We start from the raw sequence: 57,671 nt of genomic DNA, 5'->3' as shown, positions 1-57,671 counted from the left end.
TATAGCTTCTTTGCCTACAAATAAAAATGGAATGTTAAATTAGGAGGAGAAAATGGAATTAAAATTCGAAATTGCAGAGGAATTAGGAATTCTTTCTGAAAATGAAAAAGGTTGGAGAAAAGAGTTAAATTTAGTTAGTTGGAATGAAAGAGAACCAAAATACGATATAAGAGATTGGAATCCAAGTCATGAAAGAATGTCTAAAGGTATAACTCTTACAAAGGAAGAAGCTCAAGCGCTTTATGAAATTTTAAAGGAAGAATTTGGAGAATAGTGTGAAAAAACTTTTTGGAAAATTTATTTTAGGACTTTCAAAAGTCTTGGATGTAATTTTAGGAGCAATAGTAACAGGCTTATCTTATATTGTAAATTTACTAAGCAGTATTTCCGTATTTTTAGTATTAATTGGAATAGCTTTTTTAACTTTAGGTTCGTTTTTACTTCCTTTAGTGCTTATATTTTTACTTTCAAATCCAGTTTTTTGGCTAATTATATTTATCTTTTTCATAGTTCCATTTTTGGGAAAGAAATTTATTTCTTTTCTAAGATACATTAATTACTCTTTATGTGAATATTTGAATGATTATGGAAATTTTTTGTTGGGGAATAATAAGGGATATTCATCTTTTAAAGAATATAAAAGAAAATATGAAAGAGCTCAAGAAGAACAATATGAAAGAGAAAGAGAAGAAAGACAAAGACGAGAACAAGAAGAATGGGAAAGAAGATTTAATGCTTTTAATGAATATTTTTCAAATCAGGGCGGATACTATGGAGGATATCAAGGTTATCAAGGATATTATCAAAATGCTGGTGCAAGTTATGACCCATATAGTGATTTTAAGAATAAATTCGAAAATGCTTGCAGAGTTTTAGAGTTTAACACTTTTGATATAGATTACTATCAAGTTAAGTTGCAATATAGAAAACTTGCAAAAAAATATCATCCGGATTTGAATAGAGATACAGATACCACTGAAAAATTTCAAGAGATTAATTCAGCCTTTGAATTTTTAACAGAAGAAAATATAAAAAGATATAATCAAATGAAAAGATAGCAGAAGATAATTGCTATCTTTTTTTAATTTTAAAATTGTGGTAAAATAGATATGAAATAAATTATTTGGAGGTAGTTATGAATATAGTAGATCGTTTTGTGGAATATGCAAAAATGGACACTCAATCAAATCCTAAGTCTGAAACAGTTCCTTCTTCAGAGAAACAAAAGAACTTGGGAAATTTACTTGTAAAGCAATTAAAAGAAATGGGAATTGAAAATGCTCATATTGATGAAAAGGGTTATGTTTATGCTCATTTGAAATCAAATGTAGAAAACAATCTAAAAAAAGTTGGTTTTATTGCACATATGGATACTGCAACAGAACTTACCGGAGCAAATGTAAATCCTCAATTTGTTGATTACAAAGGCGGAGATATTAAGTTAAATGATGAAGTGACGATGTCTGTAAAAGAGTTTCCTTGCTTAAAAGAAGTTGTTGGAGAAAGATTAATAACAACTGATGGAAATACTTTATTGGGGGCAGATGATAAGTCAGGAATTGCAATTATTATGGATGCAATTCAAAAAATTACATCAAATAATTTACCACATGGTGATATTTCAATAGGCTTTACTCCTGATGAAGAAATAGGACGTGGAGCAGACCATTTTGATGTTAAAAAATTTGGTGCAGACTTTGCTTATACAATTGACGGTGGACCTATTGGAGAACTTGAATATGAAAGTTTCAATGCTTGCAGTGCAATTGTGGATATTAAAGGTAAAAATGTTCATCCGGGTTCAGCAAAAGATATTATGAGAAATTCACTTATGGTTGCTCATAATCTTTTATCAATGTTACCTGCAAATGAAAGACCAGAACATACAGAAGGATATGACGGTTTTTATCATCTATTAGAAATGAAAGGTGATACTGAAAATACTCATATGGAATTTATTATAAGAGATTTTGATAGAGCAAAATTTGAAAATAAAAAAGAATATATGAAAAAAATAGTTGAAGTTTTAAATTTCAGATATGATAATTCAATTACTTTAGAACTTAAAGATTCATATTACAATATGAGAGAAAAATTAGAAGACAGAAAAGATATAATTGATTTAGCATATAATTCAATGGTTGAAATTGGAATTACTCCAAAAATTCAAGCAATTAGAGGTGGTACTGACGGATCAAGACTTTCTTTCATGGGACTTCCTTGTCCAAATATTTTTGCTGGTGGATTTAACTTCCATGGTAGATATGAATTTGTTCCTATTTCATATATGGAAAAAGGTTCAGAATTACTTGTAAAAATTGTAGAAAACATTGTAAAAGGAGAATAATATGAATTTAAAGCCAGAAAGAGTTTTTCACTATTTTAGAGAACTTTCAGATATTCCTCGTGAATCACATAATGAAAAGGCAGTATCTGATTACATCTATAATTTTGGTAAAAAATTAGGACTTGAAACAAAGCAAGATAATATTCTTAATGTCTATATAAGAAAACCTGCAACAAAGGGATATGAAAATAAACCAGGAATAATTCTACAAGGACATATGGATATGGTTTGTGAAAAAGCTACAAGCTCAAAACATAATTTTGCAACAGATAAAATTGAATGGGTAGTTAAAGATGATTTACTTTTTGCAAATAATACTACACTTGGAGCAGATGACGGAATTGCAGTTGCAATGGCAATGGCAATTTTAGAAGATGAAACTCTAGTTCATCCAGAGCTTGAAGTACTTATTACAGTTACTGAAGAAACAACAATGGCAGGAGCTTTAGGACTTGAAAAAGGTCTTTTAAAAGGAAAATATCTTTTTAATATCGATTCCGAAGAAGAAGGTATTTTAACTCTTGGTTCCGCTGGTGGTACTTTATTTAAAACAAATTTGGAATTAAAATTTGAAAATAAGGAAGTAGAGCTTGTTAAACTTCATTTTGACGGATATCTAGGCGGACATTCAGGAATGGAAATTGGCAAGAATAGAAGAAATATGATTAAAACAATTGCTGAATTTATAAAAGAAAGCGGACTTTCAATCTCCAGTGTAAACTGTGGAAATAAAGATAATGCAATTCCTAGAGTTGGAGAAATTGTAATTGAAAATTCACCAAAATTAGATGAATTAATTGCTAAATTTACAGGAAAATACAATGGTGAAGAACAACTTACAATAGATAAAAAAGAAACATTTAATGGAAAAGTTTTAACAAACGCATTAAAAAATACTCTAGTTGATATTTTAGAAGAATTGCCAACAGGGGTTAATTCAAAAGATGAAACTGGAATTATAAGTTCATCAAACCTTGCAATAGTTCAAACTACTGAAAATGAAATTATAATCCGTGACTCTATTCGTTCATCTTCATTGAGTATTTTAGCAGATATGAAGTCATCTTTTAGTAAAATCGGAGAAAAATTTGGCTTGAATTATGAATTTTCAGGTGGTTATCCTTCATGGGAAAAGAAAGAAAATTCAACACTACAAAAATATGCAAACAAAGTTTATAAAGAGTTAACTGGAAAGGAATTTGAAAATATTATAGTTCATGCAGGACTTGAATGTGGAGCAGTTTATGAAAAATATCCAAATCTTGAGTTGATTTCATTTGGACCTGACATTAGAGGTGCACATACTCCACAAGAAAATCTTTCAATTCCTTCAACTGAAAGAGTTTATGACTTTACACTAAAATTAATTGAAGAAATTGCAAAAAATTAATTTTAAAATTTTACTGAAAATCAGCTAAGCGATTAGCTGATTTTTTTATATTGATATTTTAAGTTTTATTTAATATAATAAATATATAATAATTAAAAATTATTTTATATGGGGGTCTTTATGAGTGATATCGAATTTAAGTTTGGGAGTAAGTCAATCAAAAATGGAGAAAGTACAAAGTTATGTTCAATTTTGAATGTGACACCAGATTCTTTTTCAGATGGTGGAAAATACTTTGATATTGATAGAGCTGTAAAAAGAGCAAAAGAGCTTGTTTCAAAAGGGGCATATATGCTTGATATAGGAGGAGAGTCAACAAGACCTGGAAGTAAATTAATTTCCGCAGAAGAAGAGATTGAAAGAATTGTTCCGATTATCAAGGCAATTAAGTCTGAAATGGATGTTGTAATTTCAGTTGATACTTGGAAATCTGAAGTTGCTAAGGCAGCAATAGATGCGGGTGTGGATATTATTAACGATATTACAGGTTTACTCGGTGATGAAAAAATGGTTGATGTCATTGCAAATTCAAATGTTGGATATATTATGATGTTTAATCCCGTAATTATAAGACCTGAACATGAAGGTGCAAAAATTTTTCCAAAGTTTGGCAAAAATGTTTTTATGACAGATAAAGATTTGGAATATTTACAAAGTTTAGATATTTTAGACATGATGGAAGAATGTTTTAATAAAACTTTAAAGATTGCCATTTCAAAGGGGATAGATAAATCAAGAATTTGTTTAGATCCCGGTATCGGTTTTGCTCTTACAAAAAGAGAAAACTTAGAATTGATTAAGGGAATAGATAGAATTCATGATATGGGATATTTATCCTTTTTAGGAGTTTCCAGAAAGAGATTTGTAGTAAATATTTTAACTGAAAATAATATTGACTCAGATATAAAAACAGAAGAAGGACTTTCTAATGTAGATTTTGCATCTGCATATTTAAGTGCGATTGCATCTTTTAAAGGTGTAAATATACTAAGAGTTCATGATTTTGATAAACATTTTTCAGCAATTTTAATTGGAGATGCAATTAGAATGGCAGATAAAAGCGAAGATATTAATTTTGGAGCATATAAAAAATAGGAGGACTTATGAGTAAAGTTTGGATTGCTTTAGGTAGTAATATGGGAGAAGGTCGGAAAAATCTTGATTTAGCAATTAAGATGATGAACGAAAGAGGAGTTTTAGTTGAAAAAGTTTCAACTTATATAGAAACTGAGCCTTATGGTTATACAGAACAGGATAACTTTGTAAATGCAGTTTGTATAGCCGAGACAAAGCTTAGTCCTAGAGAGCTTTTAGAAGTTCTTTTGAAAATAGAGCTTGATATGGGACGAGTTAGAATAATCAAATGGGGGCCAAGAATTATCGACTTAGATATTTTATTCTATGAAGATTTAATAATTGATGAAGAAGATTTAAAAGTTCCACATATTGAAATACAAAAAAGGTCTTTTGTTTTAGAGCCTATGAATGAGATAAGTCCGGATAAAATTCATCCTGTATTTAAAAAGACTGTTCATCAATTATTGTTGGATTTAAACTCTTGTGATATTTAGAGTTTAGGCTATTATTCTTGAAAAAATAGAGTTTTTATGTTAATATTATGTAAGATAAAAGATAATTAAGGAGGTTTTTTATGACACCACATAATAGAGCGATAGAAGGAGAAATTGCAGAAACTGTCTTAATGCCAGGAGATCCTTTAAGAGCGAAGTTTATTGCAGAAAATTTTTTAGAAGATGTTACATTATTTAATGATGTAAGAGGAATGTTAGGTTATACAGGAACTTATAAAGGTAAAAAAGTTTCAGTAATGGGAAGCGGAATGGGTGTTCCATCAATTGGAATTTACTCTTATGAGTTAATTCATTTTTATGGAGTTAAGAATTTAATCAGAATCGGTTCTTGTGGAGCTTATAGTGATAAACTTAAATTATATGATGTAGTTGTAGGAATGGCTGCTTCAACAGATTCAAATTTTGCTCATCAATATAAATTAGATGGAACATATTCAGCAAACTGTTCTTGGGAACTTTTAAGAAAAACTTATGAAGCATCAAAAGAACAAAATATTGACATCAATGTAGGTAATATTTTCTGTTCAGACATTTTCTATAATGCTTCACCTGAAGATTGGAAAAAATGGGCACAAATGGGAGTTCTAGCAGTAGATATGGAAAGTTATGCTCTTTATTGTAATGCTAATTATGCAGGAGTTAATGCAATTACAATTTTAACTGTTTCAGACTCATTCCATTTTAAAGAAATTACAACTCCTGAAGAAAGACAAAATAGTTTTACAACTATGATGAAATTAGCATTGGAGATAGCATAATGGAATTAAATAGATATATGGATCATACTGCATTAAAGGCAGATACTACTTATGAAATGATAGACAAACTTTGTGAAGAGGCTAAAAAATATGACTTTTTCTCTGTTTGTGTAAATGGTTGTCATGTAAAAAGATGTGCTGAAAACTTAAAAGGTTCAAATACTAAAGTTTGTACTGTTGTAGGATTTCCACTAGGAGCAATGACAACAGAAAGTAAAGTTTTTGAAACTGAAAATGCAATCAAAAATGGTGCAAATGAAATTGATATGGTAATCAATATAGGTGCATTAAAATCAAATGATTTAGATTTTGTATTTAATGATATAAAAGCGCTAGTAGATGCCACAAGAGGAAAAGCACTTTTAAAAGTTATTATAGAAACTTGTCTTTTAACAGATGAAGAAATTGTAAAAGTTTCTGAACTTTGTGTTAAGGCTGGAGCTGAATTTGTAAAAACTTCAACAGGGTTTAGCACTTCAGGTGCAAATGAACATGTTGTTGCACTTATGAAAAAAACTGTAGGAGACAAAGCAAAAGTTAAAGCAAGTGGAGGAATAAGAGATAAGGCTACTGCTTTAAAAATGATAGAATTAGGTGCTGACAGATTAGGCGTAAGTGCAAGTGTAAAAATAATTTCAGAATAATTTATGGAAGTTGGAAACAACTTCCTTTTTTTATAATTACGATTTTTTAAATACATTTGATTGGTATTATCTTTTGGAGGGTATATTTTTTATAAAATCAGGAAGGGGATGATTTTTATGAAAAAAATTTTAATACCTTTTATTTTATGTGTTTTTATAATAGGATTTGTAGTAACATATAAAATAAAAACTAGAAAAGGAGAGCGAGTTATGGAAAAACCAAAAGTTGATTTAAGTTCAATTAAGAACAAAGGAGAAATCTATTTAGCAGGAGGTTGTTTCTGGGGTGTTGAAGGATATTTTTCAAAAATAGAAGGTATTGCAGATACAACTGTTGGATATGCAAATGGAAACGGCTCTGAGACAAGTTATGAAAAAATTAAGAGTACTGATCACGCAGAAACTGTGCATATAGTTTATGATAAAGATAAAATTTCTCTTGAAGAAATTTTACAACATTATTTTAGGATAATTGAACCTACAAGTGTTAATAAACAAGGTAATGACAGTGGAAGACAATATAGAACAGGAGTTTACTATGTTGATGAAAATGATAAAACTGTTATAGAAAAATTTATCAATGATCAAAGAGCAAATTTTGATAAGCCTATAACTGTTGAAGTTGAAAAACTTAAGAATTTTGTTGTCGCTGAAGAGTATCATCAAGATTATTTGAAGAAACATCCAAATGGATATTGTCATATTGACTTAGGTCTTGCGGATAAACCTCTTGAAAGAAGAGATGGAAAATATAAAAAGCCAAGCAAAGAAGAACTAAAAAATAAATTGAGCGAATTGGAATATAATGTTACACAAAATGGAGCAACTGAAAGAGCATTTTCAAGTAAATATGATAAATTTGATGAAAAAGGAATTTATGTTGATATAGTAACAGGAGAACCGCTTTTTTCTTCAAAAGATAAATATGATGCTGGTTGTGGATGGCCAAGTTTTACCAAACCAATAGATGAAAATATTAATTATAAAAAAGATCGTAGTCATGGACTTGAAAGAATTGAAGTAAAAAGCAAAGGCGGAGATTCACATTTGGGACATGTTTTTGACGATGGCCCTAAGGATAAGGGTGGAAAGAGATATTGTATCAATGGAGCTTCTTTGAGATTTATTCCTTTAGAGGATATGGAAAAAGAAGGTTATGGAAAATATATTGATAAAGTTAAGTAAAAATATTTTTTATATTTAAATGGGAAAAGGTATATAATTATAATTATTTAATTATATACCTTTTTTGTCGTGAAAAAATAATGCTATTAAGTACTCGGTTTGTGGAAAATGTTAAAAATAGTCAAATTTTTAAACTGAATTTTTATAATTAATTTCCTATAAAATCTCAAAAGTTTTCCCGAAAACATATTGACTTATACCCTAATAAAGTGTATAATACAATTAATAAATTTTATAGGAGGTATTATATGAACTTATTATCTAATTTAGTATTACTAAGCGGTTCAGGACTTGTTGATACTATCAACAAAATAAACGATTTTATCGCTGGTAATATACTTATGTATGGTTTGTTATTTGCGGGATTGTTCCTTTCATTTATTTTGGGCTTCCCACAAATCACAAAAATGGGAAAGGCTTTTAAATTAGTTTTTGGAGGACTTTTCAAAAAACAAGAAGGACCTAAAGAAGAAGGTTCTATGTCTTCATTCCAAGCATTGGCAACAGCAGTTGCTGCTCAAGTAGGAACAGGTAACGTAGCAGGGGTTGCAACTGCTATTACAGCAGGTGGACCTGGAGCAATTTTCTGGATGTGGTTATCAGCATTCTTTGGAATGGGAACAATTTTTGTAGAAGCAGTTTTAGCTCAAAAATATAGATCTAAAATTGACGGAGAATTTGTTGGTGGACCTGCATATTACATATCAAAAGGCATGAAGAAAACTGGAGCATTTGCTAAAATTCTTGCAGGATTTTTCTCAATTGCAATAGTATTGGCTTTAGGATTTATGGGTAATGCTGTTCAATCAAACTCAATAGCATCAGGTATTAAAGGTATTCAAGGACTTGAAAATATTAACCCAGCTATTATTGGTGTTGTTATTGCTATTTTAGCAGCTTTAATTTTCATCGGTGGTATTGACAGAATTGCAAAATTTGCTGAACTTGTAGTTCCTGTTATGGCTGCAGTTTATATCTTAGGAAGTTTAGTAATTTTAGTTATGTTTGCTAATAAGATTGGACCTACTTTCGCATGGATTTTCAAGAGTGCATTTAACGGTACAGCAGTAGCCGGTGGTATCGCTGGGGCAGCAGTTAAAGCGGCTGTTCAAAAAGGGGTTGCAAGAGGATTATTCTCTAATGAAGCTGGTATGGGTTCAACACCTCATGCTCATGCTGTAGCACACGTAAAACACCCTGCTGAACAAGGTTTAACAGCTATAATCGGTGTATTCATTGATACAGTTTTAGTATGTTCTGCAACAGCACTTTCTATTTTAGTAACAGGTGCTTATGAAGTTAAGGGAGCTGATGGAAAATTCTTAGCCGGAGCACAATTAACTCAACAAGCTTTCAGAACTGCATTTGGATCAGGCGGAGCTATTTTCTTAGCCGTTTGTTTATCATTCTTCGCATTTACAACTATAGTTGGTTGGTACTATTTCGGAGAATCAAATATCAAATACTTATTTGGTAAAGCTGGACTTTTACCTTATAGAGCTATAGTTCTTATTTGTATCATAGCTGGTTCTCTTGGAGAAGTTGCTATCGTTTGGTCATTAGCAGATATCTTCAACAGTTTAATGGTATTACCAAACTTAGTTGCTATCCTTTGGTTATCATTTGAAGCTAGAGATATTATGAAAGACTACAATCAATGTTTATTAAACAATGATGTACATTATGATTACGAAGTAAAATAGTAATTAATTATATAAATTTAGGAGAGATGAGATCTCTCCTTTTTTTATATTCAATTTTCTATTTAAAAATTTTTTGTTAAAAATATGCTTTTAATAATTTTGTAACACTTTTGTAATAATTTTGTAATTTTTAGTGCTTATTTTTAGCTATTTGTTGATGTTATAGAAAAAATATGTTAAAATTAATTACATTAGATGATTATTAAAAAATAATTATTAGGAGGTATTTATGAGAATAAACAAAAAAGTTTTAGTATTTTCTCTAGTAATGTTGAGTGGATTAGGACTTAAGAGTACATTTGAAAGTGATAAATTAATAGAAGCAAAAGAGTATAGAAATAAAATATTTTATGGAGATGATGGAAAACCTGCAAACTGGTGGTACAATGACGGTGAAGCATGGTACTTTTTCCGTAATGGTAAAAAACATACTGGTTATGGCAATGATGCAAATGGGAAAAGATATTTTTCTGGTGGAAAATATTTAAACTGGTGGGCTAATGATGGTGATGGTTGGTACTTTTTCCAAGATGGTAAAAAACATACTGGCTATGGCAATGATGCAAGTGGAGAAAAATTCTTTTCTAAAGGAAAATATGCAAACTGGTGGGCTAATGATGGTAAAGCTTGGTATTTTTTCCAAGATGGTAAAAAACATACTGGCTACGGAAAAGATGCTAATGGAAAAAAATTCTTTTCTGAAGGAAAATATGCAAACTGGTGGGCTGATGATGGTAAAGAATGGTACTTTTTCCAAGATGGAGTAAAATTTACAGGTACAGCAGAAGATGCATCTGGGAAAAGGGATTTTAAAAATGGAAAATACTCAAAAGATACAAAAAGCAAATATAAATATGGTTTATTCTTTGATAGTGAAGGAGATTTAGCTAATTGGTGGTGTGAAGTTGGAAAAGAGTGGTACTTTTTCCAAAACGGAAAGAAACATAGCGGTTATGGAAAAGATGCCAACGGAAAGAAATATTTTTATAATGGAAAATATACAAATGGCTGGTACGACGATGGTAAAGCTTGGTACTTTTTCCAAAATGGAGCTAAACATAGTGGCTATGGAGAAGATGGCAATGGAATGAAATATTTTGATAACGGAAAATATGCAAACTGGTGGCATAAAGATGGCGAAAAATGGTATTATTTCAATGACGGAGATAAACATAGTGGATATGGCAATGATGCAAATGGAAGAAAATTCTTCTACAATGGAAAATATGCCGATGGTTGGTATGATGATGGTAAAGATTGGTACTTCTTCAAAGATGGAGAAAAGTTTACTGGTAGAGCTAAGGATGCGTCAGGATATAGAAATTTTGTAAATGGAAAATATGGAACAAAATCTTATAATAATGCTTTTATAGATAAAATAGTTACAGGAGTTTTAAAGGCTGTTAAAGGTAAAGGACTATTCCCATCAATTGCAGTTGCACAAGCTTGTTTGGAAACTGGTTTTGGAAGTGATAGTTTATCACCAGCTCCAATTTATAATTTATTTGGAATAAAAGCTGCTAAAGATACTCCACCTTCAAGATATTATGAAATAAGAACAGCTGAGTATAAAAACGGTGTAAAATATTATATTACAGCAAAGTTTATGAAGTTCTCAGGTTATGATGAAGCATTTGAATATTATGCTAATTTATTTACAAAAAGTAAATGGCTTAGAAGATATTATGCAGGAGTTTTATCTGCAAAATCTCCAGAAGAAGCTGCTAGAGCTTTAACTGGAACTTATGCGACAGATCCTAATTATGGTAAAAAACTTCTTAATATAATTGATAAATATGGCTTAAGAGAATTAGATAAATAAATTTTTCCGAATGGAGTATAACTTTAGATGAAAAAATTTAAGAACGAATTTGTAGGACTTTCCTCAGGGTTTTTGTGGGCAGTCAATGGTATGGTATTGTCTTTGCTTATGGAAAGTGGATTGATGAAAAACTATAATGCAGAAATTATATTCTTTCTACCTTTAGTTTTTGCAGGATTCAATGATCTATTTGCAGGATTATTTGTTCTTGGATATAATGGATTTTTAGGAAAATTGAAGATGATATTACCCGCATTGAAAACAAAGACTGGTAAATGGGTCTGCTTTGCGGGTTTAATAGGAGGGCCTGTTGGACAATGCTCATATATAATGGGGATTTCTCTAGCGGGTCCTGCTTATGCAATACCAATTTCCGCATTATGTCCAATGTTTGGAACTATTTTATCTTTTATATTTTTAAAAGAAAAAATTAATTTTAAAACTTTTATTTGTATAGTTGGTTGTATCGCAGGAACATTTGTTCTTTCTTATACAAAACCTACAGGAAATTACCCATATTTTTATCTTGGAATTTTGTTTTCTTTGCTTGCAGGCTTTAGTTGGGGTCTTGAAGCAACAATTGTAAGTTTTGCAACAAAAGAAGAGCTTGAAGAGGAAATAATACTAAATATAAGGGAAATGATATCTGGAATTAGTATATTATTTTTAGTTTTACCTTGTTTAAGTTTGTTTGGTAGTTTTGTTACAACAATACAAAGTTTTGGTACAATAGGATATTTGGTTTTTGCTGGATTTTTTGCCGCATTAAGTTATTTGCTTTATTATAAAGGAATGAATTTAAATGGAGTTCCAAAGGGAATGGTTTTAAATAGTACCTTTAGTTTATGGAGTGTTGTTTTGTCAGTTATATTTTTATCTACTCCACTAACTTTAACTTTATTGATTGGTGTTGTTATTGTAACTATATCAATAATAGGTTTATCATTTAGTAGTTAGGTATTACACAGAAATAGATAAATTATTTTAATAATTTTGTTTTAAAGTATTTATTTAAAATTGAAAATGTAGTATAATAAATATATATGAAAAATAGAAGGAGGAAATTTGTATGCATCCAATGTTACAAAAACATGTAGACACAGGTTATATGAAAGAAGAACATGGTCTATATATCGAAGAAGCTATTGCTAAAGGAGAAACTTTAATTATTTCAGGACATAGATCTGCTGGAATTAGACCATTCATGGCAGCTATTATGGCTGTTGCTAAAGGTTCACATAAGACTGTTCAAGTTAAAGACGAAGCTGGAATCGAAGCTGCAAGTGATGTAGATTATATTTTAATTCCTGCACTTACAGAAGAAAACTGTGAATCAATGGTTCAAGCTGCTTTCAATAAAAAAGGAATGTCAACTATTACTTTCAAAGAAACTGAACTTAAATATTCAATGATGAAAATCATGAAAACTCAAGCTAAAGAAGTTGGAGATTTAAGCAAAGTTGTTCATTTAATTGAATGTAGAAAATTAGATGGTATTCCACATTTAATTAATTTTAGTAAAATGACTTATGACGAAAAAGGAAAAGTTAAGAGAGAAGATTTACTAAGTTGTGAAGATTACGAATAAGATTAAGAGCAAGAATTTAATTCTTGCTTTTTTTTGTGCATAAAATTCCTTTATGAAAAAATCCTAAAATAATCTTAATTGAAAAAAATTGTTTTTTATGTTATGATATTTGATAGTATTGGAGGATTTTTTGTGATTATTTTTGGATTAGATCCCGGAATTGCAATTGTTGGTTATGGAATTATAGAGGCTATCGGGAATAGAGTAAGACTTATAGATTATGGAGTAATTGAAACAAAAGCAGGAATTCCACTTCCTGATAGGCTTAAAATTATTGATGAAGAATTGAACAAATTAATAGAACTACATAATGTTGATGAACTTGCAATTGAAGAGTTATTTTTTAATAAAAATGTAAAAACTGTAATCAATGTTGCACAGGCAAGAGGGGTTGAGATTTTATCCTTTATAAAGAAGAATATCTTGGCTTATGAATATACTCCTTTACAAGTTAAACAAGCCATTACAGGATATGGTAGAGCGGACAAAAAGCAAATGCAAGAGAGTGTTAAGATGATTTTTAAACTTAAATCCGTTCCTAAACCCGATGATGCTGCAGATGCTTTGGCTATTGCACTTTGCCATTTTTTTAGCTTGAAATTTAAAGAACAATTTAGAATGAAATAGGTGTTTTATGTACGAATATATTAGTGGAGAACTTAAATTTATATATAATGATTATATTGTTATAGATAATGGTGGAATAGGTTATAAGATTTTTACTTCCAACAATACATTATTTAATGTAACTGTTGGAGATTTTTATACAATTTATACAGATTACATAGTAAAAGAAGATTATGTCGCTCTATTCGGATTTAAAACTATGGCTGAACTTTCAATGTTTAAACTACTTGTAAGTGTAAATAGTATTGGTCCAAAGGTGGCGTGTGGAATTTTATCATCAATGTCTGTTGATAGTTTGAAATTGACTATTGTAAATGGAGATGCAGTTGCTCTTGCTACAGCTAAAGGTGTGGGTAAGAAAACTGCACAAAAAATCATTTTGGAATTAAAGGATAAAATTTCAATTGACAGTATCAGTAGCAAGGATATTTCAGGAATGGAAGTTTCGACTTTAGATAATGGAAAAGACTTGGAAAAGAGAGAACTTGTTTCTGATGCTTTAATAAATTTAGGATTTATGAAAAATGATATTGAGAGATTTCTTTCAAGTATAAATATTGATGAAATGGAAATTGAAGATATAATTAAACTTAGTATGAAAAAATTATAGGTGTTAGTATGTTTGAAGATTATGAAGATAGAATTATAGGTACTGGGTTTTCTAGGGAAGATATTGAAATAGAGACCAGTTTAAGACCGAAATGGATTGATGAATATATTGGTCAAGAAAAAGCAAAAGAAAGACTTAAAATTTTTATTGAGGCTGCAAAAACAAGAAATGAGCCTCTTGACCATAGTTTGCTTTATGGTCCTCCGGGACTTGGAAAAACAACTCTTGCAAATATCATTGCAAATGAAATGGGCGTTAATATCAGAGTTACTTCAGGACCTGCTATAGAAAAGCCAAGTGATCTTGCAAGTATTTTGACGAATTTAAGTAAAGATGATGTTTTGTTTATAGATGAAATTCACAGAATAAATAGAAGTGTTGAAGAAATTTTATATCCTGCAATGGAAGACTATGCACTTGATATAATAATTGGTAAAGGTCCAAGTGCCAGAAGTCTTAGAATTGACCTTGAAAAATTTACTTTGATAGGTGCAACGACAAGAACAGGACAACTTACAGGACCACTTCGTGACAGATTTGGAATTATGTTGAGTCTTGAATTATATAGTATTGAAAATTTACAAAAAATAATTACAAGATCTGCAGGAATTTTGGGAATTGAAATTGAACCTGAGGGAGCGCTTGAAATTGCAAGACGTTCCAGAGGAACTCCTAGAATTGCAAACAGACTTTTAAAGAGAGTTCGAGACTTTGCACAAGTTAAGAGAAATGGAAAAATTGATTTACAAACTAGCAAAGACGGGCTTGATATTTTGGAAGTGGATTCTCTTGGTCTTGATACGATAGACAGAAAAATAATAACTACAATAATAGATAATTTTTCAGGAGGCCCTGTTGGAATTGATACAATAGCAGCATCCACCGGTGAGGAGAGAATTACAATTGAAGATGTCTATGAACCTTATTTACTACAAATAGGATTTTTAAGTAGAACAAGCAGAGGAAGAATTGTAACTGAAAAAGCATACAATCATTTTGGAAGAATAAAAAAGTAAAATATATTATTAGTGTATTTCAGAGTATGGATAAAATCTTTACTTTGTCCACACTCTGAGAATTAGCTATATTTTTATATTGTTAATTCTCTTTTTTTTTTTTGGAGGATGTAATGAAAAAAATTATTTGTTTTCTTTTAGCTTTAATATTTTTAACTTCTTGTGGGTCTTTTGGAAATAAAAATTCTAATGTAAATACAAATGAACTCATATTTTTTAAGGGAGAAAATAGGGAAGTTAGAAACAAAAAACTTATTGCAGATTTAGAATATTTTGAAAGTGTAATGCTTGAAAAACATCAAAAGGAATATAGATATATTACAGATGAAGATTTTAAAAATAGAATAAAAGAATTAAAATCAAATATAGATAATATTTCTGACAGTGAGTTTGTAGTTGAAATTCAACGAATAATGAGCTATTTTAAAGAAGGACATCTTAGTTTTTTAAATCCAAGCCAGGCTATATTACCTTTTTATTTGAAAACTTTTGATGAGGGCACATATATAATCGGAATTGAAAAAGAGTATGAAGAGTATAATTTTAGTAAAGTAAAAAGTATAAATGGAATTAAAATAAAAAATATTAGGGAAAAAGCAAAGGAAATAATTTCTGGAGATAACAAATATAATATTGATTATTGGGTTGACTATTATATAACAGATTTGGATTATCTTGTAGGACTTAAATTAATTTCAAATGTAAATGAAATAAATGTAGTGATTGAAAAAGATAAAAAAGAATTTAATGTAAAGTTTAAACCTAAGATTAATAGGGATGTTAAAACAGAAAAAAGTGAATATTCTAAAACAGAGGAATTTAAGAAAAATAAAGAAAATTATAAAAAATCAATATTAAAATTAATTGAAAAATCATCAGGAAAAGAAAGAGAAAAATTAGAAAATGATTTTAAGAAAATAGACAATTTGGAGTTTGTTACTTATAATTATATTGGCAAATCTTTTTTAGAAATTGACAATATTCCATATAAGATGAATCCAACACAATCTTATACTTTTGAAACTTTTCCGAAGAGCAATGCAATGGTTCTTCATTATAATAAATGTTTTAGTGAAGAATATAAACCTTTTGACAAATTTTCAGCTGAATTTTTTAATTACATTCGAGATAATAAAAGTTTATTGGAAATTAATAATATAATAATTGATTTAAGATATAATGAGGGAGGAAGCGAAACTGTTTTTCTATCTTTTTTAGATGAGTTAGAAAAGTATGAGAAGGAAAATAAAAAATTAAAAATTCATATTTTAGTAGGAAGAAATACTTTTTCTGCAGGAACAAAAGTGGTATATTCTCTAAAGAAAAAATTTAAAGATGTTACAATTTATGGAGAACCTTTGGCAGGAGGAATATATTCGTCAGGAAATGTAACACAAGATATTTTGCCAAATAGTAAATTAATATTCAGCTATGGACAAAATTTTTTTGATAATACTAAAGATAATAAAGATTTATTTACAGAAAAAGAAATAAAAGAAAATGTATTAATCCCAGATGAAATTTTAAAACCGACAATAAAAGATTATATTGACAATAGAGATTATGTTTTAGAAGAAATATTGAATAGAATGAAAAAGTAACGATTATTTAACAGTTACTTTTTTTGTGTTTAAGAAGATGTAAATAAAATTTTTTTAAAAATGGTTGTTTATTTTAAAAAATTTGAAAAATATTGGAAAACAAGATATAATATATGCTTGTAGATGTATTTTATAATTTAATAAAGGAAGAGTGTTAATGAATAGTTTAAAAACAGATGATTTTGATTTTGAGCTTGATGAGTCTTTGATTGCTCAGTTCCCACTTAAGGATAGATCAAGTTCAAAACTTTTAGTTGTAAATAGAGAAAATTTTGATTTAGAACATAAAAATTTTAAAAATATTGTTGATTATATAAAAAAGGATGATGTTTTGGTAATTAATGATACCAAAGTTATTCCTGCAAGACTTTTTGGAGCAAGACCTGGTAAAGATGAGGCTATAGAAGTTTTACTTTTGAAAAAACATGAGGATAATACTTGGGAAACTTTGGTTAAACCCGGAAAGAAAATGAAGATAGGTTCAAAAGTTGAGTTTGGAAATGGAAAATTACTTGGAGAAGTTGTAGGGATAAGTGAAGATGGAGAGAGATTTGTAAAATTTTCTTATGATGGAATTTTTGAGGAAATTTTAGATGAACTTGGAACAATGCCACTTCCACCATATATTCACGAAAAATTGGAAGAAAGAGATAGATACCAAACTGTTTATGCAAAACACAATGGCTCAGCCGCAGCACCGACTGCAGGACTTCATTTTACAGATGAGCTTTTAAAAGAGCTTCAAGAAAAGGGAGTTAAAATCGCAAGAGTTACACTTCATGTCGGACTTGGAACTTTTAGGCCGGTTAAGGTTGATAATGTTTTGGAACATAAAATGCATGATGAGTATTATGAAATTTCAGAAGAAAGTGTTGAAATAATTAATACAGCAAAGGAACAAGGAAATAGAATTTTTGCGGTTGGAACAACAAGTGTAAGAACTTTGGAAACAGTTTATAAAAAATATGGAAAACTTGTAGCTTGTAAGGGGAATACGGATATTTTCATATATCCGGGTTTTGAGTTTAAGGTTGTTGATTGCCTTATTACAAATTTTCATTTGCCAAAATCAACATTAATTATGCTTGTCAGTGCTTTTGCATCAAAAGAGATAATAATGAATGCATATAATGAAGCTACGAAAAACAAATACAGATTTTTCAGTTTTGGCGACGCAATGCTTATTAAAAAGGAGAAATAATGGAATTAAAATACGAATTGATAAAAAAGTCTTCGGATTGTAATGCAAGACTTGGGAAAATATATACAAATAGGGGTGTTATCGAAACTCCAATTTTTATGCCTGTAGGAACGAGAGCGACTGTTAAGGCGATGAATGTAGATGAGTTAAAAGAGATAGGCTCACAAATAATCTTAGGAAATACTTACCATTTATATTTAAAACCAGGTCAAGAAATTATTAGAATGGCTGGTGGACTTCATAAGTTTATGAATTGGGACAAGCCAATTTTAACAGATAGTGGAGGTTTTCAAGTTTTCAGCCTTGGAGATATTAGAAAGATAACTGAAGAGGGTGTAGAGTTCAGATCTCATATTGACGGTTCAAAGCATTTTATTTCTCCTGAAAAATCAATGGAAATTCAAAATGATTTAGGCTCTGATATTATGATGGCTTTTGATGAATGTGCACCATATCCTGCAAGTTATGATTATGTAAAAAATTCTATGGAAAGAACTTTACGTTGGTTAAAGAGATGTAAGGATTATCATAAAAATACAGATAATCAAGCACTTTTTGGGATTATTCAAGGTGGAATGTTCAAAGATTTAAGAAGAGAGTCTGCACTTGCTACAATTGATATGGATTTACCGGGCTATGCTATTGGAGGGCTTAGTGTAGGAGAACCTAAAGAAATTATGGTTGAATATCTAAATTATACAACACAATTTATGCCTGAAAATAAGCCTAGATATTTAATGGGAGTGGGAACTCCGGATTATTTATTTGAAGCTGTTGAAGCGGGAATTGATATGGCTGATTGTGTTCTTCCTACAAGAATTGCAAGAAATGGAACTGCAATGACTTCAAAGGGAAAACTTGTTATAAAAAATGCTAAATATGCGAAGGACTTTGCTCCACTTGATGATGAATGTGATTGCTATGCTTGTAGAAATCACACAAGAGCTTATATAAGACATTTGGTAAATGTTGATGAAATATTAGGGGCAAGACTTCTTTCAATCCATAATTTAAGATTTTTACTTAAAACAATGGAAAATATAAGACAATCAATTAGAGAAGATAGATTTTTAGAATATAAAAAAGAATTCTATAAAAAGTATGGATATGAGGACTAGAAATGAATAAATTTTTAAAGTTATTGTTAATTTTAGCGATTACACCTATAATTTTGGCAACAGCAGGTTTTGCTGTACTACCGTCATCAGTTTTTGCTTATATTAAAGATGGTAAAGAAGTTTTTATAGGCTCCTTTATGATTTATACATTTGCTTTGGTAAATGTGGTATTATCATTCTTTGGAATAACATATTTAAGAAGAGTTAGAAAGAAATTTAATGATGAAAATTACCCAACAGGAGTAACTGTTGTAGCTTTTGTAAATCTGCTTATTTCTATTATGTGTAATTACTTTACATTTTCAGTTTTAAAACTTATGTTAAAAAATTCAAAAATGGAAATTCCATTTTATGTAATTAGATTAGTTTTCACTTTAATTGCAATTTTAACCGCAATATACGGAATTTATTTAAGAAGAGTAAATAAAGAAAGTGAATTTGCAATAAGAAATAAATGGACAATGAGTAATGATATAGTTTTTGGATTTGCAAATAAATTTTCAGGAATTGTCTTTATTGCAGGTGGAATTTTTATCTCGATAGTATCTTGGATAATAGGCAATCAAAGTCAATTATATATAACAACTTTATTTACTTTAATAATTTGTGCAATATCATCAAACTATATAAGTAGAACAATAGGTATGAAATACAAAATGATGTATAAGGAAAAAGATAAGAAAATATAGAGTTAGAAAAAATAAAGTGTCAATGAGAAATTTTGACACTTTTTTAGTGGATAAAATAGAACTGAATTAGAATAATAACAAAAAACATACAATAATTTTATAAAAAATGTTGACAAATTTATTTTAAGTGTATATAATGTATATATACAGCAGATAGAGAGGAGGGTTATATGTTAATTAATTTATATAAAGACGATAAAGACCCAATTTATTTACAGATTGTAAAACAGATAAAAAAAGAAATTATGAATAAAAATCTACAACAGGGAGATTTACTGCCTTCCATTCGAGCTTTAGCAACGGATTTAAAAGTAAGTGTAATTACGACTAAAAGGGCGTATATGGAGCTTGAAAAGGATGGTTTTATACAAACTGTTGCTGGGAAGGGAACTTATGTTACAAATAAAACTGTAAATGTAATTGAAGATGAATATTACAGATTATTGGAAAACTCAATTAAAAATGTTTACACTTATGCGGATGCTTTAGGACTATCTAAGGAGGAGCTTAAGGAAATTTTTGAAAATTGGAGGTAATTATGTTAAAAATTAAGAATCTTGAAAAAAATTATAAAAATTTTAATTTGAATATGACTTTTGATTTGAAAGAGGGCTGTATTATGGGCTTAATCGGGAAAAACGGCTCAGGAAAGACAACTTTGATTTCCACGATTTTAAATATAATTGTAAAAGATAGTGGGAGTTGTATTATTTTTGGAATGGAAAACAACAAATTAACTCCAATTCAAAGGGAAAATATAGGAATTGTTTTTGATGAAATTCATTTTCCGGACAACTTTAAGATATATGAAATTGAAAAATTTTGTAGTTTGATTTATAAACATTGGGATACAAATCTTTTTAGAAAATTGCTTGCTGACTATGAAATAGAAATTATAAAGGAAGTCAGCGAACTTTCTAAAGGAATGAAAATGAAATTGCAATTAGCTGTAGCATTTTCACATAATCCAAAGTTGTTAATTTTAGATGAGGCAACTTCTGGACTTGATCCGATTGTGAGAGATGAACTTTTGGACTCGCTTTTTGAGTTTGTAAGAGATGGTAAACATTCTGTTTTAATGTCCTCACATATTTTATCTGATATTGAAAAAATTTCGGATGTAATAACTTATATTGATAATGGAAAATTAATTTTTTCCGAATATAAAGATGATTTGCTTGAAAAGTATTGCATAATAAAAGGAGATGAAAGTATTTTAAACGAAATTGCAAAATGTGATATTTTAGGAGTAAAACAAGGTCATTATGGAATTGAAGCCTGTGTCAGCAGAAATTCATTCAAAGGAGAAAATTTTGATAAACCTACATTAGAGGATATAATGATATTTTTAAATAAAGGAGTGATTTAATTGAAAGCATTACTTTATAAAGATATAATAGTTTTAAATAATAATTTAGTCGCAATTTCAATGATATCATTCTTTTTGATTATTGCTATAATATCTGGAAATATTGATATAGCATATTTGATAGCATCCTTTGGACTTATTATTTTATTTATAAAAATTTTTGAAAGTGATTATAAAAATGGTTTTTATAAATATATAATTTCTAATGCAGTTGAAGAAAAATCCATAGTAACTTACAAATATCTTTTTATATTATCAGCTGCCATTTTAGTTTTTTTATTCAACTTTTTACTTGCATTTGTGACTGGTTATGACAAAACTTTTTATAGATTTTTGGTTTTTTTAAGTATAAATATTTTTCTTTATGAAATACTCATTCCAATATTTTTTAGATTTGGGAAAATCGCCATAGATATTGTCAATGTTGTTGGTACTGTTGTTCATATTACTGGAGTTTTTTATATAGTAAAAAATGATACTTTTTTGAAGTTTGAAATTGGAAATAAATTAAATATATTTATAATTTTAATTATAATCGATTTAATTTTGTTTGTATTTTCATTTTTATTGAGTTTGAAATTTATTAGAAGAAAGATAAGTTAGGAGTTTGTTATGAAAGGTTTATTGCTTTTAGAATATCTTGAAATTAAGAAAAAATGGTATTTTTTTACTTTAGATTTAATACTGCTGTGTGTTGGAGTGTTTTTTGAAATGTTATTTACTTATATTTTTGTGTTTTCAGTTATTGGAAGTAGAGATGTCGGAAATAATTTTGAAAGAAATAAAAAAATAAACAAATATATTTTAACAACTAAATTTTCAAGAAAAGATTTAATTGTATCAAAGTTTTTAGTTTCAACTCTAAAAATTTTAGTCTATTATATTATTTTATTTGTATTTGTTAGAATTTTTAATTCAAGTTTTTTATTAAGTTTATTAGGATATTTTTTTACGGCTATATTTATAAATCCAATAGTTCAGTATTCATATTTTGTATTTAAAGATAGAGATGATATAGTTCCATTTTTTGTTATGATTACATTTCCTCTTCTTTTTATGTTGTTGGGGTTTAAATATTTACCTAATTTTATTGGACTGTATGAAAATACGTATTTATTAATATTGTTTTTTATAGCTATATTTAGTTTAAATGTTCTGTGTAATATTTATTTACTAAAAGCAACTGTTAAGAATATTGAATACGAAGATTTTTAGAAAAATAAAAGGAGGCAAGACTTCTTTTAGATTGGTGATAATGTCAATGAAAACGGTAAAGCAAAAATGCCAATAAATTGTATACTGAATATTGCTTGAATAAACATAAAAAAGCACAGACAAAAATTATGTTTTGTCTGTGCTTTAAGAAGTCGATTAAGCGACTTCTTTTAATTTGTATCTTTTTATGAATATTCCTAGTAGTGTATAAAATACTATGAATACAACTTGTGATGCAACAAATAGTAAAAATTTTTCAAAATTTATTTCTTCTAAAAACTTTACAAAATAATATTGTGGCATAAATTTAGAAACATTTATTAATCCTTGTGGTAAGAATTTCATCGGCAAAAATACTCCTGATGAAAATGCCATTATTAATGTGAAAGCAGAATTTACACCATTTACAACTTTTACATCCTTTGAAATTGATACAAGTAGTTGTCCTAGTGAAATTGCAGTAAATGAAAATATAAATACTGCTAGACTCATATATACTAAATTAGTTTTAGGTATTTCTTCGTTCACTCTTGATATTGAAACAGCTAAATAAAAACTTGATATTAATATAGATATTATTACCTGAGCTAAAAATTGTTGTAAAGTTTGTGATTTTTGACTATAAGGGGACAAAGCCATTCTCTTTAAAAGACTTTCTTTTTTAAATTCAGCATCAATATTTATAATTATTGAAATTATACTCATAAAAACTATATAACTTAGGATTAAAAAAGTAGCGTTAAAGGCTTCTTTTCCTTTTTCTTGATTATATAATTTAGTATCTATTATCTTTACATCAATCTCTTTCTTTAATGTATTTATTACCTCTTGTTGATCAACATTTGAATTTATTGCAGACAATGTGTAATTTAGATAACTTTTTAAATCTATTTTTAAAAAGGTTATATATGAAGTTTTTGTTGGTGCTAAAATTGAAATTGCTTTTTTATTATTTAACAAATTTTGTTTAAAATCTTTATTAATTACCATATAAGCTATAATTTTATCCTCAACAATTTGTTTTCTTGCTTCGCTTTCCGTAATTTTTTCTTCTTTTACATTATGTTTTTCTTTTAAATAATTTATTAAGGCTTTTGATTCTTCACTTTTATCTTCATCATTTATCATTAAGTCCAGCTTCATAGGTTTAAATTCAACATTATTATCTTTTGAGCTGGTAAATATAATCAACATAACCATAAAAATTATGAAAGAAAATAAAACTGCTTTTATATTTTTTATAAATATTTTCATATAATTTTTAAATATCATTATACTTATGCCTCCTCAAATATATTAATGCAATTCCAAATAAAATCATAGTAAATGGAATTATAAATTTAGCCATTGTAATTAAGTAGCTATTGTCATTTGCGATATTTACACCTAATAATGCATTTTCCATATAGAATGTTGGATTTATCTTTTTTATTATAGGGAAAGCTGAAGTTATAGCATTTGTTACACTTGAGCCCATCATTCCTGAAGTATAATTCATTAGAAGAATACATCCAAGTCCAACCATTGTTTTAGTTTCGGTTTTTGCCTTTAGAGCAACTGCAAGGAACATTCCCATAGTTATTCCAAAAATCATAATTAAAAGTAGAGTAATAATTGAAGCAAAATAGTTTGTTATTAAGGTTATCCCAAATACAAGTTTTAAATAAATAATCAATAATGTAGAATTAAAACTTGTAACTATAAGTGCAGATATTATTCCGTTTATTAAATAAGTTGATTTTTTTATTGGAGAAACTAACATTCTTACTGCAAAATCAGACGAATCATATAATATATTATCTATGTAGATAACGCCATCAAACATAGTATATAGACTTGCCATAATAATTATTGAAAAAAGTATGGGTTCAACACCTGTAACACCATGGTTTTTGTCCTCTATAAAGTCTTTATCTATATTTTTTATAATTTCTTCCTGATTAATTTTAGTTTCATACATTTGTTTTATTTGGTCAAGGATATTTTTAACAACCATAACTTCTGAATTAGATGATATAATTTTTAAAGATAAATCATCTTCTATAAAGGCTTTATATTCTTTGTTTTTTAGATCTGTTTGAACATCTTCTTTTACTTCTTTAAGATTAAGATATGGAATTTGTTTTAAAATATATTCATGGGGATTATTTTTGTTAATTCCAACATTTACTTTATCAAAATTTTTGCCCATATTAGGAATTACTAGGCAAAAGAATGTAGCTAAAATCATAGGAAAAAAAGTATTCCAAAATAAATTTAGTTTATCTCTAGTTAAATGTAGCAAATTTACTTTTAAAGCAGATAAAATTCCCATTATTCTCTAAGCTCCTTTCCTGTCATTTCTAAGAAAATATCTTCCAGTTTAGGTTTCTTTGAAAAAATTTCTTCATAAACTACATTGTTTTCATCAAGTAGGTAGATTAATTTTTTAATGTTTCCTGTATCACTAGAATAATTAAAAGTTACTTGATTTTCCTTCGCTTCAACATCAATTACCTCGTCTTGTTTTTCTAAGATTGAAATAATTTCAGGTTTTATAAAACCTACAACTGTAATCTTTTCTTTTACACTTACTCCATTAATCAAAGTTTGCATATCTCCGGTTAAGATATTTTTTCCATTATCCATAATAGAAATTTTATTGCAAAGATATTCAGCTTCATCTAAATAGTGAGTAGTATAAAGAATTGATGATCCATTTTCAGCTAAATTTTTAATTCCATCTAAGATAAACTTTCTGCTTTGAGCATCTACTGCAACTGTTGGCTCGTCTAAAATTACAAGTTCAGGCTTATGTGAAATACCACAAGCGATATTTAAACGTCTTTTAAGCCCACCTGATAGCTTCTTTTCTAACATTTTTTCATGACTTTGAAGTCCTGTAAATTCAATAGCTTCATTTACAAGCCTTTTTCTTTCATTTTTATTAGATACATATAGACCACAGAAATAGTCGATATTTTCTTTTACAGTTAAATTATTAAAAACAGCAAGTTCTTGAGGAACAATTCCAATTTTTTTCTTAATTTCATATTCGTTTGAAATATCTTTTTTGCCAAAAACTTCAATAGTACCGCTGTCATATTTCAAAAGAGATAGCATACACATAATTGAGGTTGTCTTTCCACAACCGTTTGGACCTATAAGTCCAAGTACATCTTCTTTTTCAAGAGATAAATTAAAATGGTCTAAAACAATTTTTTCTTTAAATTTTTTTATTAAATCTTCTATTTTTATAATCATAATTATCACCTCACCAATATTATATCAACAAATTTTTTTAAAAATTAGTGTATTATGTAATTTTATCAATATGACAAATGTAATTTTTTGAAAAATATGGTAAAATAGTTATAATAGTTTTTAAATGATTATTGTTTTATTTATTTTAAATTAGATGGAGATATTATGGTATTTTTAAAGTATTTTTTATTAAACTTTTTGTTTTTATTTTCAGAAAAAATGAGTTTTGCTAATGTTGCAATTTTTAGCTTAATTTCGTTAATTTTTGTGCTTATAGTTGAAATTAAGGAAAATATATATTATAGTTTAGCTTTGTCAGTAATTTTCTTGATTATAATTTATTTTTTTCCGGAGTTTAGATTTTTTATGTTCTCTTTTATTTATGCAATTTATAGCAAGTCAATTTACAATATTCCAATATTTCTTGTATTCCTATTGAGTAAAGAAATTAACTTTTTTGCTTTATCTTTATTAATTGTTTGTCTATCTCAATATGATAGAGAACTCTATGAAAGAAAAGTTTTTTATCATAGAGAGTTTTTAAATTTTTATAAGACAAATTATAAATTACAAAAAGATTTAAAGAAATTGTATCTGGAAGAAGAAAAAAAGAATTATGATAGTATTTTAAAAGAAAGAGAAAAAATTTCAAAAGAATTACATAATTCAATAGGACATACAATTTCAGCTTCTATTTTGGAACTTAGAGCATTGGAATTAATATGTGATGATGAAGAGATAAAAACTTCAGTTATAAGAATTAGGGAGAATTTATCAGGTGGATTAGTTGATATAAGAAAAATAATTCATAATATGTATAAATCTGCTTTTGACTTAGAAAGCTCTATTGAAAAAATTATAAATGTTCCAAATGTAAAGTCAAAATTAATATATAGAGTTAAAACAAAGATGAATGAAAATTTAAGTTTTGACATTTTAAGCATTGTAAAAGAGGCTTTTGCTAATTTTACTAAACATTCAACTGGAGATAGTTTTACTGTGAGAATAATAGAAAATGAAAATTCATATATAATTACGATTTTTGATAATGGAAAAAATATTAATATTGAAAAAAATGACGGTCTTGGAATTTTGTCTATGGAAGAAATAGCAAAAAAATATAATGGGCTATTCAATGTTATTACAGATGATGGATTTAAGATAAATATTGCAATAGATAAGGGAGAGAATAATGAAAATTTTAATGGTTGATGATGATTTATTAGTATTAAATGCTTTAAGTACTATATTGGAAAAGAGTAGTTATGAAATAGTATTAGCTACTACAGACTCTAAAAAAGCAATTGAGACTTACAAAGAAAATAAAATTGATGTAGTCATTTTAGATATTAGAATGAAAGAAGTAAATGGAGTTGATGTTGCAATAGAAATTTTAGAATATGACAAAGATGCCAAAATAATGCTCTTAACAACTTTCAATGATAGAGATGATATAATTAGAGCTTTAAACAAAGGTGTTTTAGGAGTTATCTTAAAAGATAATGTAGCATCACTAATTCCTGCAATAGAAAGTGTAAAGCTTGGGAATAAAATTTTAGATAATGAATTAAAATTACAAAGCCTATTTAATACGACAAAAAAAGATTTTGAAAATTTAACTCAAAAAGAAATTGAAATTATAGAACAAATTGCAAAGGGACTTTCAAATAAAGAAATTTCAGAAAAATTATTTTTAAGTGAGGGAACTGTTAGAAATTATATTTCAGGAATTTTAGAAAAGTTAGAACTTAGAGATAGAACGCAACTTGCAATATATTATTATACGAAGTAAATAAACAATAAATCAGATAAAAAGCCAACATAAGTTGGCTTTTTTAGTGAAACAGGAGGTTTCATATTTGCCCATTTGATTAAAAACATCTGATAAGGGGGTTAATCATTATGTTTTGAATAATCTAATTCTTTTTCAGAGTGGGCAACAACAACTGAACAAGTTATATCTCCTAAAATATTAACTGCTGTCCTTATCATATCAAAAATTCTATCAATTCCAGCGACAAGTGCGATTCCCTCAATAGGAAGTCCTACACTTTGTAGTACCATTGTAAGCATAATTACTCCAGCACCTGGAACTCCGGCTGTTCCAACAGATGCTAATGTCGTTGTTAGTACAATTACAATTTGTTGTTGAATTGATAAGTCTATTCCATATACTTGTGCTATAAATAATGCACAAACTCCTTGGTATATTGCTGTTCCATCCATATTTATGGTTGCACCTAAAGGTAAGACAAAACTAGCAATAGGTTTAGAAACACCCATTTCTTCTTCTGCAGTTTCCATAGAAACAGGAAGAGTTCCTGCAGAAGAAGCAGTAGAAAATGCTACAAAAAATGGAGTAGAAGCTTTTCTAAAAAATGTTCTAACTTTCATTTTAGTAAATATTTTTATAGATGATGAATACACTAAAAGTGCATGAATAATACTGGCTAGATAAACTATAAAAATAACTTTAAGTAAAGGTAATAATACTTTTGGACCATTATTTGCAATAACTGGAGTAATTAAACCTAATACCCCAATTGGAGCAAGTTTCATTATTCCGTTTGTAATAGAAATCATAGCATTTGATATTCCATCAAAAAATAAAAAGACAGGTTTAGACTTTGTTTCTCCTAAAGATAAAAGTCCACAACCGAGTATCAATGCAAATACTATAATTTGTAACATATTTCCTTCAACTATTGACTTCATAGGATTTGCAGGAATTATATTTACTAAAGTATCTATAAAATTAGGTGCTTCATTTACTTTTACTTCTGTTAATGTTGTAGGTAATGTAAAACCTGCACCTGGTTTTAGGATATTAGTAAAAAACAAGCCTAAAATTATTGCAAAGGTAGTTGTTAAAAAATAAAACACAAAAGTTTTTAAACCTATTTTTCCAAGTTTCTTTATATCTTTTAATTCAGCGACACCAACAACCAGTGATGAAAATACTAAAGGAACTATCACCAATTTAATTAAATTTAAAAATATAGATCCAATTGGTTTTAGATAAGTATCTGCAATTTTTGGATTTGATTGTAAACACAGACCTAAAGCTACACCAATGAAAAGTGCGATTATAATCTGTAGGGGTAATGAGATTTTTTTTCTTTTTTTCATTCTAATTCCTCCTAAATTAATTTAGTACTATAATACAATGCACTTTTATTATAACATAAAATAAATTAAAATGAAATAGAATTAATAATAAAATTTGCTATAATAAATTGTTTTCCTGATAAATTTTAATAAAAGTATTTAGAATAAATAATAAAAATAATTCAAAAATATTTATTTATATATATTCATAAATAACTTAATTTAAAAATTGAATAAAACTTGAAAAAATATGCAAATTTATTTGAATAAATTTGCAATTTTTGATATAATACTAGATAAGTGGAGGTGTATTAATTATGAATAAAAATAAATTCGAAAATGGCAGTGTCAAGATATCAAATGATATTTTTTATATGATAGCTGCTATGGCAACTATTGAAGTTGAAGGGGTAAAATCTATAGTTGGAATTCCAGATGATATCGAAAAAATTAATGCAAAAAATTCTAAGAAAGGAATAGAAATTGAATTTTTAGAAAAAGGAATTGAAGTTTGTGTTAAAGTTTCAGTAGAATATGGACAAAAATTCGAAGAAATTGTTAAAAAAATTCAAGAAAATATAAAATTAAAAATAGAAGTTATGACAAGTATTAAAGTTTTAGGTGTGAATATTTGTATTGAGTCTATTGAAAAGTAGAGTGCTTATATGACTAGAAGTGAAGCACGAGAATGGTGTATGAAGCTGATATATCAGCTAAGTATACAAAATAATTTTAAATGTGATGAGATTGAAAGTTTTATAGAGTATTTTGATTTGCCTAGTAGCGAAGTTAAGTATATTAGGAAGAATTGTAAATCTATAATAGACAATCTTGATGACATTGATAATATTATAAAAGAAAATTTAGAAGGTTGCTGGAACTACAATAGAATAGCTAAGATTGACTTGGCAATTCTTAGAGTTGCAGTAAATGAAATTTATTACTTAGACGAAATTCCTGAAAGTGTTGCAATAAATGAAGCTATAGAAATTGCAAATAAATATTCAACTGATGCTTCATATAAATTTATTAACGGTATTTTGGGAACAATCGTTAGAGCGAAAAAATAAAAATTTGATTTTAGGAGGTAGTTATGAGTTTACTTGGTAATTTATTGTTAATCGTATTTCTTGCCATAGCTTTAACTGGAATAGGTGTATCAACTTATTTAGTTGGGTCTGAGGGAAAAATAAGATGGGTAGTATATACAATTTTTAGTGTAGTCTGTATTGGAATATTCTTGATATTTAAATATTCAACTAATACAACTCTATTGTTCTGGAGACAAGCATTTCTAATGATGAGTTTTTATGTTCCAGCAGTTTGTACATTAATGGCACTTATAGCTATTCCTAAAACATCTATAAAAGCATTAAAAGAAAGTATAGTTCCTGCAGTTAGTATATTTGCTATAAGTGGTATTCTTTTAATGATATTCTAAAATAGGAGAATTTTGATGACAACATTTAAGGTTAAAGAAGTAAGTAAGTACATTTCGAATGTACTTAGGAGAGATTCTTTTTTATCCAACATAAGTGTTGAAGGCGAAGTATCTAATTTTAAAAAATCAGGTGGACATAGTTACTTTAGTATTAAAGATGATGAAGCTATGCTTAAATGTGTAGTTTTTAAAACTATTCCGATTGCACAAAGTTTGAATTTAACAGATGGACAAAAGGTTGTCGTAACAGGTACTGTTATGACTTATGAAAAAGGAAGCTACTATCAGATTCTATGTAAAAATGTTGAAGAGGTCGGTCGTGGAAATTTATATGAGCAGTTTTTAGCTCTAAAAGAAAAACTTTCAAAGGAAGGCCTCTTTAATTCTGAATTTAAAAAACCAATCCCAAGATTTCCTAAAAATATTGGGGTGGTTACAGCTAAGAATGGAGCTGCAATTCGTGATATTTTAAATACATTGCGAAGAAGATATAGAATTGCAAATATCTATTTTTATCCTGCAAAAGTTCAAGGAATTGGAGCTAGTGATGAAATAGCTGAAGGTGTTAAATATTTAGATTCACTTGATTTTATTGACACGATAATTGTTGGTAGAGGTGGAGGTTCTTTTGAAGATTTGAATGCGTTTAATGATGAAAATCTCATTAGAACCATTTTTAATTGTAAAAAACCTGTTATATCAGCAGTTGGTCATGAGATAGATACAATGCTAACAGATTATGTTGCAGATAAGAGAGCTGCGACTCCGACGGCAGGAGCAGAGCTTTCATCTGTAAGCATGGATGAGATAAAAGAATTTTTAAATCAAGCAGAGAAAAAACTTAATAAAAATATTTTAGAAGAAATTTCTGCTGAAAAAGTTCAGCTTGAACATTTTAAAAAAGAATTGGAATATTACAATCCGGCTAATAGAATTACTACATTGAAAGAAAATCTTGAAAATTTGAAAAAATCTTTGGATGAAAAAATAGTTTCAATTTTTAAATATAATAAACAATTATTAGATTTTAAAAGACAATCTTTGGAGATTATAAATCCGAACAGTATTTTAGATAGAGGATATAGCATTATTTATAATGATAAGAATGAAATTGTAAAGGATATTAAGACTGTAAATGTAGGAGATTCTTTGAAACTTAAAGTTTCTAATGGAGAGATTATTTCCGATGTTAAGGAGATTATAGATGGCAATTAAGTTGGAAAATTATGATAAGGGAATTGAAGAACTTATTAAAATTGTAAATACTTTAGAAAAAGAACAATTAAGTCTTGAAAAAAGTATTGAGTTGTATAAAAAGGGAATGAAACTTCATAAAGAATTAGTTGATATTTTGGAAAAAGAAGAAGGTAGACTATTCTTATTTGATGAAAAGGCTCAAGATGAAGAGGAAAAATTTGTAGAAAAAACTTTAGAAGATGGACAAGTGAGTTTAGAGTTATAATGAAAGATTTTATAAAATTAATTCATAATGATAAAAGCATAATTGAGACAAGATTAAATAAAGTTTATGCATATAATAATGAGTTTGAAAAAATGTGTGCTTATTCTTTTTCTGTTGGTGGAAAGAGAATAAGAGCAATTTTGCTTTTAGAGGCTTTTAAAATTTGTAGGGATATTTCAGATATAGCTATAGACTTTTCAGTTGCTTTAGAGCTTATTCATAACTATTCTTTAGTTCATGATGATTTACCTGAAATGGATGATGATAAATTTAGAAGAGGAGTATTATCTGTTTATGGCAAATATGGACAGTCAAATGCTGTTTTAGTAGGAGATGAGCTTTTAAATAATGCAAATTTAATTATGTTTAAAGCCATTAAACAACTTGAAAATATTGATGAAATCAAAAATGCTATTTCTGCAAGTGAAATAATTTTAAATTCAAGTGGAATAAATGGAATGATTTATGGTCAGTTTTTAGATCTTGAAAATAATGTAGAGAATTTAAGTGATATTGAAAAGATTAATTCTCTAAAGACAGGAGAACTTTTTAAAGCTGCAATTTTAGCGGGAGCAAAACTTGGTGGAGCAAGTGATAATGATTTAGCACATTTGGAGATTTATGCTAAAAACTTAGGTTTAGTTTTCCAACTTCAAGATGATTTATTTGACTATGATGAGGATATTAAATTGAAAAAAAAAACTTTTGCGACCGTTCTGGGAAAGAGTGAAGTTGAAAAGAAAATTGAAGAACTAAATAAAATTTCATTGCAAGAAATTAATAAAATTTCAGGAAGAAAAGAATTTTTTGTAAATTTCATTGATTATATGGCAAAAAGGACTTACTAATGGAAAGAGCAGATATTTGTTTAGTTAATCTGGGTCTTGCAAAATCAAGAACTCATGCAAAGAGGATTATTACAGAAAAAAGAGCTTTTTATTATGGTAAAATTATAGAAAAAGTTTCAATGATGATTGAAAAACCTGAATTAGTAATAGTAAAAGCAACTTTTGAAGATAGTTATGTTGGAAGAGGAGCTATTAAGTTAGACTCTGCAATTAAAAACTTTAAACTTGATTTGGAAAATTTAATCTGTATGGATATTGGTGCATCAACAGGGGGATTTACTCAAATTATGTTAAATGCAAATGCAAAAAAAGTTTATGCAATAGATGTCGGAACAGATCAACTTGCTAAGAGTTTATTGGATGATGATAGAGTGGTTAGTTTAGAAAATACAAATTTTAGATATTTAGATTTTGAAAAAATAGGAGAAAAGATTGATTTTATTTCAATTGATGTCTCTTTTATTTCTTTAAAATATATTTTTGAAAATTTATATAAATTTTTAAAAGAAGATAGTCAGATTGTGGCTTTAATAAAACCACAATTTGAATGTGAAGGAAAAAGTTTAAATAAAAAGGGGATAGTTAAATCCGAAAAAGTCATAGAGAATGTGGTTGAAAAAGTCAAACTCTATGCACTTGGAAATAAGCTTGAAATTATTTCTGTAATTGATTCACCTATACTTGGTGGAGATGGAAATAAAGAAAAATTAGCGCTTATTAAAGGGATTTTTTAAGAGGTTATATGAAAAAATACACAAGACAAAGAATTATTTTAGATTTAATAGAAAATAACGAAATAAAAACACAAGAGGAACTTTCAGATTGCTTGGAAAAAAAGGGAATTCATTCAACACAAGCAACAGTTTCAAGAGATATTAAAGAATTAAAGATTTTAAAGGTTCAAACTAAAAATGGAGAATATAAGTATAAGGTTGTTGATTCACTCTATGATTCTTTAGATGAAAGATTGAGTAAGATTTGTAAGCTTGCAATTTTATCTATAAAGCATAATGAAGATATGATTCTTATAAAGACTATTCCACATACTGCAAGTATATGTGGTTCGTATATAGAAAATGCAAAGTTAAAAATGGTAACTGGAATTGTAACAGGAAATGATACTATCTTTATAGCGATTGATGATAAAGCTTTTTTAGATTCTGTAGTTGAAGAAGTAAAGAAACTTGTAAGGTAGGGATATTATGTTATCTGAATTATATATTAGAAATTTAGCAATTGTTGACGAAATAAAAATTTCCTTTACTGAGGGACTTAATATTTTAACAGGTGAAACAGGAACCGGTAAATCTATAATTATTGGTGCTATTTCTTTGCTTTGCGGTGGAAGAGCCAATACTTCATCCATCGGGAAACGTAGTGATACTGCTTATGTTGAAGGAGTGTTTTTTCTTTCTGATTATGATGAAGAAATTATAAGAAATAAATTTGAATTGCTAGATTTAGATATAGAAATTGAAGATAATATGTTAGTTATTTCAAGAACTATTAACAAAAATGGAAGATCAGTTTCAAAAATCAATAATAGAACTGTAAATAATTCTATTCTATCAGATATTATGTTGAATATTCTAAATGTATGTGGGCAACATGATAGTTATACATTATTTAATAAAGCTGATTTTGTTGAAACTTTAGATAGTTTCTGCAATGATGAGTTTAGAAAAAAATTAAAAGATTTAGAAATATTATATGACAAAATAAAAAAGGCAAATACTAATTTAAAGAAGTTAAAGAATAAAGTTATCAATTTTGATGAAAATGTTGAAGAAATAAAATCAGAAATTGAAGAGCTTAATAGTTTGGAACTTGAAACTTTGGATGAAGAATTTATCGAAAATGAAATTGATAAATTTAATAATAATCAAACAATTTTAGGCTGTTGCGGAAATTTAGTTGAGCTTTTTGATGGAGAAAATTCAGAAGTAAATGCCTTTTCTATAATGAATGAAATAAATAGAAATCTAGTTGTTCTAGAAGAAAATGATAAAAATGTAAAATTAAGTGAAGATTTTGAAGATATTTCTTTTGGATTAAAAGAAATATATACAAAAATTCAAGATTATTACTCAAGTATTTATATTGACGAAGAGAGTCTTACGATTTTACAGGAAAAATTTAATCTTTTAAATGACTTGAAAAGGAAACATAAGACAGATAAAAAAGGGCTTATAAAATATAAAAATTCACTAGAAGAAGATTTATACTTGCTTGAACATTCAAAAGATTTGTTATCTGAAGAAAATAACAAACTTAAGAATTTAAGTGAAGAATATAAAAAGCTTGCTATAGAAATTTCAAATTCTAGAAAAGAAGTTGCAAAGAGAATAGAAAAATTAATTGAAAAAGAATTTTTGGATTTAGATTTAAAAAATTCAATATTTAAAATAGATATAAAAACTAATAATAAAATCACAAATACTGGTTTTGATGAAGTTACTTTTTTAATTTCTACAAACAAGGGTGAAGAACTTCAAGAAATATATAAAATAGCATCAGGTGGAGAACTTAGTAGAATAATGTTAGGATTTAAGAAGGTTTTATCTGATAGGGATAAGATAGCAACTCTTGTTTTTGATGAAATTGATACGGGTATAAGTGGAATAACTGCTCAAATTGTTGGAGAGAAACTTGCAGAAATTTCAAAAAATCATCAACTTCTTGTAATTTCTCATTTACCACAGATTTCTGTTTTATCAGATACGCATTTTATAATAAGCAAAGAAACAGTTGGAGATATAACTTTATCTAAAGTGTTATGTGCAAATTATGATGAAAAAGTTATGGAAATTTCAAGACTTATAGGTGGAGCAAATATTAATGAAACAACTATAAGACAATCTAAGGAAATGATTGAAATTGCAAATGAAAAAAAGGAAAGATTAAGATGTATAGAAAAGTAAAATCAGAAGAAATTTTTGACGGGAAAATTTTGAATTTAAAACTTGAATACTTTGAAAAAGATGATAAAGTTTTAAGAAGAGAAATTGTAGATCATAAAGATGCTGTTGCAATTTTTCCAATTGATGAAAAAGGATATGTATATTTAGTTAAACAATACAGATTTCCAATTCAAGAGGACTTTTTAGAAATTCCTGCCGGACTTGTAGAAATAGGAGAAAATTATGAAGAAACCGCTCTTCGAGAATTGCAAGAAGAAATAGGTTTTAATTCTAATAATTTAGAAAAAATTTTTGAAGGTTATACAAGTGTTGGATTTTGTACAGAAAAAGTTGTAGTCTTCAGAGCTGATAGCTTATTTTCTTCAAAATTACCAGAAGATGAGGATGAAAATTTAAGTATTGTTAAAATCCATTTTGATGAATTAAAAAAGATGTATTTTAATGGAGAAATAAAAGATTTTAAAACGGCAATAGCTATTTTAAATGAAATAAATAGGGGGTAGTATGGACATTATAATAGAGAATTTAATTGTTGGAATTGCTGTAATGTTTGTAATTATAGCCTGTAGAGTTTTTCAAGCAAATGTCGCTTTAGCTCTAGGAGATAATACACCGAAATTAAATGGAGCAACTAGCTTGAATCCTGTAAATCATATAGATATAGTGGGCTTTATTTGTTTTATAATTTTTAAATTCGGTTGGGCGAAGCCATTAGAAGTAAATGTATCTAACTTTAAAAATAGATTCTGGGGTAAAATAATTTACTCCTTATCAAATGCCTTTATGTGCTTTTTAATTGCTTTAATTTCAGCAATTATATATATACTTGTTGGATCTGATAACAAATTGTTATTTTTACTATTTAGAGATATCATCTCTATAAGTATAGTATTTGGAATTATAGGATTGATACCTTTGCCACCTTTTGATGGGGCAATTTTCATAAGTGCATTTTTATCAAGAGAAGTAGAATATGAATATTTTAAACTTTCAAATTATACAACACTTATTCTGCTTGCATTAATTTTGACACGAACTTTTGGAACATTTTTATCACCTATTGCTAATACTGTTGGACAATTTATAATTAAAATTGCTTATATGTTGGTGATGTAATGCAATTAATAGTAAATTTAGATGCTTATTCAGGCCCTTTGGATTTGTTGCTTGATTTAATTTCAAAACAAAAGGTTGATATTTATGATATTGAAATAAGTAAAATAACTAAACATTATCTTGAAGTAATTGAAAATTCTGTTTATAGTGAAGATACTGATATATCAGCTTTTTTGCTAATGTCTAGTACATTAGTTGAAATAAAATCAAGGAGTTTAATTCCTAAAAACACAGATGAAGACGAAGAAGAAATTGTTACAAAAGAACAATTGATTGAAAGACTTATTGAATATAGAAAGTTTAAAAAGGTTGGAGAATACTTTAGAAACTTAGAAACTGAAGGAAGTAAAGCATATTCAAAAATGCAGTCTGATATTACTGAATATATGACTGAAGATAAGGAAATTATTTTAAATACTGATGTTAATGTATTGCTTTCTTTAATGGAAAGTATTATAAATCAGTATCAAATTAAAAATGAAGAAAATTCATTTGAAAGAATAATAGAAAAAGATTTATTTCCAATTGAAAAGTATATTTCAATGATAAAAGATAAAATGTATGAAAAAAAAGAGCTTTATTTTGAGGATTTAGTTTTTTATAATGGAACAAAAAGCGAACTTATAACAATCTTCATATCTATTTTGGAGCTTGTAAAAAATAATATTATTAAGATTTTTCAAGATAAAGATAAAAATATTAAACTTAATTTAGTGGGGGGAGAAGTTGAATAGTAGAGAATATAAACAAGTTATTGAACAGTTGTTATTTGTTTATGGAGATCCTTTAAAAATTGATGATATTGCAAAAGTTTTGGATATTTCAGTAAAAGAGGCTACTGTTTACGCTGATGAACTTGTAGAGGAGTTTGAATTTCAAAAAAGAGGACTTGTAATTCAAAAAATTTCTAATCATTATCAGATAAAGACAAGAAAAGAATATCATGATATTATTTCTAAGCTTTTTGAAAAAGTTACAATGAAGCATTTAACTAATTCAACTTTGGAAACTTTGGCTATAATTGCATATAAACAGCCGATTACAAGGCAAGAAATTGAAGAGATAAGAGGAGTTAAATGTAATAGTTCTATCGATACTCTGATGTCAAAAGATTTTATTGAAGAGGCGGGAAGACTTGATAGAATTGGTAAGCCAATTATTTATAAGACAACTCTGAACTTTTTAAATCAATTTAATTTAAAAACTTTAAAAGACTTGCCTGACATTGAAAAATTTATTTCTGATGAAGAAAAAAACCAAATAGTTGAAGATGAAAATGATGTGGAAATAAAAGATGAGAATAAATAAATTTATTGCAAATTCCGGATACTGTTCAAGAAGAAACGCTGATTTACTTTTAGAACAGGGAAAAGTTTTTGTAAATGGAAAACTTGCTACAAAAGGTACTGATATTTCAGAAAATGATGAAATTTTAGTTGAAGGAAAGAAAATTAAATTAGAAGAAGCAAAAAAATATTATCTTTTAAATAAACCTATTGGATATTCCAGTACAGCGAAAGCTCAATTTCAAGAAAAAATTGTTTTGGATTTGATAGATTCCAAAGAGAGAATTTATCCTGTAGGACGATTAGATAAGGATAGTTTTGGACTTTTGCTTTTAACAAACGATGGGGACTTAGCTTTTAGATTGACACATCCAAGCCATAATGTTGAAAAAGAGTATATCGTAAAGGTTGATAAAACATTAAAAGAAAGCGATTTGAAAAAGTTATCTTCAGGCATAATGCTTGAAGGTAAAATTACAAGAGAAGCAAGATTTGAAATGTTAGACTTTAAAAATAACATAGTAAAAGTTTTTCTAAAAGAAGGACGGAATAGGCAGATAAGAAAAATGTTTAAAACTTTAGGCTATAATGTTATTTCTCTTGAGAGAATTGCGTTTGGTAAAATAAAACTTGGAAAATTAAAATTAGGAAACTACAGAGAACTTAGTAAAGAAGAGATTGAATATTTAAGGAGTTTATAATGATAGGATTAAAAAATGCCACTCCAGAAGAATTTGAAGAACTTTATGTCAAATATGGAATAGGTGGAAGTATTGATTTATCTGTACCAACATTTTATTTCAGCTTAGTAATGGAAGAAAATATAATAGGGTATGTAAAACTTACTTTTAGAGATGAAAATTATTACTTAGAAGAAATAAAATATGATGAAGGAATGGAAAGATTTAATAGATTTTTCATAAAATGTATTGCTTATAAAGTATACATGAAGGGAAAAAAGAAATTTTATTCTAAATTGTTTTTTGAAGGAATTTCAGGAGTTACTAAAGTAGAAGATAATTTATACACTTATGATGTAGATGAAATTTTAGAACAAGGAAAGACTTGCAGTGGATGTAAAAATAAATAATACAAAGACTTTAATTGAATTTTTTATGAAAAATTATATTAGTGAAATTAAAGTTGCAGTTGACATGACAGTTGGGAATGGGTTTGACTCTAAAAATATTTTAGAGATATTACAGCCTAAAAAACTTTATTGTTTTGATATTCAAAAAGAAGCTTTGGAAAATTCAAAAATTTTGCTTGAAAAATATTCGAATTGTGAATTGATTTTAGAAAATCACAAAAATTTTTATAAATATGTAAAGGAAAATATTGATTTTGCAATATATAATTTGGGTTATTTACCTAAAGGAGATAAATATATAACTACTAATGCAGAAGATGTTGAAGAAAGTTTAAAGAAATTGCTCGAGAAATTAAATTCTAAAGGAGTTATTTTCATAACTTTTTATATAGGACATTCTGCTGGTCAGATTGAGAGTTTAGAAATATCAAAATTTTTACAAAACTTAAACCAAAAAGAATATACCATTCTTAAATTTACCTTTGAAAATCAAAAAAATAATCCGCCTTATGTGGTTATGATTCAGAAAATATAAATTATTTTTATATTGACTAAACAAAAAAAATACATTATAATATATGGGTGTCGTGGAGAGCTGTCCGAGTGGTCGAAGGAGCACGATTGGAAATCGTGTAAACGTCAAAAGCGTTTCGAGGGTTCAAATCCCTCGCTCTCCGCCATGCACTAGGCGGGGTGTTAGCAGTACCTTGTAACCTGTAATCTGCTATAGCAGGGCTGAATTCCCAAGTTAGATTTTCAAGGGGTGTAGCCGACTTTTGTAAGTGGTGTTGACGAGTGGGTCCTTACGCAATAGAGCTTTATGAATCTGGTCAGGTCTTGACGGAAGCAGCCATAAGTAAAATACTCTATGTGCCGTAAGATTGCTTACTTTGAGCTAACTGCAAAGGTACCGTACATTTCTTGTTAAGCGACCTTGGGTGTGCTTACATACTAGAGAGCTATCTGTAAAGATAGCTCTTTTTTTATAAAATTATATTTGATTTATATTTATTTTATGCTAAAATATATTCAGAGGTATAGCTATGATAGTAAAGGATAGTATTAAAGAATTATTAGGTCTTGAAACAGACTTATCAGAAATAGAATATTCTAAGCATGGTTTAAAAAGACATCTTGAAAAAAGAAAGCATTATGATGTTTTAAAATATGTAGATAAAATTAGTGATATAATTGAAAATCCTGATTATGTAGGAATTAATACAAATGGAAAAAAACTGGCTTTGGAGTATGTAAAATGTTATAAAAAGAATATTTTACTAGCTTTAAAAGTTAATAAAACTAAAGATAAATTTTTTATTGTCAGCATGTATAGCATAAACGACTATAAATTAAACAGCAGAAAATTTAGTGGAAGACTAAAGAAGGTTGACAAAGAGTAAAAAATTGGGTATACTATAGTTAATTAAAGAAGTAGTTGAGGGCAGAAAGGGTTCCTGCCACACCTGCAACAAGGTATCTGAGATGTTGGATACACCGACCAACCGACTACTTAATTCAAATTTTGAGAGTTGGAGAAGTCTGACTCTTTTTTTGTAATCAAAATTTTTAAACAACATTTAGTATTTTGTGTTTAAGTTTTGTAAGTAGAAAAATCTTGAATAATAAAGGAGGTCATTATGAAAAATAAAAAACTTTACAATGTATTTTTTCCGATTTGGTTTTTACTATTGTTTCCTATAACTTGGCTTATTGCAATGCCTGTAAATTTTGTTATAGATTCAATTGTAATACTATTATCTTTAAAATTTTTAAAGATAGATGATACTTTTCAAAAGTATAAAAAAGTAATTCTAAAGGTATTCTTATTCGGATTTTTTGCAGACTTTGTTGGTGCAATTTTCTTGTTTTTAATATCAAGCTTGGTTGGAATGGGTGGTGAGGATTCTGGATTTTTTAAATGGATTAATGAAAAAATGATTGAACCTATGATGAGAAGTCCTTTTGAAAATATTTATGCTTTTCTTTTAGTAGCTGTTGCAGTATTAATAGCAGGACTTTGCATCTATTATTTGAACCTAAAAAACAGTTTTGCAAAAATTGATATAGAAGCAAAAGATAAGAAAAAATTAGCATTATATATGGCAATATTTACAGCTCCATATTTGTTTTTTGTTCCTACATCAGTTGTTTATAATTTACTAGGTTAGATTTTGAAAATTAGATAAAAAAGTTTTCAAGCAGAGTTAGTTAATCTAACTCTGTTTTTGTATTTTTAAAATATAATTTCTAGATTTTAAATTATTGACAAAAAGTAAAAAAATAGGTATATTATATTAGAATAAATGAGTATTTTATAGATTTTATTTTTGAAAATTATTTTATAAGATTGTAGTAATAATTTTTGAAAAGGAGGTAATTATGAAAACTAATAAACTTTATAGTTTCTTTTTTCCTAGTTGGTTTATTCTTCTATTTCCTTTAACTTGGCTCATTGTATTACCTTTAGATTTTCTTAGACAAACTTTAGTAATTTTAGTTGCTTTAAAAATTTTAAATGCACAACATATATTCGAAAAGTATAAAAAAGTTATTTTTAAAGTATTTCTGTATGGACTTGTTGCAGACTTTGTAGGAATATCTTGCATATCTTTTATAACAAGTGTGTCTGGAACAGTTTCTAATATTCCTGGATTTATAGGCAGTATTGGTAATAGTTTGTTTAAGGGTATGATTATAGGTCCATTTGATAGTATTATTGGATTTATATTAATCACCATTATAGTTGTAATTTCAGGATTTTGTATCTATATATTAAACTTAAACTATAATATTAAAAATTTGGATATAGAAACAGAAGATAAGAAAAAATTCGCATTATATTTGGCAATTTTTACAGCGCCATATATATTCTATTATCCAACATTAATCTTTAAATTAATGTAATCTGCATTGATACTAAAATTATAAATTACAATATATTTTTCTAAAAGAGTTGACTTTTTTACGATTTGTGGTATTATATAGTTGAGATTATAATTCTATAGAGGTCGAATTCATCTCGCGTATTAGAATGCAAATAAAAAAGCAAGGTTGGCGGACCTTGCTTTTTATGTTGATTATTTAAAATTCTTTAGCAATTTTAATAACGCAATCAACAACGTTAATAAAATTATAGTATCAATAGAGGTCAATAGCTTCACCTCCTTACATATAGAATGCAAAGTAATTATATAATAATATAAAGTTTTAGTAAACAGTTAAAAAATAGAGTAATAAAATTTTACTCTGTTTTTTATTGTGAAAATACAAGTCAAAGATTATAAACATTGACAAAAAACATTTATAGATTTATAATCTAATTGTATTATAATATTAAAAAGAATTTATTATACATGATAAAAGTATGATAATAGGAGGGATATTTTATGAGATTACTTAGTAGATATTTAGCAAAAGCAGTAATAAGAAAGACGAACAGTTCTCGATACAAAAACTATATTTACTTCGCTATAATGTTAATATTTTCTTTGTTTTTGACATATGCTATATATTTCAATCTTACAGTTGGAAAATTAGATAGTACTAAAATTATAGGTATTGTACTTTGTAGCATTTCACTAGTTTTATCCGTAATATCCGCTATATTTTATTTTTTAAAAATTTTTAAAAAATAATTCTTTATAATCTATATTTAGATTTACAAAATTATACAGGAGGGAGATATATTCTACCTCCTTACTTATATATAAATATAAAAAATGGAGGAAATAATGAATATAAATTGGTATCCGGGTCATATGAAAAAGACTATGGATAATATAAGATCATCATTAAAATTGGTTGATATTGTTGGAGAAATTATTGATTCAAGAATTCCAATAAGCAGTAAAAATCCTGTTATTGATGATGTTTTAAAGGATAAGCCAAGAATTATGATTTTGAATAAATCAGATATGGCTGATGAAAATGAGACTAAAAAGTGGCTTAGTTATTATAGAAAAAAAGGTTATGGAGCTGTTGTTGTAGATGCACTTCATTCAAAGGGTTTGGACAAGATTTATTCAGTTGCTAAAGAGATGTTGGCTGATAAATTTAAAAAGCTTGAGGAAAAAAATCTTTCTGCAAAGACAATTAGAATGATGATTGTAGGAATTCCAAATGTTGGGAAATCCACTTTTATTAATTCAATTTCAAAGAGAAAGAGTGCTAAAATAGGAGATAGACCTGGTGTTACAAAACAGGTTCAATGGATTAAGACAAAGAATGATTTGGAGCTTTTAGATACTCCGGGCGTTCTTTGGCCTAAGTTTGAAGATGAGAGAATCGGTTTACATTTAGCTTTTACAGGTGCAATTAAAGATGAGATTATGGATATTGAAAATTTAGCTTTTCGTTTTATTGATGAATTAAATAAAAGAGATGTAAATATTCTGAAAAAAAGATATAATCTATCTGAGGACTCTTATGAGGACACTTTGTATTTAATGGATGAAATCGGAAGAAATAGAGGAGCAATTTTAAAGAAAAATGAAATTGATTATTTTAAAGTTGCAAATTTAGTTTTAGATGATTTTAGAAAAGTAAAACTTGGAAGAATAACTTTAGAGACTGTGGAAGATATTGAAAAATTTGAGGAAGATAATGGAAATTAAAGAAGAACTAGAGAATATCTACAAAAAATATAATTTAATTATTGGCGTTGATGAAGTTGGAAGAGGTTGTCTTGCCGGTCCTGTCGTTTCTTGTGCGATTATAATGAAAAAAGATAGTAAGATTGAGGGAGTAACGGACAGTAAGAAGCTTTCCAAAAAGAAAAGACTTGCACTTTATGATAAAATTTTAGAAGAATGTGTAGGCTATGGAATTGGAATTGTGGATAATGTAAAAATTGATGAAATAAATATTAAACAGGCGAGTAGACTTGCTATGAAGATTGCAATTTCAAATATTAAGGATTTAGAAGGAAATACAGTTTCAGGTGATTTTTTGATAACTGATGCAGAAAAAGTTGATGTTGATATTCCGCAAATTAATTTGATTCACGGAGATGAGCTTTCTTATGTGGTTTCCTGCGCTTCAATAATTGCAAAGGAATACAGAGATAGTATGTTTGTTGAGTATGAGAAAAAGTATCCTAACTATAATTTTATAAAAAATGTAGGGTATGGTACAAAGGCTCATTATAAAGGTATTGATGAAAATGGAGTTACTCCTATTCATAGAGTAACTTTTTTGAAGAAATATTTTGAAAAGAAAAAAGAATATGAAAGCTAAAGATATTGGAAATTTAGGGGAAGATATGGCTGTTAAATTTCTTTTAGAAAAGGGATATGAAATTGTTGAGAGAAATTTTTTAAAACCTTTTGGAGAGATTGATATAATAGCAAAAGATAAAGATTTTTTAGTTTTTATTGAGGTTAAGGCTAGAAAAAATATAAATTTTGGTTTTCCCAGAGAGTTTGTAAATGGAAGTAAAATAAAAAAGATACAAGACGTTGCACAGATTTATATGATGGAGAAAAATTTGTTTGGAGCAAAAATTCGTTTTGATGTTATAGAAATAATTTTTGACAATCATAAAATTACACATATAGAAAATGCTTTTTAGGAGGATTTATGTTTACTGCTTATGTAATTACCGTTTCTGACAAGGGGTCAGTTGGTGAGAGAGTTGATACTTCAGGCGAAGTAATTGTTGAGATATTAAAAGAAAATAATTATGAAGTTCTTGATAAGATTATTATTCCGGATGATCAAGCAATAATAGAAGAAAAGTTAAAATATGCTAGTGATGTTTTAGGTGCTAATTTAATTTTAACAACAGGTGGAACGGGTTTTAGTAAAAGAGATGTTACACCTGAAGCAACTTTGAATGTTGCGACTAAAAACGCATTTGGAATTTGTGATTCCATAAGACAATACAGTTTGACAATTACAAAGAGAGCAATGCTTTCAAGAGCTGTTTCAGTTATTAGAAACGACAGCTTAATTATAAATTTACCCGGTAGTCCAAAAGCTGTTAGAGAATCTTTAGAGTATATTATAGATTCCGTAGAGCATGGACTTCAAATACTTTTAGGAACGGCATCCGAATGTGCTAGAAAGTAGGTAAGATATGTATTCAAAGACCAAGACTTGTGTGTTAAATGGATTAAATGGTTATGATATTGATGTTGAAGCAGATTTATCAAGTGGACTTCAGGCTTTTAATATTGTTGGACTTCCTGATTTATCTATAAAAGAATCAAAGGAAAGGGTAAAATCAGCAATTTCAAATAGTGGATTTTCTATTCCACCTGGAAGAGTTACGATAAATTTAGCTCCTGCAAATTTAAAAAAAGATGGTTCTCAAATTGATTTAGCAATAGCTGTGAGTATGTTACTTGCTATTGGAGTTATTGAGTATTTACCTGATGAAAAAACTGTTTTTTTAGGTGAGCTTTCTCTGGACGGAAGAGTTATAACTTTTGACGGAGCTTTACCTATGATTATCTCTTTAAAAGAGCTTGGTTTTAAAAAGTTCTTTATTCCTAATGCTATTAAAAATGAAGTTAATATAGTCCAAGGAATTGAGATTTATCCAATTTCACATTTAAAAGAATTAGTTGATTGTCTAAATGGAGTTATCGAAATAAAGAAAGAAGAAATCGCAAAAGTAAATTTAGATGAAGAAATAAAATATGATATAGATTTTTCAGACATAAAAGGTCAGGAAAATTTAAAAAGAGCAATGGAAATTTCTGCTGCAGGAGGACATAATTTGCTGATGGTTGGCCCACCGGGGAGTGGGAAAACTATGATTGCTAAAAGATTACCGACAATTTTACCTAAATTAACTTTTGAGGAATGTATTGAATGTACAAAAATATATTCAATAGCCGGAAAACTTAAAAATAATAAATTGGTTACTCAAAGACCTTTTAGATCTCCACATCATACAAGCAGTCCTATTTCTCTTGTAGGTGGAGGTAAAATTCCAAAACCGGGAGAGGTTTCTCTTGCTCATAATGGAGTTTTGTTTTTGGATGAATTTCCAGAGTTTTCAAAACAGGCAATTGAAGTTTTAAGACAGCCTATGGAAGATGGAAAAGTTACTATTTCAAGGGCTAATTCGTCAATTACTTATTATTCAAATTTTGTAACTGTTTGTGCATTAAATCCTTGCCCTTGTGGAAATTATGGATCTCAAACCGAAAAATGTACTTGTTCACAGTTACAAATACAAAGATATTTGAGCAAAATTTCAGGGCCAATACTTGATAGAATTGATATTCAAGTTGAAGTTGAGCCTGTAAAATATGATGATTTATCCTCAAAGGAAGTTTTAGAAACTTCTGCGTATATTAGAAAAAGAGTTGAAAAAGCTAGAAAAATTCAACTTGAAAGATATAAAAATGAAAAAATATATAATAATGCGAATCTTTCTGCAAGACAGATTAAGAAATATATTATTTTAGATGAAAAACTTGAAAAAATTATAGAGTTTGCTTTTAAAAAGTTTAAGTTTTCAGCGAGATCTTTTAATAAAATTTTGAAGTTGACAAGAACAATTGCAGACTTGGACGGAAGTGAAGAAATCAAGGAAGAACATCTGTTAGAAGCTATCAGATATAGAAGTTTAAGTAATAAATATTGGAGTTAGTTTTTATTAATTAAGAATTTGATGTATTTAAATAATAATATAGAATCTAATATTTAGAATTTGCATTATTATAAATAAAGATTAAGAATTCAAAAAATTTAGAAATAAACAGGAGATTATTTATGTCATTTTTAGAATACCACAAGGAAGAGAAATTAGAATTTAACCATAAGAAATCATGTGGGTTATGGTTAATCGTAGTTGGTTTAGTTATTGCATTGGCTACTTTAATAGGAGGAAAACAAATAATAAATATGCAAGTATTTAGTTTTGGATATATTATTAGTTTTCTTTCAATTAATATGAATAAAAAGCTTATTAATAAATTATCAACTGGAAATTCAACTAAATTTCAAAATAAAGTTTCTTTATATTCAGTAATTTTATTATTCATATTGATGTTTTTATTAGGGGGATCATTTTTCGCAACAGAAAATTGGAGATTAATTTGGTTGGGTGCATTGATGGCTACTGCAATTCATTTTTTTCCATTTTATTTTGTTCATGGTAAATCAATGATTTTATTAGGAATAGTTTGTAGTATAAATATTGCAATAGGATATATTTATTCTGATATGTCTTTGTCAATTATTGCATATATTGATGCTTTAATTAAATTGTTATTTGGATTATATCTTTTCTTTTTATCAAAACCATCAAAAAGATAAAATCCTATTTATTGAATTAAATAATTTATGAAGTATTTAAGTTATATAGAAGTTTAAGTAATAAATATTGGAGTTAGTTATGAGAAATGAAGATGCTTTGTTATTTTTAAGTTATTTGAATTTTGATTATAAAATTAAAGATGAATTATTAAATCATTTTACTTTGGAACATATTGAGGAGATTTTTGATTTATCTGGAGAATATTTTAAAGAAAATAAGCTTTTAACTAAAAATAATATCGAAAAATTAGTTGAAGAGAGAAAAAAATTTAATTCAGATGCTTATAGGGATTTTTTAGAGAAAAAGAAAGTTAAATATGTAAGTGTTTTGAGTGAAAATTATCCTATTAATCTAAAAGATATTGAATATATTCCACAAGTTATTTACTATAAGGGAGATATTTTACCTGAAGATAAATTTGCTCTCTCAATTGTAGGCTCTAGGAAATGTACCAATTATGGAGCTTGGGCAACAGAATATTTTGCAAGGTCAATCTCAGAACTTGGAATAAGGATTGTTTCAGGAATGGCATTAGGTATTGATTCCATTTCACATAGAGCTGCTTTAAAATCAGGTGGAAGAACGATAGCCGTTTTAGGTTGTGGAGTTGATATAGCCTATCCTAAAACTAATTACAGATTGTATGATGAAATTATAAAAAATGGCGCAGTTATGAGTGAATTTCCTATAGGAATGCCACCTTTAGCTCATAATTTTCCTGTTAGAAACAGAATTATTTCAGGACTTTCAAAAGCATTATTGGTTATCGAAGCACAAGATCGTTCAGGTACACTTATAACTTCAAGATTTGCAAATGAACAGTCAAAAGAAATTTTTGCACTTCCAGGAAATATAAACAGTTTATACAGTAAAGGAACGAATAAATTGATAAAAGATGGAGCATTGATTGCTACGAATTATCAGGATATTATAGACGGGGTTATTGATTTTTCAGAATTTATTTTAAATAAAAATAAAGAAGAAAAAGATTTGAATATTTTGGATGCTAAAGAACTTTTGATTTATAATTTAATTAATGAAGAGCCGAAATCTCAAAATAAAATTTCAACAATAACAGGTTTTTCAATTATTGAAACAAATACAATTTTAACTGCATTGGAACTTAAGGGATTTATAAAAGAACTAAATGGGGGAATTTTTGTAGTTGATTAATTTTAAGAGATGAATTTCATCTCTTTTTTATGGAGTGGAATATGAATTACATAGTTTTTGATACTTTAGTTGGAAAGATTAAAGTTATAGAGGAAGATAACAAAATAATTGAAATTAAATTTGTAAAAGATAAGAATAATATTGATTCTAAAAATAAAGTTTTAAAATTGGCAAAAAAAGAATTAGAAGAATATTTTTGTGGAAAAAGAAAAAACTTTACATTCCCGTTTAAAGTAGATGGAAGCGAGTTTGCATTAAAGGTTTATAAGGCTTTATTAGAAATTCCTTATGGAGAAACTTGTAGTTATAAAGATATTGCAAGAAGAATTGAAAATGAAAATTCGCAAAGAGCGGTAGGTGGAGCGAATAATAAAAATAAATTGCCGATTTTAATTCCTTGCCATAGAGTTATAGGAAGTGATGGAAAACTTGTAGGATATGCTGAAGGAATAGAAATAAAACAAAAACTTTTGGAGTTGGAAAGAAAAAATCTAAGATATTAAGGAAAATAAAGAATTTACAATAAGTTAAAAATGTATTTTAAATTGTATAATGAATTTTCTAAAATAGATAAAGTAAAATATATTAAAAATTGGTTATGAAGAAGGAAGAAGCTTAATGTACGATTGTTATTATTAAATATTTTTACATTTGCACTTAATATCTTCCTAAATAAAGACGATGACAATAAAATTTCTAGCAAAAAAATATTATTACTTTTATTAGTAACAATAATATTATCAATTGTAGTAGTTGTGGTATTATTAATAAATAAATAAAGAACAAGCAGAGTCTAGTTTATTTAAAACTATAGTACTGCTTTTTTTGTAAAAATTTATATTAAATAAAATTAATGTTATTTTTATTGTGAAAAAATTAAAAATATAGATAAAAATTCAAAAAAATTATAAAAAATAACAAAAAAACATAAAAAAAGTGAAAAAAATTTAAAAAAATCACAATAAAGTGTTGACAAAGTAAAATTATTGGGGTATAATATAGTTAACAAACAAGATAACGCGTTAAATAGTTTGAAGACTGGAGGTAAGACCAATGAAAATATTAAAAACAATTTTATCAGAGTTGCAGTATCATTGGTTTTTAGTAAAAACTTACGATGCCAGCAACTTGAACAGCAGATAATATATTTTGTGAATTAGAAGATTGGAAAGTAGTATAGTAAAATTATAAAAAGCTAATCTAGATTTTAACAAAATCAGAGTATTGAGTTGTATGATAAGAAGTTTGAAATAAAAATTAAGTATGAGATACTGAATCAAGTATTAAAAAATAAATATAAGATAATTGCAATACTTGATTATTTAAAAAAATAAGGTCAAGAGTATTAAGATATTTAGATATTTGTGTAAATATAAGAGAACTGAAATGTCATAGTATTTTTATAAAAGATATCAGGATGTTAAGATGTTTGAATATTTATAAAATCAAATATGAAAATGTTAAAATATTTGTTGCTTATACAATTAAATATAAAAGTATTAAGATATTTGAGTATTTAAAAAATAGATATGAGATTAATAAAGTATCTAAAGACTTAAAGAAATATATCAAATTAGGATTATATAACTGATATAATGATTAAGATTAGTGAGATTAAATTATACTAAAGATACAATGTGAAGTAATATATAGACACAAAAGATATTACGAGCAATGTGGTTGTAGATTTATCATAAGATTGTATGTATATAGTATGGAAAGACAGAGAAGGTTATTGATATAAAAATTTATCGGTGATTAGCTAGTTTATGCTAAAGTATTATTTTTGATAGATTTACAAAAACTAAAATCGAGGTTCAAGTGTAAAGAAATTTGGATTTCATTAAAACTAAAATTAAATATTTAGATATAAAAAGTGCATCGAAATGATGCACTTTTTTTGTGAAACAACAAGTTTCCCTGGAACCCACCCGATGCGGAGCATTGCAGAAAATATTGTATTATAAATAAAGTTATGAGATTTCTCGACTACGCTCGAAATAACGTATAATGATAAATCTTCGGTAAATAGCTTTACGTTAAAAGTAAAAAAACTTCAAAAATTATTTAAAAATTTTGTAAAAAACAAAATATTTAACGTCGTATCGCCTTTACAAAGCAAAGCTCTTAACACGTCATCTCAACTGTAGTGGAGAGATCTCTCAAAGCTCCAATTATGTCAAAATGTTTTGTGTTGAAGAATATTTTTAAGAATGAAATTCCAACAGTTGATTATATTCGAATTAAATGTTTGAATAATTTTTGTATTAAATTTACAATAATCTATGAGCAAAAAATAGTAGTAAATTAAAATTTACTATGTTTAAATTATGCTCAAAGAAAAAACTTCCAAAATTATTATTTAAAATAGTATTGGAAGTTTTTAGTATATAAGAATTTTCGAAAATTTAATCTATCTGTTATTTGCTTTTTGTTTTAATTCTCTTAAGAATGTTACAGTATCTCTATCTAATTCTTTTGCATAGTCAAATCTTAAATTAAGAGCGATTTGAAGAGAAAGTCTTCTAAAAAGAGCACATATGTTAAATAGGGCTGTCCATAGAGACTCTATTTCTAATTCAGAGTAACAATGTAGATATTTTTCAAAAATATCTGTGTCAACATAGTTAAAAACTAATTTATTTTCTTTTCCAAGATCTATAACGTATTTATTTTCAGAAAGAACATAATGTTTTAAATGTTCATCAAGTAGAGATAAAAGTTTTCTATATTCTTCTGATACATTTAAAAATTCTTTTGTGTATAATTTATTTCCGAATTTTAACACATTCCAGAAAAATTCACAAGTATTTACTAGAAATTCTTCATCTGTTAGTTTTTGTGTTTTTCTTTCAATATACAAACTTGCTTTCTTGTTTTCATCTTTATTAAGCACACAAATGTATTTTTCTTCAAGTTCTCCAAGAATATCTAAAGATTCATTAGATACTATTCTAAAAATCCCTTGTGTGAAGTTTTCATAAATTATTTTATATTCGATTAAATTTTCATTTTCAGTATTTTCAAACATAGTTAATACATCGCCGAAACGTTCAATCAATTCAAAAGAGTCATCATCAAAGGATAAATCTTTTACAAAAAATAAAACATTAAAAAAGCCTACATCACTGGACATGCTTTGTGTTTCTAATTGTTCAATATAGAGCTTTTCAACTCTATCATCATCCATTGCTATTTTTTTTGCTATTTCTTTAAGTTCATTAAATGTTATAATATTATTCAAAATAAACGCCTCCTAAATTTCTTGTACTTTAAATCCACGACCCTTAACTTCATAAGCTTCAGATATTATTAAAAATGCTGATGGATCAACTTCATCTAAAATTCTTTTTATAGTTACAACTTGTCTTGTACTTACTATACAATATACGACATTCTGTTGTTTATGTGTAAATGCACCTTCTCCATGTAGAAGTGTAACACCTCTATGTAAATCTGATAAAATTCTGTCTGTAACTTCTCTTTGTTTTGATGTTATAATCATAATTTCTTTTGTATCTCCAAAGCCCATTTGTATTTTATCAAGCATTTTATAAGCAACATACATTGAAACAATAGTTAAAAGACCCCTTTCAAGACTAAAGATGTAAGAGGCAACTCCTATTATAATTGCATTTATGGCCATTAAAGATGAACCAATGTTTACATTAAGTTTTGTTTTAAAAATTGTTGCTAAAATATCAAGTCCGCCTTGACATGCACCATGTTTGAATAAAATTCCCATTCCAAAACCATTTATGAAACCACCAAAAATTGCATATAACATATTGTTATCAAGTTTGAAATCTATTGGAATATGACGCATTGCAACTAATATAAATGAATAGATAAAAGTAGATAAAAATGCATAAGTCATAAACTTTTTTTTCAAAAAAAATGCACCAACAATCATCATAGGTAAATTCAATATGAATACTGAAATACCTGTAGGAAGACCAGTCAAGTATTCAATCATAAGTCCAATACCACCAAGTCCACCTGAAAGAAGTCCTGCAGGCACTAAAAATTTAACAACTGCAAATGAGCAAATCAAATCACCCATTAGTATAAAAAAAATAGTTCTAAGGAAATATTTTTTATCTCCAAAAAAATCTTCTAACATAATACATCAACCTTTGTTAATCTCCTTAATAAAATATGATAATATAATTATATCATAATTATATCATAATTTATATTTATATGATATAATTATATTAGATTTTATTATAAATAATTAGGAGATGGGGTTTATGAGTTTATTTTTTAAGTTTTTATTGGTATTTATAATTATAATTTATATAGTTTTACAATTTTCATGTTTTAAAAAAGAAAGAAAGGCTAGAAAAATTTTTAAAAATGGACAATTTCCTTTAATATTTGCTCATAGAGGCTCAAGTCATTTATTTCCAGAAAATACAGAATTAGCTTTTCTGAAGTCTTTCGAAATGGGAGTTGATGCTTTTGAAACTGATATTAGACTTACGAAAGATGGCAAAATTGTAACACAACATAATGAAGACATTGATGAAACAACTGATGGAACAGGGAATGTTATTGATTATACATATGATGAATTAAAGGAATTTAATTTTGGTTATAAGTTTAAAGATATTAATGGAGATTCTCCTTATGTAGAAAATAGAGTACAAGGTTTATATCCAATGGAGGTTTCTAAACTTTTTGAAAAATTTGGGGATAAAGTTGTTTATAGCATTGATGTTAAAGATGAAGGAGAAATTGGGTTAAAGTCAGCAGAACTTTTATATAAATTTGTAAAAGAATATAATTTAGAAAAAAATATAATTTTTTCAAGTTTCAGTGAAGAAAATCTTAAACATTTAAGAAAAATAAGTCATGGGGAAATAATTATTTCAGGATCTATGAAAAAGACTACTGAAGTTGTATTGGCTTCGTATTTTGGATATGATACTTTTAAGAAATTTAATACTCATGCGATGATGATTCCAAAATTTGAAAAATTGCCTTTAGATACAAAATATTTAATTTATAAGTTCCATAAACATAATATCTCAGTTTGTTATTGGACAATTAATACAGAAAAAGATATGAGAAAACTTATAAATAAAAAAGTTGATGGAATTATTACTGATAGAGTTGACTTGCTTTTAAAAATAAAAGAAGAAAAGTCTAATTAAAACATTGACTTTTTCTTAATAATTTAGTATCCTATTATAAATGAAGATATATGTTGAAGAGGAAAAGAAACAACGATTTTTAGAGAGATGTTGTGTGGTGAAATACATCAATGTTGAAGGTGCGTCCTTGGAGTATTGGTTGCTACTTTATAGCAATTTAAGTGGATTTTTTCAATTAGAGTGGAACCGCGGAATCTTTTCGTCTCTTGTTTTTCAAGAGACGTTTTGTTTTATATAAAATAATTTTAAGTAGTAAAATACTATGAAATAAAAATATAGAGAGGTGTAATATGAAGATTTACAACACATTAACTAGAAAAAAAGAAGATTTTAAGCCTATTCAAGCTGGAAAGGCATTGATTTATGTTTGTGGTCCAACGGTTTATAATTATATTCATATTGGTAATTCAAGACCTATGATTGTTTATGATACTTTGAGAAGATATCTTTTATATATAGGTTATGATGTAAAATTTGTAAGTAATTTTACAGATATTGACGATAAGATTATAAATAGAGCAAAAGAAGAAAATGTACCTTTTACAGATATTACAAAAAAATATATTGATGCATATCTTGAAGATAGCTATGGTTTAAATCTTTTTGAAAGTCATACAATTCATCCAAAAGCTACAGAATGTATCAATGAGATGATAGAATTTGTAAAAGTTTTAGAAGAAAAAGGCATTGCATATAATGTCGATGGTAATGTATATTTTGATATTACAAAAGCTAAGGATTATGGAAAATTATCTAAAAAAAATATTGATGATTTAAGAGCAGGAGCAAGGATTGATATTTCTGATGAAAAGAAAAATCCTCTTGATTTTGCACTTTGGAAAAAAAGAAAAGATGAAAGTGAACCAGCTTGGAAAAGCCCTTGGGGAATGGGTAGACCCGGATGGCATCTTGAATGTTCTGTCATGGCAAAGAAATATTTAGGAGATACAATAGACATTCATGCGGGTGGAGAAGATTTACAATTTCCTCATCACGAAAATGAAATTGCTCAGTCTGAATGTTGTAATGGGAAAGTTTTTGCTAATTACTGGATGCATAATGGAATGATTAATATAGATAATGTAAAGATGAGTAAATCAAAAGGAAATTTCTTTACAATAAAAGATATTCAAAAAGAATATGACTTGGAAGTAATCCGACTTTGGATTTTATCAACACATTATCGAAATCCTTTGAATTTTAGTAGAGAAGTTATGGAACAAACAAAAAATGGGCTTGACAGAATGTATAATGGTAAAGAACATTTGGAAAGACTTTTAGAAATTTGTGAAGAAAAAGAAGATGAAGATATTTCTAAATTAGTTGAATTGAAAAAAGAATTTTTAGATTGTATGGATGACGATTTAAATACAGCTGATGCTATTTCTAAAGTTTATGAACTTATTCGTTATGCAAATACATTTGATGAAAATACGGATTTAAAGGTAGTAAAAGGTGCTGTTAAGTTACTTTCTGATTTAACTTCTGTTTTAGGACTTCTTTATAAAGAAGAAGATGATAATTTAGATGAAAAAGTTGAAAAACTTATTAAAGAAAGAGAAGAAGCTAGAAAGAATAAAGATTTTAAAAGAGCTGATGAAATTCGTGATGCTTTAAAAGAAATGAATATAGAATTAAAAGACACAAGAAATGGTGTTATTTGGAAAAGGGTGTAATATGAGCGACTATATATTCGGAAGAAATGCTGTATTAGAGGCATTAGAATGCGATAGAAAAGTAGAGAAAATATATATTTTAAAAGGTGATTTAAAGGGCTCAATAAATAAAATAATTGGTAAAGCAAAGGCAAATGGTATTCTAATTTCAGAAATTGATAAAAACAAATTGGAAAATATGGCAGATGGAATTGTTCATCAAGGAGTTTGTGCCTTAATTTCAAGTTTTGAGTATTCAACTGTCGAAGAAATATTACAAGGTGCAAAAGATAAAAATGAAGATTTGTTTTTAGTGATTCTTGATGAGATTGAAGATCCACATAATTTTGGAGCAATAATTCGTACTTGTGAAGCTGTTGGTGTTCATGGAATTATAGTTTCTAAGAGAAATCAAGCGCCAGTTACTTCAATTGTTCAAAAATCATCTGCTGGAGCAGTAAATCATATTAAAATAGCGAAAGTTGCAAATATTGCAGATACAATTTTAAAATTACAAAAAGAAAATGTATGGGTTTATGGTGCTTGTGGAGAGGCTGAAAAAATTTATACAGATATGGATTTTAAAGGAAATATTGCAATAGTAATTGGAAATGAAGGCAAGGGAATAGGACAACTTATAAGAAAGAGATGTGACTTTTTAACTAAACTTCCAATGAAAGGTAAAGTTTCAAGCCTTAACGCATCAAATGCCTGTGCAATTCTAGTTTATGAGGCATTAAGACAGAGAGATGAAAAATAAAAAATTAATTATAATTGACGGTTACAATATTTTAAATGCTTGGGAAAAATATAAACCATTTTTAAAATTGAGTTTCGAAAATGCAAGAAATGAATTAATTTACGATATGGGTGAATTTTCAAAACTTATAGGAATAGATTTGCTACTTGTCTTTGATGCATATAAAATAAATTTTAAAGGAACTTCAGAAATTATTAAGGGAATTGAAGTTATCTATACGAAACAAAATGAAACCGCAGACCAATATATTGAAAAAAAATTGGATGAAATTGGAAGAAAAATATCAGTTTCTGTCGGAACAGATGACACTCTTATTCAAAAACTAGTTACACAAAGAGGTGGAATAGTATTAACTTCAAAAGAATTATTGTTTCGTTATGAAAATTTAAAAAACAAAAGTAATCGTTATGAAACAAAAAATAGAATTACAAACAAAAGCTATTTCAATACTCTAGATGACAAAGCTTTAAATCAACTAGATGAAATAGAGAAAAAATTATTTGGAAAGTAGGAGCAAGCTTTGAGTGAAATTTTTGATAATAATGCAAAACCATTTTTAAAATGGGCAGGCGGAAAAACTCAAATTTTAAATGAAATAAGAAAATATTATATTTTTGATAGTAATATAACAAAATATGTAGAGCCATTTATAGGTGGAGGAGCTGTTCTATTTGATATTTTGAACCAATATAATCTAGAAGAAGTTTATATTAGTGACATAAATGAAGATCTTATAGATACATATTCTTGTATAAAGAATAAAGTTAAAGAATTAATTTTAATTTTAGAAAAAATGGAAAGAGATTTTTTAAAATTAGATATTGAGAGTAGAAGATCTTATTATCTTTTAAAAAGAGATGAATTTAATATAATTAAATTTAATTCTGATGATAATATAGTAAAAAAATCAGCATTGATGATATTTTTAAATAAAACTTGTTTTAATGGATTATTTAGAGTAAACAAATCTAATAAATTTAATGTCCCGTTTGGAGACTATAAGAATCCTAAAATATGTGATACCATAAACTTAGTAAATATCTCAAAAAAATTAAAAAACGTAGATATAGTTTGTGAAGATTATAAAAAATCACTTGATATCATAGATAATAGTACATTTGTTTATATTGATCCACCATATAGACCGATATCGTTGACATCAAGTTTTACATCATATAGTAAGGATTCTTTTGATGATGAAGATCAGAAAGAACTTTCAGAGTTTGTAAATAAGATAAATAAGATTGGAGCAAAATTTTTATTGAGTAATTCTGATCCAAGAAATAATAATTCTGATGATAATTTTTTTGATGATTTATATTCTAACTATAATATAAATAGAATATTTGCAAATAGGAGTATTAACTCAAAAGGAAATTTAAGAAATAAAATAACTGAACTTTTAATTTCAAATTTTTAGGAGAAAATGTATGGAACGTAATTTTAAAGAATGGATATCAAGTTTTAGAACAAATATTGTTGACTATAGTTATTACACAGATTTTAAAAAGGTATATAAAAATGTTGATGAACTAAAGGTTGAATTAAATATTTTAAATTCATTAATAGGCTCAAAAAATATAGAGTCAGATTTTGAAAATTTATTAAGAAAGTACCCTGAAGTTTTGAGGTGTATTCCAATATTAATAGCAGTCAGGAAAA

Annotated in this window: 67 protein-coding genes, 1 tRNA gene and 1 other RNA gene (2 of these 69 only partly in view); 63 read left to right on the top strand and 6 right to left on the bottom strand. The window is 27.4% G+C overall.

Going from position 1 to position 57,671, the window contains the following annotated elements; genetic code table 11:
* From VJI77_RS02205 to VJI77_RS02085, 25 genes are all read left to right on the top strand, one after another.
* Positions 1–43, top strand: the end of a protein-coding gene (locus VJI77_RS02205; protein WP_293439935.1) for a hypothetical protein. 776 nt of this gene lie to the left of the window's left edge; only the last 43 of its 819 coding nucleotides appear in the window; the start codon falls outside the window, past its left edge; the stop codon is at positions 41–43.
* Between the two features lie 9 nt (positions 44–52).
* On the top strand, positions 53–274 hold the full coding sequence (locus tag VJI77_RS02200) for a YdbC family protein (RefSeq protein WP_009372535.1): 222 nt from the start codon (positions 53–55) through the stop codon (positions 272–274).
* A 1-nt stretch (position 275) separates the two neighbouring features.
* On the top strand, positions 276–1,058 hold the full coding sequence (locus VJI77_RS02195; protein WP_323988082.1) for a DnaJ domain-containing protein: 783 nt from the start codon (positions 276–278) through the stop codon (positions 1,056–1,058).
* A 77-nt stretch (positions 1,059–1,135) separates the two neighbouring features.
* A complete protein-coding gene (pepT, locus tag VJI77_RS02190; protein WP_313960982.1) occupies positions 1,136–2,347 on the top strand; it encodes a peptidase T in 1,212 nt (403 codons plus the stop codon).
* A gap of 1 nt (position 2,348) precedes the next feature.
* The gene (gene pepD / locus VJI77_RS02185) at positions 2,349–3,737 is read left to right on the top strand and encodes a beta-Ala-His dipeptidase (protein WP_323988081.1); all 1,389 of its coding nucleotides are present in this window, start codon (positions 2,349–2,351) and stop codon (positions 3,735–3,737) included.
* A 120-nt stretch (positions 3,738–3,857) separates the two neighbouring features.
* Positions 3,858–4,832, top strand: a complete 975-nt coding sequence (gene folP, locus VJI77_RS02180) for a dihydropteroate synthase (RefSeq protein ID WP_323988080.1) — start codon at positions 3,858–3,860, stop codon at positions 4,830–4,832.
* Between the two features lie 8 nt (positions 4,833–4,840).
* Positions 4,841–5,308, top strand: coding sequence for a 2-amino-4-hydroxy-6-hydroxymethyldihydropteridine diphosphokinase (gene folK, locus VJI77_RS02175; RefSeq protein ID WP_009447938.1), 468 nt, complete (start codon positions 4,841–4,843; stop codon positions 5,306–5,308).
* An 80-nt stretch (positions 5,309–5,388) separates the two neighbouring features.
* Positions 5,389–6,087, top strand: coding sequence for a purine-nucleoside phosphorylase (gene deoD / locus VJI77_RS02170; RefSeq protein WP_009448231.1), 699 nt, complete (start codon positions 5,389–5,391; stop codon positions 6,085–6,087).
* Positions 6,087–6,731 (top strand): deoxyribose-phosphate aldolase, encoded by a 645-nt coding sequence (gene deoC / locus VJI77_RS02165; RefSeq protein WP_009372505.1) that lies wholly within the window; start codon positions 6,087–6,089, stop codon positions 6,729–6,731. The genes deoD and deoC overlap by 1 nt, the downstream gene beginning before the upstream one ends.
* Before the next feature lie 117 nt (positions 6,732–6,848).
* A complete protein-coding gene (gene msrB / locus VJI77_RS02160) occupies positions 6,849–7,916 on the top strand; it encodes a peptide-methionine (R)-S-oxide reductase MsrB (protein ID WP_323988079.1) in 1,068 nt (355 codons plus the stop codon).
* 248 nt (positions 7,917–8,164) lie between these two features.
* A complete protein-coding gene (locus VJI77_RS02155) occupies positions 8,165–9,619 on the top strand; it encodes an alanine/glycine:cation symporter family protein (protein WP_313960975.1) in 1,455 nt (484 codons plus the stop codon).
* Between the two features lie 229 nt (positions 9,620–9,848).
* On the top strand, positions 9,849–11,441 hold the full coding sequence (locus VJI77_RS02150; RefSeq protein ID WP_323988078.1) for a glucosaminidase domain-containing protein: 1,593 nt from the start codon (positions 9,849–9,851) through the stop codon (positions 11,439–11,441).
* 27 nt (positions 11,442–11,468) lie between these two features.
* Positions 11,469–12,398 carry a DMT family transporter gene (locus VJI77_RS02145; protein ID WP_323988076.1) on the top strand — a complete coding sequence of 310 codons (930 nt, stop codon included), beginning with the start codon at positions 11,469–11,471 and terminating at the stop codon, positions 12,396–12,398.
* 112 nt (positions 12,399–12,510) lie between these two features.
* Complete coding sequence (locus VJI77_RS02140; RefSeq protein ID WP_009372543.1) at positions 12,511–13,029, top strand: hypothetical protein; 519 nt, start codon at positions 12,511–12,513, stop codon at positions 13,027–13,029.
* A 132-nt stretch (positions 13,030–13,161) separates the two neighbouring features.
* Positions 13,162–13,656: a crossover junction endodeoxyribonuclease RuvC gene (ruvC, locus tag VJI77_RS02135; protein WP_009372675.1), complete on the top strand. Its 495-nt coding sequence runs from the start codon at positions 13,162–13,164 to the stop codon at positions 13,654–13,656.
* A 7-nt stretch (positions 13,657–13,663) separates the two neighbouring features.
* Entirely contained in the window at positions 13,664–14,266 is a 603-nt protein-coding gene (gene ruvA / locus VJI77_RS02130) for a Holliday junction branch migration protein RuvA (protein ID WP_323988075.1), read from the top strand.
* Between the two features lie 8 nt (positions 14,267–14,274).
* Positions 14,275–15,282 (top strand): Holliday junction branch migration DNA helicase RuvB, encoded by a 1,008-nt coding sequence (gene ruvB / locus VJI77_RS02125; protein WP_323988074.1) that lies wholly within the window; start codon positions 14,275–14,277, stop codon positions 15,280–15,282.
* A 113-nt stretch (positions 15,283–15,395) separates the two neighbouring features.
* Entirely contained in the window at positions 15,396–16,883 is a 1,488-nt protein-coding gene (locus tag VJI77_RS02120) for a hypothetical protein (RefSeq protein ID WP_323988073.1), read from the top strand.
* A gap of 157 nt (positions 16,884–17,040) precedes the next feature.
* Positions 17,041–18,084, top strand: a complete 1,044-nt coding sequence (gene queA, locus VJI77_RS02115) for a tRNA preQ1(34) S-adenosylmethionine ribosyltransferase-isomerase QueA (protein WP_323988072.1) — start codon at positions 17,041–17,043, stop codon at positions 18,082–18,084.
* Positions 18,084–19,202, top strand: coding sequence for a tRNA guanosine(34) transglycosylase Tgt (tgt, locus tag VJI77_RS02110; RefSeq protein ID WP_323988070.1), 1,119 nt, complete (start codon positions 18,084–18,086; stop codon positions 19,200–19,202). Before queA ends, tgt begins: the two co-directional genes overlap by 1 nt.
* Positions 19,203–19,204: 2 nt before the next feature.
* Positions 19,205–19,891: an SdpI family protein gene (locus VJI77_RS02105; protein WP_323988069.1), complete on the top strand. Its 687-nt coding sequence runs from the start codon at positions 19,205–19,207 to the stop codon at positions 19,889–19,891.
* Positions 19,892–20,061: 170 nt separating this feature from the next.
* The gene (locus VJI77_RS02100) at positions 20,062–20,427 is read left to right on the top strand and encodes a GntR family transcriptional regulator (protein ID WP_269755411.1); all 366 of its coding nucleotides are present in this window, start codon (positions 20,062–20,064) and stop codon (positions 20,425–20,427) included.
* A gap of 2 nt (positions 20,428–20,429) precedes the next feature.
* Positions 20,430–21,260 (top strand): ABC transporter ATP-binding protein, encoded by an 831-nt coding sequence (locus tag VJI77_RS02095; RefSeq protein ID WP_323988068.1) that lies wholly within the window; start codon positions 20,430–20,432, stop codon positions 21,258–21,260.
* Entirely contained in the window at positions 21,261–21,863 is a 603-nt protein-coding gene (locus VJI77_RS02090) for an ABC-2 transporter permease (protein WP_323988067.1), read from the top strand.
* Positions 21,864–21,872: 9 nt separating this feature from the next.
* Positions 21,873–22,475, top strand: a complete 603-nt coding sequence (locus tag VJI77_RS02085) for a hypothetical protein (RefSeq protein WP_323988066.1) — start codon at positions 21,873–21,875, stop codon at positions 22,473–22,475.
* A 156-nt stretch (positions 22,476–22,631) separates the two neighbouring features.
* Here the strand turns inward: VJI77_RS02085 and VJI77_RS02080 are convergent, their stop codons facing one another.
* Genes VJI77_RS02080 through VJI77_RS02070 form a run of 3 tightly spaced genes read right to left on the bottom strand, consistent with a single transcriptional unit; the run spans position 22,632 to position 25,718 of the window.
* Positions 22,632–23,747 (bottom strand): ABC transporter permease, encoded by a 1,116-nt coding sequence (locus VJI77_RS02080; protein WP_313960967.1) that lies wholly within the window; start codon positions 23,745–23,747, stop codon positions 22,632–22,634.
* Complete coding sequence (locus VJI77_RS02075; protein ID WP_323988065.1) at positions 23,737–24,789, bottom strand: ABC transporter permease; 1,053 nt, start codon at positions 24,787–24,789, stop codon at positions 23,737–23,739. Before VJI77_RS02075 ends, VJI77_RS02080 begins: the two co-directional genes overlap by 11 nt.
* Entirely contained in the window at positions 24,789–25,718 is a 930-nt protein-coding gene (locus VJI77_RS02070) for an ABC transporter ATP-binding protein (protein WP_323988064.1), read from the bottom strand. The genes VJI77_RS02075 and VJI77_RS02070 overlap by 1 nt, the downstream gene beginning before the upstream one ends.
* A 165-nt stretch (positions 25,719–25,883) precedes the next feature.
* Here VJI77_RS02070 and VJI77_RS02065 point away from each other — a divergent pair, with 165 nt between their 5' ends.
* Entirely contained in the window at positions 25,884–26,930 is a 1,047-nt protein-coding gene (locus VJI77_RS02065) for a sensor histidine kinase (RefSeq protein WP_313960965.1), read from the top strand.
* Positions 26,911–27,510, top strand: coding sequence for a response regulator transcription factor (locus tag VJI77_RS02060; protein WP_009372776.1), 600 nt, complete (start codon positions 26,911–26,913; stop codon positions 27,508–27,510). Before VJI77_RS02065 ends, VJI77_RS02060 begins: the two co-directional genes overlap by 20 nt.
* A gap of 101 nt (positions 27,511–27,611) precedes the next feature.
* Here VJI77_RS02060 and VJI77_RS02055 read toward each other — a convergent pair whose 3' ends face one another.
* Positions 27,612–28,847: a dicarboxylate/amino acid:cation symporter gene (locus tag VJI77_RS02055; RefSeq protein ID WP_323988062.1), complete on the bottom strand. Its 1,236-nt coding sequence runs from the start codon at positions 28,845–28,847 to the stop codon at positions 27,612–27,614.
* Positions 28,848–29,143: 296 nt separating this feature from the next.
* Between VJI77_RS02055 and VJI77_RS02050 the strand changes: the two genes are divergently transcribed.
* From VJI77_RS02050 to VJI77_RS01905, 30 genes are all read left to right on the top strand, one after another.
* On the top strand, positions 29,144–29,482 hold the full coding sequence (locus VJI77_RS02050) for an Asp23/Gls24 family envelope stress response protein (RefSeq protein ID WP_009372433.1): 339 nt from the start codon (positions 29,144–29,146) through the stop codon (positions 29,480–29,482).
* Positions 29,483–29,491: 9 nt separating this feature from the next.
* The gene (gene nusB, locus VJI77_RS02045) at positions 29,492–29,896 is read left to right on the top strand and encodes a transcription antitermination factor NusB (protein ID WP_313960963.1); all 405 of its coding nucleotides are present in this window, start codon (positions 29,492–29,494) and stop codon (positions 29,894–29,896) included.
* A 23-nt stretch (positions 29,897–29,919) separates the two neighbouring features.
* Positions 29,920–30,267 (top strand): hypothetical protein, encoded by a 348-nt coding sequence (locus VJI77_RS02040; RefSeq protein ID WP_313960962.1) that lies wholly within the window; start codon positions 29,920–29,922, stop codon positions 30,265–30,267.
* A gap of 15 nt (positions 30,268–30,282) precedes the next feature.
* On the top strand, positions 30,283–31,482 hold the full coding sequence (gene xseA, locus VJI77_RS02035; RefSeq protein ID WP_323988061.1) for an exodeoxyribonuclease VII large subunit: 1,200 nt from the start codon (positions 30,283–30,285) through the stop codon (positions 31,480–31,482).
* The gene (xseB, locus tag VJI77_RS02030) at positions 31,472–31,729 is read left to right on the top strand and encodes an exodeoxyribonuclease VII small subunit (protein WP_029949726.1); all 258 of its coding nucleotides are present in this window, start codon (positions 31,472–31,474) and stop codon (positions 31,727–31,729) included. Before xseA ends, xseB begins: the two co-directional genes overlap by 11 nt.
* Entirely contained in the window at positions 31,729–32,577 is an 849-nt protein-coding gene (locus VJI77_RS02025) for a polyprenyl synthetase family protein (RefSeq protein ID WP_323988060.1), read from the top strand. The genes xseB and VJI77_RS02025 overlap by 1 nt, the downstream gene beginning before the upstream one ends.
* Entirely contained in the window at positions 32,577–33,311 is a 735-nt protein-coding gene (locus VJI77_RS02020) for a TlyA family RNA methyltransferase (protein ID WP_323988059.1), read from the top strand. The genes VJI77_RS02025 and VJI77_RS02020 overlap by 1 nt, the downstream gene beginning before the upstream one ends.
* 8 nt (positions 33,312–33,319) lie before the next feature.
* Complete coding sequence (locus VJI77_RS02015) at positions 33,320–33,772, top strand: arginine repressor (RefSeq protein WP_009354235.1); 453 nt, start codon at positions 33,320–33,322, stop codon at positions 33,770–33,772.
* Between the two features lie 7 nt (positions 33,773–33,779).
* Entirely contained in the window at positions 33,780–35,498 is a 1,719-nt protein-coding gene (recN, locus tag VJI77_RS02010) for a DNA repair protein RecN (RefSeq protein WP_323988058.1), read from the top strand.
* Positions 35,483–36,001, top strand: a complete 519-nt coding sequence (locus VJI77_RS02005) for an NUDIX hydrolase (RefSeq protein ID WP_323988057.1) — start codon at positions 35,483–35,485, stop codon at positions 35,999–36,001. Before recN ends, VJI77_RS02005 begins: the two co-directional genes overlap by 16 nt.
* 1 nt (position 36,002) lies before the next feature.
* Positions 36,003–36,614, top strand: coding sequence for a site-2 protease family protein (locus VJI77_RS02000; protein ID WP_323988056.1), 612 nt, complete (start codon positions 36,003–36,005; stop codon positions 36,612–36,614).
* A complete protein-coding gene (locus VJI77_RS01995; RefSeq protein WP_323988055.1) occupies positions 36,614–37,348 on the top strand; it encodes a segregation and condensation protein A in 735 nt (244 codons plus the stop codon). Before VJI77_RS02000 ends, VJI77_RS01995 begins: the two co-directional genes overlap by 1 nt.
* A complete protein-coding gene (gene scpB, locus VJI77_RS01990; RefSeq protein WP_293439912.1) occupies positions 37,341–37,922 on the top strand; it encodes an SMC-Scp complex subunit ScpB in 582 nt (193 codons plus the stop codon). The genes VJI77_RS01995 and scpB overlap by 8 nt, the downstream gene beginning before the upstream one ends.
* Positions 37,909–38,601: a pseudouridine synthase gene (locus tag VJI77_RS01985; RefSeq protein WP_323988053.1), complete on the top strand. Its 693-nt coding sequence runs from the start codon at positions 37,909–37,911 to the stop codon at positions 38,599–38,601. Before scpB ends, VJI77_RS01985 begins: the two co-directional genes overlap by 14 nt.
* A complete protein-coding gene (locus VJI77_RS01980; RefSeq protein ID WP_323988052.1) occupies positions 38,601–38,990 on the top strand; it encodes a hypothetical protein in 390 nt (129 codons plus the stop codon). The genes VJI77_RS01985 and VJI77_RS01980 overlap by 1 nt, the downstream gene beginning before the upstream one ends.
* A complete protein-coding gene (locus tag VJI77_RS01975; RefSeq protein ID WP_323988051.1) occupies positions 38,971–39,525 on the top strand; it encodes a tRNA (mnm(5)s(2)U34)-methyltransferase in 555 nt (184 codons plus the stop codon). The genes VJI77_RS01980 and VJI77_RS01975 overlap by 20 nt, the downstream gene beginning before the upstream one ends.
* Before the next feature lie 54 nt (positions 39,526–39,579).
* A tRNA-Ser gene (locus VJI77_RS01970) sits at positions 39,580–39,670 on the top strand.
* Positions 39,670–39,936: signal recognition particle sRNA large type (gene ffs / locus VJI77_RS01965), an RNA gene on the top strand. The genes VJI77_RS01970 and ffs overlap by 1 nt, the downstream gene beginning before the upstream one ends.
* A 97-nt stretch (positions 39,937–40,033) precedes the next feature.
* On the top strand, positions 40,034–40,390 hold the full coding sequence (locus VJI77_RS01960; RefSeq protein WP_009372397.1) for a PBECR3 domain-containing polyvalent protein: 357 nt from the start codon (positions 40,034–40,036) through the stop codon (positions 40,388–40,390).
* A gap of 237 nt (positions 40,391–40,627) precedes the next feature.
* Entirely contained in the window at positions 40,628–41,158 is a 531-nt protein-coding gene (locus tag VJI77_RS01955) for a hypothetical protein (RefSeq protein WP_009354306.1), read from the top strand.
* 211 nt (positions 41,159–41,369) lie between these two features.
* Entirely contained in the window at positions 41,370–41,894 is a 525-nt protein-coding gene (locus tag VJI77_RS01950) for a hypothetical protein (RefSeq protein WP_009732808.1), read from the top strand.
* A gap of 482 nt (positions 41,895–42,376) precedes the next feature.
* Positions 42,377–42,625, top strand: a complete 249-nt coding sequence (locus VJI77_RS01945) for a hypothetical protein (protein WP_039868367.1) — start codon at positions 42,377–42,379, stop codon at positions 42,623–42,625.
* Positions 42,626–42,721: 96 nt separating this feature from the next.
* The gene (gene ylqF / locus VJI77_RS01940) at positions 42,722–43,603 is read left to right on the top strand and encodes a ribosome biogenesis GTPase YlqF (protein WP_323988047.1); all 882 of its coding nucleotides are present in this window, start codon (positions 42,722–42,724) and stop codon (positions 43,601–43,603) included.
* Positions 43,593–44,225, top strand: coding sequence for a ribonuclease HII (locus VJI77_RS01935; RefSeq protein WP_009732764.1), 633 nt, complete (start codon positions 43,593–43,595; stop codon positions 44,223–44,225). Before ylqF ends, VJI77_RS01935 begins: the two co-directional genes overlap by 11 nt.
* Entirely contained in the window at positions 44,215–44,559 is a 345-nt protein-coding gene (locus VJI77_RS01930) for a YraN family protein (RefSeq protein WP_009372824.1), read from the top strand. Before VJI77_RS01935 ends, VJI77_RS01930 begins: the two co-directional genes overlap by 11 nt.
* An 8-nt stretch (positions 44,560–44,567) precedes the next feature.
* Positions 44,568–45,059, top strand: a complete 492-nt coding sequence (locus VJI77_RS01925; protein WP_313960940.1) for a MogA/MoaB family molybdenum cofactor biosynthesis protein — start codon at positions 44,568–44,570, stop codon at positions 45,057–45,059.
* Positions 45,060–45,066: 7 nt separating this feature from the next.
* Positions 45,067–46,593 carry a YifB family Mg chelatase-like AAA ATPase gene (locus VJI77_RS01920; RefSeq protein ID WP_323988045.1) on the top strand — a complete coding sequence of 509 codons (1,527 nt, stop codon included), beginning with the start codon at positions 45,067–45,069 and terminating at the stop codon, positions 46,591–46,593.
* 122 nt (positions 46,594–46,715) lie between these two features.
* The gene (locus tag VJI77_RS01915; RefSeq protein WP_323988043.1) at positions 46,716–47,261 is read left to right on the top strand and encodes a DUF6609 family protein; all 546 of its coding nucleotides are present in this window, start codon (positions 46,716–46,718) and stop codon (positions 47,259–47,261) included.
* A 79-nt stretch (positions 47,262–47,340) separates the two neighbouring features.
* Entirely contained in the window at positions 47,341–48,435 is a 1,095-nt protein-coding gene (gene dprA / locus VJI77_RS01910; RefSeq protein ID WP_323988041.1) for a DNA-processing protein DprA, read from the top strand.
* 41 nt (positions 48,436–48,476) lie between these two features.
* Positions 48,477–48,938 (top strand): methylated-DNA--[protein]-cysteine S-methyltransferase, encoded by a 462-nt coding sequence (locus VJI77_RS01905; protein WP_323988040.1) that lies wholly within the window; start codon positions 48,477–48,479, stop codon positions 48,936–48,938.
* Positions 48,939–50,848: 1,910 nt separating this feature from the next.
* On the opposite strand, the gene VJI77_RS01900 is transcribed toward VJI77_RS01905, so the two are convergent.
* Positions 50,849–51,679 carry an aminoglycoside 6-adenylyltransferase gene (locus VJI77_RS01900; protein WP_323988039.1) on the bottom strand — a complete coding sequence of 277 codons (831 nt, stop codon included), beginning with the start codon at positions 51,677–51,679 and terminating at the stop codon, positions 50,849–50,851.
* Between the two features lie 12 nt (positions 51,680–51,691).
* Positions 51,692–52,558 carry a YitT family protein gene (locus VJI77_RS01895; RefSeq protein ID WP_293441063.1) on the bottom strand — a complete coding sequence of 289 codons (867 nt, stop codon included), beginning with the start codon at positions 52,556–52,558 and terminating at the stop codon, positions 51,692–51,694.
* Positions 52,559–52,688: 130 nt separating this feature from the next.
* Between VJI77_RS01895 and VJI77_RS01890 the strand changes: the two genes are divergently transcribed.
* From VJI77_RS01890 to VJI77_RS01865, 6 genes are all read left to right on the top strand, one after another.
* Complete coding sequence (locus VJI77_RS01890) at positions 52,689–53,594, top strand: glycerophosphodiester phosphodiesterase (RefSeq protein ID WP_323988037.1); 906 nt, start codon at positions 52,689–52,691, stop codon at positions 53,592–53,594.
* Positions 53,595–53,884: 290 nt separating this feature from the next.
* Positions 53,885–55,270 carry a cysteine--tRNA ligase gene (cysS, locus tag VJI77_RS01885; protein WP_323988035.1) on the top strand — a complete coding sequence of 462 codons (1,386 nt, stop codon included), beginning with the start codon at positions 53,885–53,887 and terminating at the stop codon, positions 55,268–55,270.
* Position 55,271: 1 nt separating this feature from the next.
* Positions 55,272–56,009, top strand: coding sequence for a 23S rRNA (guanosine(2251)-2'-O)-methyltransferase RlmB (gene rlmB / locus VJI77_RS01880; protein ID WP_029948591.1), 738 nt, complete (start codon positions 55,272–55,274; stop codon positions 56,007–56,009).
* Positions 55,999–56,520, top strand: coding sequence for an NYN domain-containing protein (locus tag VJI77_RS01875; protein ID WP_323988033.1), 522 nt, complete (start codon positions 55,999–56,001; stop codon positions 56,518–56,520). The genes rlmB and VJI77_RS01875 overlap by 11 nt, the downstream gene beginning before the upstream one ends.
* Positions 56,521–56,529: 9 nt before the next feature.
* Positions 56,530–57,429 (top strand): DNA adenine methylase, encoded by a 900-nt coding sequence (locus VJI77_RS01870; RefSeq protein WP_323988031.1) that lies wholly within the window; start codon positions 56,530–56,532, stop codon positions 57,427–57,429.
* Between the two features lie 10 nt (positions 57,430–57,439).
* A protein-coding gene (locus VJI77_RS01865; RefSeq protein WP_323988030.1) for a type II restriction endonuclease crosses the window boundary here: on the top strand, positions 57,440–57,671 show its 5' portion. 629 nt of this gene lie beyond the right edge of the window; 232 of the gene's 861 nt are visible here — the first part of the coding sequence; it begins with the start codon at positions 57,440–57,442; its stop codon lies beyond the right edge, outside the window.

Source organism: Parvimonas sp. D2 (assembly GCF_035282635.1).
GTDB lineage: Bacteria > Bacillota > Clostridia > Tissierellales > Peptoniphilaceae > Parvimonas.
This window is presented reverse-complemented; position numbering and strand designations above follow the sequence as displayed.

Coding starts and splice junctions, on each gene's coding strand:
- ylqF (WP_323988047.1), top strand. CDS start 42,722: ATGAATATAAATTGGTATCCGGGTCATATGAAAAAGACTATGGATAAT.
- VJI77_RS01985 (WP_323988053.1), top strand. CDS start 37,909: ATGAGAATAAATAAATTTATTGCAAATTCCGGATACTGTTCAAGAAGA.
- VJI77_RS01920 (WP_323988045.1), top strand. CDS start 45,067: ATGTATTCAAAGACCAAGACTTGTGTGTTAAATGGATTAAATGGTTAT.
- VJI77_RS02050 (WP_009372433.1), top strand. CDS start 29,144: ATGAATAAAAATAAATTCGAAAATGGCAGTGTCAAGATATCAAATGAT.
- VJI77_RS01930 (WP_009372824.1), top strand. CDS start 44,215: ATGAAAGCTAAAGATATTGGAAATTTAGGGGAAGATATGGCTGTTAAA.
- rlmB (WP_029948591.1), top strand. CDS start 55,272: ATGAGCGACTATATATTCGGAAGAAATGCTGTATTAGAGGCATTAGAA.
- VJI77_RS02020 (WP_323988059.1), top strand. CDS start 32,577: ATGGAAAGAGCAGATATTTGTTTAGTTAATCTGGGTCTTGCAAAATCA.
- nusB (WP_313960963.1), top strand. CDS start 29,492: ATGACTAGAAGTGAAGCACGAGAATGGTGTATGAAGCTGATATATCAG.
- VJI77_RS01950 (WP_009732808.1), top strand. CDS start 41,370: ATGAAAACTAATAAACTTTATAGTTTCTTTTTTCCTAGTTGGTTTATT.
- tgt (WP_323988070.1), top strand. CDS start 18,084: ATGGAATTAAAATACGAATTGATAAAAAAGTCTTCGGATTGTAATGCA.
- VJI77_RS02070 (WP_323988064.1), bottom strand. CDS start 25,718: ATGATTATAAAAATAGAAGATTTAATAAAAAAATTTAAAGAAAAAATT.
- VJI77_RS01960 (WP_009372397.1), top strand. CDS start 40,034: ATGATAGTAAAGGATAGTATTAAAGAATTATTAGGTCTTGAAACAGAC.
- VJI77_RS01905 (WP_323988040.1), top strand. CDS start 48,477: ATGAATTACATAGTTTTTGATACTTTAGTTGGAAAGATTAAAGTTATA.
- VJI77_RS02105 (WP_323988069.1), top strand. CDS start 19,205: ATGAATAAATTTTTAAAGTTATTGTTAATTTTAGCGATTACACCTATA.
- VJI77_RS02005 (WP_323988057.1), top strand. CDS start 35,483: ATGTATAGAAAAGTAAAATCAGAAGAAATTTTTGACGGGAAAATTTTG.
- pepT (WP_313960982.1), top strand. CDS start 1,136: ATGAATATAGTAGATCGTTTTGTGGAATATGCAAAAATGGACACTCAA.
- xseA (WP_323988061.1), top strand. CDS start 30,283: ATGACAACATTTAAGGTTAAAGAAGTAAGTAAGTACATTTCGAATGTA.
- VJI77_RS01980 (WP_323988052.1), top strand. CDS start 38,601: ATGATAGGATTAAAAAATGCCACTCCAGAAGAATTTGAAGAACTTTAT.
- VJI77_RS02055 (WP_323988062.1), bottom strand. CDS start 28,847: ATGAAAAAAAGAAAAAAAATCTCATTACCCCTACAGATTATAATCGCA.
- queA (WP_323988072.1), top strand. CDS start 17,041: ATGAATAGTTTAAAAACAGATGATTTTGATTTTGAGCTTGATGAGTCT.
- recN (WP_323988058.1), top strand. CDS start 33,780: ATGTTATCTGAATTATATATTAGAAATTTAGCAATTGTTGACGAAATA.
- folP (WP_323988080.1), top strand. CDS start 3,858: ATGAGTGATATCGAATTTAAGTTTGGGAGTAAGTCAATCAAAAATGGA.
- VJI77_RS02080 (WP_313960967.1), bottom strand. CDS start 23,747: ATGATATTTAAAAATTATATGAAAATATTTATAAAAAATATAAAAGCA.
- VJI77_RS02155 (WP_313960975.1), top strand. CDS start 8,165: ATGAACTTATTATCTAATTTAGTATTACTAAGCGGTTCAGGACTTGTT.
- VJI77_RS02120 (WP_323988073.1), top strand. CDS start 15,396: ATGAAAAAAATTATTTGTTTTCTTTTAGCTTTAATATTTTTAACTTCT.
- dprA (WP_323988041.1), top strand. CDS start 47,341: ATGAGAAATGAAGATGCTTTGTTATTTTTAAGTTATTTGAATTTTGAT.
- VJI77_RS01925 (WP_313960940.1), top strand. CDS start 44,568: ATGTTTACTGCTTATGTAATTACCGTTTCTGACAAGGGGTCAGTTGGT.
- VJI77_RS02075 (WP_323988065.1), bottom strand. CDS start 24,789: ATGGGAATTTTATCTGCTTTAAAAGTAAATTTGCTACATTTAACTAGA.
- ruvA (WP_323988075.1), top strand. CDS start 13,664: ATGTACGAATATATTAGTGGAGAACTTAAATTTATATATAATGATTAT.
- VJI77_RS02140 (WP_009372543.1), top strand. CDS start 12,511: ATGCATCCAATGTTACAAAAACATGTAGACACAGGTTATATGAAAGAA.
- VJI77_RS01915 (WP_323988043.1), top strand. CDS start 46,716: ATGTCATTTTTAGAATACCACAAGGAAGAGAAATTAGAATTTAACCAT.
- VJI77_RS02100 (WP_269755411.1), top strand. CDS start 20,062: ATGTTAATTAATTTATATAAAGACGATAAAGACCCAATTTATTTACAG.
- xseB (WP_029949726.1), top strand. CDS start 31,472: ATGGCAATTAAGTTGGAAAATTATGATAAGGGAATTGAAGAACTTATT.
- folK (WP_009447938.1), top strand. CDS start 4,841: ATGAGTAAAGTTTGGATTGCTTTAGGTAGTAATATGGGAGAAGGTCGG.
- VJI77_RS01890 (WP_323988037.1), top strand. CDS start 52,689: ATGAGTTTATTTTTTAAGTTTTTATTGGTATTTATAATTATAATTTAT.
- VJI77_RS01995 (WP_323988055.1), top strand. CDS start 36,614: ATGCAATTAATAGTAAATTTAGATGCTTATTCAGGCCCTTTGGATTTG.
- cysS (WP_323988035.1), top strand. CDS start 53,885: ATGAAGATTTACAACACATTAACTAGAAAAAAAGAAGATTTTAAGCCT.
- VJI77_RS02150 (WP_323988078.1), top strand. CDS start 9,849: ATGAGAATAAACAAAAAAGTTTTAGTATTTTCTCTAGTAATGTTGAGT.
- VJI77_RS02000 (WP_323988056.1), top strand. CDS start 36,003: ATGGACATTATAATAGAGAATTTAATTGTTGGAATTGCTGTAATGTTT.
- VJI77_RS01935 (WP_009732764.1), top strand. CDS start 43,593: ATGGAAATTAAAGAAGAACTAGAGAATATCTACAAAAAATATAATTTA.
- deoC (WP_009372505.1), top strand. CDS start 6,087: ATGGAATTAAATAGATATATGGATCATACTGCATTAAAGGCAGATACT.
- VJI77_RS01955 (WP_009354306.1), top strand. CDS start 40,628: ATGAAAAATAAAAAACTTTACAATGTATTTTTTCCGATTTGGTTTTTA.
- VJI77_RS01945 (WP_039868367.1), top strand. CDS start 42,377: ATGAGATTACTTAGTAGATATTTAGCAAAAGCAGTAATAAGAAAGACG.
- deoD (WP_009448231.1), top strand. CDS start 5,389: ATGACACCACATAATAGAGCGATAGAAGGAGAAATTGCAGAAACTGTC.
- VJI77_RS02040 (WP_313960962.1), top strand. CDS start 29,920: ATGAGTTTACTTGGTAATTTATTGTTAATCGTATTTCTTGCCATAGCT.
- VJI77_RS02095 (WP_323988068.1), top strand. CDS start 20,430: ATGTTAAAAATTAAGAATCTTGAAAAAAATTATAAAAATTTTAATTTG.
- VJI77_RS02060 (WP_009372776.1), top strand. CDS start 26,911: ATGAAAATTTTAATGGTTGATGATGATTTATTAGTATTAAATGCTTTA.
- VJI77_RS02145 (WP_323988076.1), top strand. CDS start 11,469: ATGAAAAAATTTAAGAACGAATTTGTAGGACTTTCCTCAGGGTTTTTG.
- msrB (WP_323988079.1), top strand. CDS start 6,849: ATGAAAAAAATTTTAATACCTTTTATTTTATGTGTTTTTATAATAGGA.
- VJI77_RS02065 (WP_313960965.1), top strand. CDS start 25,884: ATGGTATTTTTAAAGTATTTTTTATTAAACTTTTTGTTTTTATTTTCA.
- VJI77_RS02015 (WP_009354235.1), top strand. CDS start 33,320: ATGAAAAAATACACAAGACAAAGAATTATTTTAGATTTAATAGAAAAT.
- ruvB (WP_323988074.1), top strand. CDS start 14,275: ATGTTTGAAGATTATGAAGATAGAATTATAGGTACTGGGTTTTCTAGG.
- VJI77_RS02200 (WP_009372535.1), top strand. CDS start 53: ATGGAATTAAAATTCGAAATTGCAGAGGAATTAGGAATTCTTTCTGAA.
- VJI77_RS01895 (WP_293441063.1), bottom strand. CDS start 52,558: ATGTTAGAAGATTTTTTTGGAGATAAAAAATATTTCCTTAGAACTATT.
- VJI77_RS02085 (WP_323988066.1), top strand. CDS start 21,873: ATGAAAGGTTTATTGCTTTTAGAATATCTTGAAATTAAGAAAAAATGG.
- VJI77_RS02025 (WP_323988060.1), top strand. CDS start 31,729: ATGAAAGATTTTATAAAATTAATTCATAATGATAAAAGCATAATTGAG.
- VJI77_RS01875 (WP_323988033.1), top strand. CDS start 55,999: ATGAAAAATAAAAAATTAATTATAATTGACGGTTACAATATTTTAAAT.
- pepD (WP_323988081.1), top strand. CDS start 2,349: ATGAATTTAAAGCCAGAAAGAGTTTTTCACTATTTTAGAGAACTTTCA.